Here is a 57,671-nt window from a genome sequence, read left to right as displayed (position 1 = left end):
TTAGCAGCACGTGGTAGGGACAGCGCTTGCCCCGAGTATGCGTGGGGATTTTGGCGCCGAGTCACGTTTCTGCTAACTTCAACCAGTAGTGCGAGCGTCGCAGAGAGAACATCTCATACATCCAGTCCGACCAAGGTCGTGTCGCGCGCGGGTTGCTTCCGGGCGTGAGACTGGGATCAGATCCGCACTACCGGGTGGCCGTCTTCCAGATCGAGCTCAATGCCCGCATGCGCTCGCTCCGTCGAGAACGAACAATGTCACCTCGCATTATTCGGCAAGTCACTTCTCAAACGGCTTTGTAGTCCAGCTCGGCGGCAAACTTCGACCGTGAGACTTGGGACGACACAGTGCATAGTGTTGCCACTGAGCTAGATCGTGGATGAGGCCTTCACCGACAGCCGACGTTACGAGAAGTGCAGCGACGAGGAAAAGGCATAGATTGTTGCGGAGCTCGTGGCGAGTGAGGACTCGGCTTGTCCGGTACGACTGCATGCAATTGTCGTCGGCTGCAGTTATTCGGTTCGCGACTCAGTATCAAAAGGGCCGGCCAGGAATCCGAAGCAGTCGAACCACAGCTTGTGCCGGCTCTGTGAATGCCTAATCAGACCTTAGCCCTGAGCGCGATTAGGGGGCGGGCATCGGAACCCACACGAGAAAGTCAGCCCAACGGGCCATCGATCCCTGCCCGAGTGCAAGCGCTCGCCATTTAGGCCCTGAGGACGGCGAGGGCGCGGGCTCAAATCTGAGCGATCTGGCGACCTATATCGCCTGAACATTCTCCCCCTCCTCCAGAGAGCATCCGCCCAGAGCACGGGTCCAACATCCGAACACCGTGGCGAATGCACCATGGTAGGCGCCGCGGCTGTCGCGCATCGACCGATGAAGTTCCGCACGGTGGCATCCGGCGAGGTCCGTTGCCACCTAGAAAGTCCTCACATCATCCTTTGTGTGGCGACAGTCGATATCCTTTGTGTGGCGACAGTCGATAGTTCAAGGTTGTTCGGGGGGCTCCTGTAGCGCTCCGCAAGACTCTTGAACAACCCTCCGAGCCGACCCGACGGAACATCAAATTCGCCATAGTTTGGATCAAAGAGGGTCGTCGCTCCATTCGACGTCACTGTCGCAATAATGTGGGCGCCACCTCCGGCGAAACCCATCCTGACCAAATATATGGACTCATCCTTGGTGATCTCCTTCACGATCTCAATGCACGAAGATGCATCAAACCTATATCGCGTGTCTTCAGCGAACGGCTCTAGGCCAGCCTTGCGTAACGTTGTGCTTCTTGCTTGGAGGTTGCCCCCGTCCGCCCCATCGTTTATCAATTGAGCCTTGAGCTTTTCGTACTGTTCCTGCCGGCTTGCTGCTGAGCGGTGCTTTTCAGTGTCCGGGAGCAGAGCCCTCATTCGGGATGACGGGCTACTTGGGAGGTCAAGGAGCCATTCCGCTACCAATCCAACACAGATTCCGTTGACATTGGCTTCGGACAATTCAGCAGTCCTGTAATTGAATAGAGAGCGAACGGAGCTAGGAGTCGAGGATAACTCCGAGCTGGAGGACAGAGAGGATATGCTGTAGCGCGAGGCGCTTGGACTATCAACGATTACATCTGAGGTATGCGGCTTGCTGAAGCAGAGCCCCATCCTGTCGAACAATTCGCCGGACGGCCGGCTCTCCCGTCGCGCGAGTTCGCTGAGTGTTTGCGCAAATTCGCTACTGTCTGCGGGCCTGTTCGATCCGTCAGCTTGAACAGCGCGTGTGTACTGGCCATCGACTCGATTATACATTCTGGTTCACCTGCTTCTTCGGCGCACGCCTCCTCAGAGGGAGCGAGCGAGAGGGAGCGCGCTGCTTACATCTTGCGGCGCATGATATTGCAACAAACTGACGAAGAGCTGACCACCAAACAGCTCAGGGACGCTACGGCCAATTGGTTGCGCGACAGTGCCTGCTCACGAGCGCGGCTGCAGGTGTGAGGCGATGGCCGAACAGCTAGTGACTCTTGCACCCTGACAGAGGGCGAGCTTGGAATTGCAGATGCAGTCAGGATGATGGTTGCGCTGGACAGCGTGACCAATCGGTTTGGTGGTCGATCTTACTTTTATCGTGTTGCGCCGGTCGGCCGGCCTAACTTCGCCTCCAAAAAGTGCGCAATTCGCGTCCCCGTGATCGGCCATCGGCCAGTGAGATGCTGTTGTTGCGGCTGACGTACCTTCAGCGCTGATCTGAAAACCCGGGTTTAAACACCATTTACGACCTTGTTCACTACAACACCTCGCGCAGACATTTCTCCCGAATCAATATGCCGTTAGCCGTTCCTGTTTGACGGCTGCATTTCCGGCTTATCTTGCCTGCACACTGCAACAGTCGAGCGAGCCCGACATACACCCGCATGTGACACGTCATTTCGGGAAGCCGAGCCGGTGCTTGTGCACCTGCTCGACCTCACCTTCTGCTCGACTTCTGTCAGCTCAGGCTGTCATGCTGTCGCGCTCATTCGCGCGAACAACGTTGCCGCATCTGAGGGACTTAATCCGACGACACCTACGAAGCTTGGGGACGGCATCGGAATGTCTCGATAGGTGGGCCTCCACAAGTGGAGGCAATATCGGCTGTTATTCACGTACCTCGAATGCGGCGGATGCAGTTGCATGACGCACTCTTCTTGATCCCAGAACAGGTCTTTCACAAAGCACATCTCGTCCCAGTTCGGACAGCGCCGCGGGGTCGAAACAGCGACGTGCTCCCAGCCAGGACGGACAAATGCACTTATCTTGAGTTCACACCCACAAGGCCCCTGCACAAGGAACAGACCGCGAGGGCCTGACCCTGGAGCGGTAGCGAACCGGCCGTGTTGCACGCGGCCGGCCTCCAGCTTGTCTATCATCTGCGCTCGCACGCCCGCTCCTTTGCCTCTCGGATAGCCCTGACATCTACGTAGATGACGTTGTCTCGTGACAAGTTAACCTGCTCGGTCCTCGACCCAGCGCTCCTAAACCACTCTACAGCGCGCCATCCGCGAAAGCCGTAGATGTGTATCATCACTCACTCTCCTCTGATTATTGCTCTAAGACGTATTGCGCCCTAGGACCGCCGGTTGCCTGAGCATGAGCGGTACCACTATCTGCGCGTCGGGTGGCTCGAGCCGCCGATTGCACCTGCTGCTACTTATTTAAGTCCGTCATTAAGTCTCTCCGAGGCGTTTGTCATCGATGCCAGGCAGTATTCACCGCTCATCGCCGGCGGAGCGCACATCCCGCATGAGCAGTCGAAATCGGCGAATCTTGACGCGTCACCTCGTCTTCAATGAATTGGTCTTCCTCATGGCACGCTCCCGTGTTGGCGACGACTCATCACTCGACGGCCTCCTCGCCAAGGCTGAACAGTCCTAATGCGCCATTTATGTGAAGATTGTTCATTTCTATGGCGTCCAAATCGGCACGCACATAGCCGCGGACGCAGGCAGCACTTTCTTTGAACTGAACCCTTCGGTGGATCGCCTACGATCTTGGTCGTAAGCTAACGGTCAGGAACAATGGTTAGTCGATCTCATCGCTGCAACTGCGAATGTCGCCGCTTTCTCTGCGCCACTAAGATGCAGCCCCTAACGCGTTGTCCACGGCATGGCGCTCGCGAACCGCTCACCTTTTACCGCTAAGTCGGGTGTTGCTTGCGACATGAATGTCGCGACTCCGACGTCGCGCAATGGCTCCGTGTCACCAATAGACCGCATCAAAAGCGCTGCAGACAGTTCTACCTCGTGGCATGTCGCTTGCTGTGCTGACAGAACGCGACCTCGCTGTAGCGAAAATGCACGAGCAATGAATCGGCCGGACGGCCGCCGCAACGAACTTCGGTTCTGATGCCCAATGAAAAGAGGATTGCTAACTTATGAGTGATGGGAGGCATGCAAAGCTTGGCATTTTTCTGTTGACCGGCGCTCAGCCTAATGAAACGACACATTGGCGCGCAACAAAGCACCGAACGATCATGCATGTCGGCGCCGATCGTCCCTCCCGGCGACCCAAGAAAAGGTGGAACTTGTGGCTTCTGGCCGCACTCCTCGTAAATGCGCTGCTTTGGGCCGGGATCTACTTAGTCATCGCGGCGTTCTTCTGAAACACTCTCGCGCATGGCACACATGGACTTATGGCGCCCCTCGCGATCCTGGGCTGCCACCGCTGCGAACGAACTGGTGGCAGGGCGCTTCCGCTGCTACCTGGACATTGAGTGCGCTGCTCCGGCGATCGCAAGGGCATTTCGACTTACCCAGATGTCTGGAATTTGGCACACTGATGTGCCGCTGCAGCGTGAGGAAACGCGAAATTGACCTTTAACAGCTCGACGCGTCCGCGGCGAGTGGCATCCGGTCTTCCAAGTGAGGCGCGACGGATCGACTGCAAGGGAGGACTAGTGCCCGTATCCGGCTTATGTGACGGTTAGCTTTCGAGAAGCTGACGAAACCAGGCGACCTGGAGGAAGGTTGGCCAAGCGGCCGGCTGGGCACTCACGGGTGTGGCATAGGACGGTCAGGCGCCTTGCCTTCTGGCTCACTCAATGCTCCGTACAGGCGGCAGTTAACTTTCTTGCTGATCGATATCTAGCCATTGGGTCGGCTAGAGATGACGGTAGCGACGTTACAGCTCTTGCTCAGGCCACGTATCGTCCTCATTCTTGCGCATCTGCCAGAAGTGGGCACGCCGCGCTAACTTGTCGTACTCCAATGCGATTTTAAGCAGCCTGTCTTTGGCTTTTCCGTCGATGAGCGCTTCCGCTTTCTTTCGCGTTGCTTCCGCGCGGCCTCGCCAGTGATCGGGCTGGTACAGTTTACTTTTCGGATTCATGCCGAGAGCATGCAATCCGTAGATCAACGAATTGCGACAGCGACCCTCCGTATCATCACGTAGGAGCGACGCTCGTGGCACCGGCTGCCGAAGCAGTCAGCCCCCAGTCGAAAGCAACCATTCAGAAACGGCCGAATTCGCATTGCAGTCGATGCTCATACGGAGAATGCACAGCAACCGACGGCTTCAGACCATTGCTCCCACCGAAAGACTTGAATCGCACCCAGCGTTAGATTGTAGGGTTCTGGACAAGTGGGGATCACCTCTGACAATCAGTCGCGTGACAGTTCACGATCATTGGAATGCCTCAAGTATTTACAATCGTCCGGAACGACCGAACAGAGAGCCTCACGTCATCCAGGCGCGAGCCTGCCTCCGATTTCTGGAATTCTATTCCTGCTTCTGCTGAACGAATCGCGGGTTACGACGTCTGCGCGGCCATGGTCCGAGCACCGCAGCCTCCCCTGACCCGACGCAAGACGCAGCCTAACTCACAGATAACCCCGCCCAACCTCTTCAAACAAAGTGGAACAGAAGCGCGATGACACCAAACATTGTGTCAGCCGGTCATCATGGTCGCTCTTGCAAGGCCGATCGTAATCGGCATGAGCCCCCACCTGGGCATCGCGCGAATGAGCTGCGATACAGCCTGGTATGACCTGTTTTTTTGGAGGTGGGCTATGGCAGATGCCATGCATGAAGCCATGCTTGATGCCAGGCAGGAAGGCGGCTCCTATAGACCAAATCGCGTGACATCAGCAGGGCGGAATATCACACCGAACACTTATCCACTTTCCCGGCCCTGTCGAGCGCTGCCGTGCCAGCTTCTGCGGCGGGCGTGCCCTTGGTCTGCGTTGGGAACAAGGCGTTCGTCGCCGGTCAACAAGATCGGCATCACCGTGAATACTTCAACATCGATACGGGCAAAGCCGAAAAGGTGGCCTTAGATGACGCGGTGTTGTTCACGGAATGGGCCGTGGGGCATGTCGTCGACGGAAAATTCGAAGAAATCTACAGATACCCTCAGCATGGTACTTCTTAAAGAGGAGCGGCAAGCCGCTTGAAGTCCCCGCCCTTCAATCCGCTGAATCTGCACCAACGGTGCGAGCTGGAGTCACTGCTTCCAATCACAGTCAAAGGAACCTGATATGATGCCTATTGAGGAGTCCTTTATTCGAGCGATACCGTTGCTTGACGGACCAAAACCGACCGAGCAACGGGCTGAAATCGTCGCGCACCTGGATACTATTATAGACTATGCACGCGATGATGCCGGAGGAGCGCCTAGCCCATATTTTCAAAGCGATGGCCCTGAACCACCTCGACAGTATCGGTCGAGGACGTCGACTATTGTTAAGGCAAAAATGGAGCTGGGTGTGATCGTCACTCGAAGAATTGATTATAGCTATGGTCGAGCGAAACCGCCGCGGTCCCCACGACCTGAACCGTTGCCCACCTTGGCGAGAAAGTTCCTAGGATGGCGGAAACGTCAATCCTCAGGATTGGATTGAGAGCTGTTATAAAAGATCGCCACTTCAAATAAGTGAACACGTCGTCCTTGGTGCCACTAGCGACTTGTCCATCGGACAAACGAGCACAGCCAGAGCAGGAAACGAGGGATCTGCCAAATCGATCGACCTTCCCAGACGTTTTCCATTTCTGAGTTCTCCCACCGGTTTTCTTGAATATCATTGCAACGCCTCTGCCAATGAGCCTCCTAATTTGAGCTGCTCATATCGAGCGAGACCATGGTTCAGGTGATGGCCCGTGAAGAGCTTAGCGCGTTCAACCGATCGAAAGTCAGAAAGGGGCAAGAAACCATCTTCTAAAGTAAAGGAAAGGCTTGAAACACTGTCCAACTGATTTGAAAATCCCAGGAGTCCGCACCACCTAGAGCGCGACCGGCCGAGGCGATGAGTTGCGCGTCGTAATCGCCAGGTCGTCGGCTACGCTGCTCGGGCCGGCGAAGCAGGCGATCGTTCGCCCATATGGGCATCAACTTCGCGAAGAGCAAGGCAGATGCAGGCGCGTGCAGTCACCCCCACCTGACGTGTTCGCTAGACTTCTGGCGCCCGGTGCGATTGTCGCAAGCGCTGCCTCGCATGGACAAGTCGGTACCTAGGTTGCTTTGACGTCAATCTTCTTGGGCGGCTTCTGAGCTTCCGCATTTTTCGGCAAGGTCACCCTAAGGACGCCGTTCTTGACAGAGGCCTCAATCTTACTGGCCTCCACACATTCCGGTAAGCCGAAGTAGCGCGTGAAGGAGCCGTAACTGCGCTCCGAGAGGTAGTACTCCTTGTGCTTCTCTTCCCTGTGTTCTTTTTTCTCACCTTTAATGGTCAGTCCGCCATTGATGACCTGAACCTCTATGTCCTTTTCATCGAGTCCAGGCAGTTCGGCTGTGCTCTCGTAAGCCTTGTCGCTTTCACTAAGATCCACTGCGGGGCTTGTGGCGGCCTTCTTGGCAACCGACCTTCCAAGACTAGCGTGCGCGGGGAACGAGCGGCGCCAGAAATCGCCGCCAAAGAAGTCTTCGAACAAGCGATCCACCTCGTTGCGCAATACTTCGAGTGAGCGCCATGCTTCAGGAAGAAACGCGGGCTCACTAGCCTTCCTGGTGACGGGTAGTCTCGTCTCATTCGCCATGCTCTAACTCCATGTTTGAGATCATTCTGGGCGCAATCCTCTGACTGCGCTGAGCGACCGGGTGGTCATAGACGTAAGAGCAACCGATGTGCCAACTCGCCTCCTGATTGAGCGCTCATGTGTGAGAGAACATATTTGAGGCGATGGCTACGGGCGACCAGTCGAAAGTTTGGAAGATTGAGCAGGACCCATCTGAAATAATAGGTGGTCCCGGGGAATGCTCCCTAAGAATGCGACGTCCGCTGTCTAACAAAGACGACCCACAGCGTCTGATTTCTGCCAGTGTTGGTTTTCGATCAGACAAAACCTGTGCAGCAGAACAGGAAGACGGAAGTTGCTTGGCCATACTTCGTCACGGCAGCAACAAGATGCCTGGCATCGACTTTGCATAGAGCGATTCGGGAACATCGTGGAAAGTCACCCCTGCTCGCAAAACGTCCTCCTGAGGTTACGCTTTCTTGGTCACACTGACCTCGCTTGCGAGCAGTTTGCCGGATGAAAGACGCCGTAGACAGGCAATCCGGCACCACAGCGTGAATCAGCACTATGGGGCGGCATCGACTCTAGAACAGAGGAGGTCAGGCCATGTCTGACTCGTTCCAGCGCTCCAACTTGGCCCAGTCAATGGAAGCGCAACATGCAGAACTCGAGCACGCGCTCACCCGCAGCCCATTCAGACACCACGCTGATCGCATGGTCCAACAGGGCGCGAAGACCATCAACATTCTACGCTTCAAGGACATCCGGGCATTGAACGACAACTATCGCGATGAGTTCCCTTTCGGTGCTGTTGACCGGGCGTCTGAACTTCAGGCACAGATCTATCACACAATCGTCCGCCCCTTCGTCAGAGCTGCAGTCACAACCTTCACGGCCCAAGCTTGCCGACATGATGTATGAGCTGATGTTCCACAGCATGTGGAACACTCCTTTTCAGCCACTATTTTGGTGATCGCTACGAAGTGCAGGCGAGGCAAATGGCGCGGGCCAGGCGGGCGACGCTCGTCGTCGACGCCGTGATCGAGCGAGACAGCACTATGCGAACAATATGGGGGGCCGTGGAGGGTAACAACGCAGCCCACGAAACTGTCCTCGTGGTAAGCCACAGCGACGGTACAAACATTGTCGAGGAGAGCGGTCACATCGGTTTGGTCGAACTCGCGCGCCGCTCGACCGTTGGCACGCACAGCAATCTTCGTGTTAACAGCTGGGCACCTTCGAATCCCGGCGGTCACTGACGATGGCCAAGCCACTTCGCGCTGGTTGCGGGACCACCCGCGTTGGTGGGCCGGTGGTCCGGGAAATCGCCACGCAGTGGCAGGTCTGGTGATCGAGCACCTCGGTGCTCGGGAATACCGTGACGATCCTCTCAAAAATACCTGTGGCCCGACAGGCAACCCCGAATCCGAACGGCTCTACGCCTCCAACCCGGAGCTGACGGCGCTTATCGAATCAGAGTGGCGTACAACCGGGCAAGCGCCGAGAGTGTCGGCCCCAAACGCGCTCATTCAGTTGGGCGAAGGCCAGCCGCTCTACCTAAAAGGCATCCCAAACATCGCGCTCGTCACCGTGCCGCAGTACCTACTTAGTATTGAGCCGGGCGACGCGTCGCTCTTCTGGACAGACAAGTCAGCAGCTTCGCGCGACTGCTGCGACGAATTGACACCATGCCCAGCAACGAAATCGGAACCCTCAAGGCGATTACTCCACTCGCGAAGGCGGCTGCTGCGCTGCGCGCGATTGGTATTCTGACTCGTAGCTCGTCGCACTGGCGATGAATCGCTTGCAACAAGCTGCAAGCGTACCGAGAACAGTAGTTATCCAAAAGAACGATAAGAGCGCCTTTCGTGTCCCCTTCTGGCACGGAGCTCAAACCACTCTCCACCCTTTATGGCCACGGGTTCAAATTCGGACAGTTGGTAAATTACTCGATGGTCGAAAAGCCGGATATGTCCGCCATTCATGACAATCATTCCGCTGCGGCTGCTGCTCGCCGCATCCGACTGAGCGCAACGTTCGTTGGCGGGATATGGCCCACTACCGAGCCGCCCGGCCGATTGCCGGGCGCTGATCGGTCAGCTTCCCGGTCTTCGGGGTCGAGGCCCTCTGCATTCCGTGGCCTGCCAATGAGGAGACCCGGGAATGACGAATTCAGAGACCGGCGCCACGCCGTTTGCGACGCCGCAATCACTGACCGACTGGCGCGCGCGCTTCGGCTATTCGCAGCGACAGGCCGCCGATGCGATCGGCTGCTCGCGCGGCGCATGGGCCGGTTATGAGCAGGGCGACCATCCGATCCCGAAATACATCTCGCTCGCCGTCGCGGCCGTATCGCTTTGAGTTGGCCGTGACGTCTGATGAGATCGAGACGCGGGCAGTCGCGGCGATCCGCAAGGCTGATCATTTCACCGCATCCATCTTCCTCGGTCGCAGCAAGTACCGCATCGAGAAGCGATCGACCGTCATCGCCGCGATGCAAGCCGCCCGCCAGATCGAGAACGATCCCGCCGCCTTTACTCGGCGCGCCCTCATTTACGCCATCGCGACCGACGGCCACGCCACGCTGTTGACCGCTGCGCTACTCGCAAAGCTGCTTTCGCTCAAATCGTAAGGCCATCCCGTTTACCGCGGTCAAGCCACACAATAGCTGAACTCTTCTAACGAACGCGATGTGCAATGAGCGTCCCAACTCCGCCCCTCGGCACTGCAGCAAAGTTGCGTCACGGTCTAGGTTTTCGCGGCAGACCGCAGCATCTCGGTCTGGGCCGTGACGTAAAGTGTCCGCCAACAGTCCCGCAGCTCCGGGGTGAAAGAGGCGCCTACCTTGCACTTAAGGGTCCACATCAAGGCCTCTCCCATTGCGACGTAGTGCGCTGGCTGAACGCCAAGTCTGGCGTGTTTGTGACCTGAAAGCGCGATCAGCGATTGGAAGATCGGTCTCTCGTCGAGCGAGGCGACCAGCGCGGTGATCATATCCAGCACCTTCATGCGTTGCCGCTCGATGTCTCCGGCGAGCAAATCTCTTGCATCGGGAGCTAGTTCGACGAACCGTGTGTAACATAGATTAGCGATGTCACGACGGATCGGCCACATCGCATCAAACGACATCCTTATGAGGTCGACCGCTCGGGTGTCATTGGTCAGACGAGCAGGCTCGTAATGATTGGCTTTGTGATCTGACACATCGCCCTTGTCATCATACGTGACGACGGTGACAAATTCGTGGACTTCGGGCGCATTTGGCTTTCATGCCACTCGACGTGGACTAACCCAGAACCGCAGCGAGGGGTGGCTCAGCGAGATTGATGGCATATGGCACCTCGGCTCCGAGGCGCACATACATCCTTACGTCAATTCTTGAACATCAATGACTACTAGCTTGAGAGGAGAGCAGCGCGCCAGAAATATTCAGTTTCCGTCTCCCACGCGATGCAACGCTTCCGCCCTGGGGAAGATCAGTATGTCGTGGCGATCGCACTACCCCAGCGGTAGTTCACGCTGACCAAACCGATATCGACGTCCTGACTGATCCGGGCAGTCCCTGCAAAAGCGCCCGCCGGAACACCCCCGATTCCGGGTGAAAAAAAGAAATCGACATCCCGATGGCCCATGAACAGGTGATCGTATTCAATGCCGACGGACCAGTTCGGAGCGAAGCCAAATTCAAGGCCGGCCCCTACCGTGCCGCCCCAGCGGGTTTCGCTGCCGTTGTCGATAGTCAGCCCAGACGTAGAATCGAAGACCCGGTATTTGTCACGGACGACTGCAGCCCCACCTTTCACATAGACCAGCACATTATTCCAGGCACAACCGACTTAGCCCGTGAACAGGCCGAGTGCATCAAGCTTGGATTCATCCCGGACGCCTGCGAAAGCAAGGTTGGCATTGGAGCCCTTGAAATCGGCCCAGTTGCCCTGCGCCTCTAGGCCGAACACCGAGTTCGCTATTTGCCAGCGGTATCCGATTTGACCACCGACCGTGCCTCCAGTCCCATTATGGCACCCCATGGCAAGGGGCGGAGCGACGACAACGCCGCTGGCGTTGACTAGGTCCCAGCACTTATGCGCAGAGCCACCGCCGCCATTGATGCCGACGTAAAAGCCGCTCCAATCGTAGATCTGGATGACCGGCGGAGGCGCTTTGACGTAGGACCGGGCGGCCAGATCAGCAGCAGAGGCAGGAGCAGCCAGCGTGATGAGGGCTATCGCGCCCAGCAACAATTCTTTCATTCTTCTCGACCTACTTTCGAATGCGACTTCCTTGACGGTGTATGGACGACGACTGACATGTGTCCGTCTGTCCAGCAATCGCCAAAGTTGGTAGTTGACTGCGGGTCCTAAGAGGCCGGTGAAGTTGGCGCGATTACGTTGGAGCGTGGCGGTCGCCGCTGCCGCGCCGCTGTGCCGAGGGGACCCCGGCCATCGCCTGCTTGCCACGCGCAATTCCGCATACATCCCGGCGCCGCGCCGATCGATCTCGGCATAGGCGATCTCCTTCGGCACGAGCCGCGCCCGCGCCGCCGGATCGAGAAAGTAGATGTACCGCATCTGGTAGCCGTCGAGCGGCGTGCCCTGACCCGACCATGATCCGCCAGTCCTGGGAAGCCGGGCCGCGCGGTTTTTGCCCGTCACCTGCGTCATCTTGTGCGTGACGGTGCCGACGGGTAGCCGCAGAAGGGTCTTGTTCACCTTGATCCCGGTCAGGACAAAGCCCGACGCTGGCGTTTGCGAGACCCGTGCGATCGTCGGGGCTCATGCACGAAGATCGTGTCATGCTTCTGGAAAAGGCGCGTGAAGCGGCCGCAGCGGCAGCGGACCGCTTTGAATTCAATAAGGCTGTTCTCACTGCTTACTGTGGGTTGGATGAGCCATAAGGAAGCTGACGGACCGAGACGACGTTTTTGTTGCCGCCATAGCTCAGTTAAAAGATGCAGAAGATAAGACCGGAGATGCGGACATAAGTCGCCGAATAGCCCGGCTAGAGACGCGTATGAGAAATCGAAGCTTAGACATCAATACCGAGGCCGGACCGACTGAGAGTGAACTCGAAGACTAGCCGGGTCGACCGATCGTAAGGGATCAAAATGCCCGGGGCACCGGACTTGTCCAATTCGATTAGTTCGAGCTTGAGCGGCTTGGTCCCGGTAATCGAGCAAGACAAGCGCATTGTGGGCGTCGGTTCAAGACGTCGTGCAAGCGACGGATCGCTCGACGATGTTGCGATAGTAGGCGCGCCATTGCGCGAGGTACTCGGGATCGAGGAGGGTTGACCGCCCGATCTCGCGCCATGCGCTGGATCAGCACGGCCTAGTCCTTGTAGGGCGGCGCGCCCTGCGGGGGACCATCCGGTGTCGTCTGCTGCTGTTCGATTTGATCTGCCGGCGGCTTGTCCGCATGGCGCCGGTCCTCGTGCTCGTCCTCTTTCGGCTTGCCTGCCATGGTTCTCTCCCTGTTAGCGGCGCCGCGTGGACATGGCGCGGATGACCGCGATTGCGAGGTTTAGCGTCATCTCTTGCCGTATCACCTCGGCGAAGTCCTTGTAGAACGGCACGTCTTGCCGGATCGGGACCGATGGCCGCAGCGAACACATCAGCTTGATGCGGCCCTTCGCCTTGCGCGTCTATCGGCCCTGGCGCTGGAAAATGAAGCGCCCGCGCTTGAAGCTGTTCCGCAAATTCTTCTGCTGCTGCTGCTGCTGCGTCCTGACGGCGCCGCCGCTCGTCCGTTGCACGTTGGCCGACGAGGGGATCGAAAGGTTGCCGCCCTCGCCCGACGCGTGCCGCCCTTGGCATGCAGGGCGAGGTTCGCGCCGCCGAGCTTGTCGTAAATCTCAACCGTCAGATCGCCCTTCGTCGCGCGCGATCCCTTGGTCGTCAGCGCGGCCTTCATGAACGATCGATTGCGGACGGTGACCGACGACGGCCATGTCGTCTCGATCAGATACGACCGGGTATTCTCGGCTGCCATGTTGCGGGTGGTCGCCATGATGTAGGGCATCTGATCGGCGGTCGCGCCGAGAGCCAAGGCCCGCTGCTCGATTTGCGAGAAATCGACCCCGAGTGTTGGCATGGACAAGGATCAAAAAAGACCGATCCCGCCGCTGGGATCAGCATGAAGTGGTCGGGTTGTGGGAAAGCCACGGCGTGCCCGATCCGGTAATCATGGCTTGGCCTCGGCGCCTGCCCACAGCAGAAGCTAGGATGGTTGGTACGCCAATGTCTCGCAACGTCGCGCCACCAAACAACACTTCCAATCCAGTTTCGGGTTCGCCGCGCGCTCCCGCCTGAATTCCGTCGTCGGTTCGCGCCGCCCCTTCGCGGGCAGCCGCTGGAAGGCTGCAATGGCTGTGCGGCTTGCATCGTGCAAGTTTCTTCGCGCAATGTTTTTGGCAACCGCCCGGTCGCTCAAGCTGCCAATGATCGCATTGCGTGGTGCTGCCATTTACCCGGCTCGCGCCGGAGAAGCGCTGTTGCTTCGCGCTCTAAGGCTTTCGACGTTTGCCGCTGGATTGCCATCTGCGCATAGCTGTGGCCGATGCACGCGCGATGAAAGCACCCACGTTTTTGCTTCGTAACGTAAATTTCCGCGCCGAAGTTTTGGCAGTTCGGGAAAAAATCGGGCAAGAGATCAGCATCCAAATTGATTACGTCGAGAGTAATCAGCCGTTTAGTCACCGCTTTGCGCAGCCGCGCGAGCGCCTCGGTGTAGCTCATGACGCGTCCAAAATGTCTTGCCTCGATCCGCCGGGCACGATAGGCGGCGTTGAAGCAAGTGAAGCCACCGGTTGCGTTTGCGTGTTGATTGTCTCTTGCACATGGTGAACCGCTGCACGCACCCGGGCCACGGAGCGCCATAGCCCGCGACCGCGCGTATCGCGATCAGACGCAGCGTTCGCATCGCCTCGGCGAGACGCGTGCCCACGTGCGGGCCGCACCAGACCGAAGGCGCGACGTCCCCCATCACGGCCTCTTCGAGTGGGTTGAATTTCGGCGGATCGTCGCGCCGGATCAGAATGCAGTCCATGTTTTACCTCTGTTTGGCGCATAGAGCTCGCGAACAAGCCGTTCACGATGCGCCTGTTGCTTCCGTGTTTGTCGATCAGTGTCGGCTGCAGACGACAGCCCATGCTCCATGGCAGTCAGCGCAGACCGCTTCCAGGTCTTCGAGGCGCTCGCGAAAAATTCGCTCATAGTCGCGGTGATGCATCTCCGACGCCGAGTCGCCGCAGCGCTGGCAACCGCCGTGCTCGCGCTCAATGACGGCGTCCGCCTTGGTGCGCCATTGCTCTGATCGCAGATAGGCGTCGTAATCCGTCATTCGCCGCGTCAAACATTATAGCTTGCTGTTGCTGCTTTGCGGGCGTTCTCTTCGCGAGGTTGCAGTCGGCAAGCCGCTCGGTGTCGCTCTGAAACTCGAGTCCGAACTTGGTTGCGTACCCAAGCTCTTCGAACCGAGATTTCTTGTGATGCAGCTCGGTGTAGAACTCGCGCTCGCCCTTGTCGTTGAACAGCCGACGCCGATGCACCACAAACCCCTGGTCGACCATGTTGTCCCAGTGCTTCGATCCGTGGATGTGCTCCAGCTCCGGCGGATCGCTGCGCCTGTAGCCGTCTCCTGCCTTGGCCGGATGCGCGAGGATCTGCACATGGCAGTCGAGGTCGACGGCGAAATTGTACAGCTCGCGCAGGCACCGGCCGATATAGTCGGTCTCGCTTTCGCGAGGCTCGCGGCTCGCTTCGAGCCGATTCCAGGGATCGATCTGCAGGAATCCGGACGCTGTGGCGATGCACAGCAGCCTCCGCCTGCGACAACAGCCATTGGAGATCAGGCCACCGGTCGGGATGGGCCATAAACAGATAGTGCTCATTGATCCAGCGGTCCGCATCGGCGATCTCCCTGTCGGTCATCACCCACAAGGTGCCAGCCGCGAGCTTGCAGCGGTGTCCCCAACTGTTGAACCCCGGGGACCAGATCGTCATCGGCGGCGGATCCGGCAGCTCGCTCATCCGGTACAGGCCGCTCGTCGGCCACGGCAACGGGCCATAGAGCACCAACTCGCGCACCGCCTGCGCGCCATCGCTGCGCAGATGATCGTTGGCGTCCTTTGAACCTGCCGGCCAGTTGACGAAATAGAACCGCGCGATGCCGAACAGTTGGGCCATGGCCGCGCGCAGCTTCAAACCGGCGCTGTCTTGATCGCCGCACCAGATGATCCGCTTAGGCCCACGAGCCCGGGTGCGGGTTCGCCCAAACGGCGTCGGAAGCGATGGTGGCCAGCCCGTCCTCGAAGTCCGGGGCTGGCCGCCTCTACCCCCGAGAGAGTCGGGCGACACTCACCTCGTCCCCTCTAGAAGCGCGCGTATGCGTGCAGCGATCCGCCGCGCGTCCTTCGGCCTAAGATTGGGCTTCACGCTATCGAGTATGCCCAACACTGCCTGAGCCTCCTCGGCATCAAATGTCGCGACTTGGCGATCTGCCAGGCTCAAAGACTGATCGGCGACCCGGGCCTGATTGGCTGCAAGCACCTCAAGCGCTTGCGACCGTAGGGCCGTGATCTGCCGCTCGAATATATGCATCGGTTGGCCCCCGGCTGAAGTTTAGCGGCCACGTGGCTCGGCGCCCGTCTGGAGAAAAAAGCGTTGTCCCTATCCCGCGCCGCTAACTCCACCGCCAGCCTCAAAACAGCGGAAGAAGCTGACGGTGGGATACATTCATCGAAAAAAGCCGTGCCACAACTACCAGAACCGGTTGCCGCATCACAGCCGCGGGTCGCTGGGAGTGCGGGCGGGACTCGGCGCGGAGAAGGATGCGAGACACCTACTAGGATTGGTCGGCCACTAACCCACGCCGGAGGTCTAGACTGAGGCTCGTTTTTCTTGCAGTGAGCCTCTTTTTTCTTGCAGATGGGAGAGACCCCAGTGACCAGCCGCATACGAATTCAATGCATCAACAAGACTGACAGGCAGAACCCTCACGAGCGAATCAAAAACGTTGTCGGAGTAAATCCGGACGGGTCCAGGTGGAAGCAATCCGTCGATGCCACGATCAAAGAAATCGAAAACGGTGTATGGGAGTTCTATGTCGAAGAAGAACACAAGGCCAATGTGATCGTGGCCGTCCACAACGGGCACAAGTACATCAAGACGAGGGGGGCAGGCGGCGGCGGACAGAACGACGTAGGCGGGCGGCAGCTTCTTGCCTATGGCCGTGGCCCCGGCCGCCGTGACAACGAAGACGCGCATCGAGCCGAAATCGTGTTTGGGGTTGCGGACCATGTAGCCCTTACCGACAAGGCGCTGTGCGACACCGATGTCTTCGCCGTTGTCATGAGCGGCGACGAAGTTGCGGCTGATCGAGTTGCCGTGTTCGAGCCCGAGCGCGCGGCGCGTGATCATCTTTTCCTGATGCGTGAGCAGGTATTCGGTCACGGCGCTCCCCTTCAGCTGAACAAGGCGTTCTGATCCGAGTGCATTGCCTGCGGCGCGGAGCGAAGCGGTTTTGCGGGGGTGGGCTGCGGGAGATCGACGGCGGTCAGGCTGTCCTTGTGGCGAAGGACGTGAGCCGTCATGCCGCTGACGTTCTTCCGGCGGTCGTGCCGATCTTGACGAGTTCCGAGACGCGCGGACGGATCGCCAGGACGCTTTCCTTCAGTTGCTTGGCGATCTCGTCAGCCGTCAGGTGGTAGCCGTTGAGCATCAGTTCGATGATCGCGATGCGGAGCATCGCTGCCCGGCTGACAATCTTCTCGGCGGCGTCACTCGAAGCGCCATCGCCCTTCGATCCCGGCGTGTTCAGATACTTTTGAGACATACACAAAGCTCTCCCGTTCGCCCTGAAAGGGCGTTGTTCAGATCAGCGATGTGCGGTGTGGATTTCTCGTCCCCGTCCGGCGTGAATCACGCCGGTCCCGCCGGAATCAATGGATAGTCGACGGATTATCCGTCGCGCAAGAGTTTTGATACCCTCGGGCGATCTCGACCGGAACGCATCGCCGCCGGGAACACTCTGCCGTATCCAGCGCGCATCGCGCGGAAACGTCCGAAAACTAAACCCCTGCTTTCGATAGGGCCAAGGGGAGTCGAGCAGCCGTTGATTGATCCGGAACTGGCTGGCTTTCTCACTCAGGCGCATCCCACGTTCCTGAAGATCAGGCTCTTGCTCGGCCGCGATCCCGGCGGGGCATGGAACGAGCCGCTCAAGGCCGAGATCAAGTTCGCCATCGCGGTCGAGGCGACGAACCTGATGAACCTCTGCCGGACGTTCGCCAAGGAACACCCCGCCATTCCCGTTGCGGCGCTCCGTGATGCACTCTGGCTCGATAGGCCGCACAACCATGCGCATCGTCGCGCAGACGCAGCCCGATCTTGCCCCGGCTGGCTCAGAGCAGTTCGCCGAGCAGCCGAAGGGGAAGCGGCGGCTCTCGAAGAACCTGACCGACGAAGAGCGGATGATCTCCTACATCGAAGCCGCCGGCGCATCCGGCATTGCCGCCTACGAGATCGCCAACAAGGGCAAGATCGCTCGCGACCGGGTCGCCATCATCGGCGAGATGTTCGAGAACATGGGCGCCATTCGGTCGGCTGTGGTCCGCACGTCGGATCGTGGACGCAAGGGGACGCGATACTTCATGCGGAAGTACGGCCAGCCGGTGATCGGCGAGGGCGGCAGGCTACTTTACTGTCGCGACTTGGCGATCTGACAGGCGCAGAGCCTGATCGGCCGCGCGCGCCTGATTGGTTGCAAGCACCGCACGCGCTTGCGACCGCAGGGATGTGATGTGCCGATCAAAGCTAAACGAGCGAAGGTTTGAAGGGTTGATTGTCACCGCCCATGCGGACCCATAGTAGAAGTTAGCGGCACGTGACTCGGCGCTTTGTCGGAAGCGCTGTCCCTGCCACGCACCGCTAACTTCACCACGGTCAGCCTCAAGCAGCGGAAGAAGCTGACGGGGTGTGGTACCATTCGGCGAACGCCCTAGCACAACTACCAGGACTGATCGTTATCCCTTGTTCATCAGTATCGGTCCTGAAGTCGCGCGAGCGCGGCTCGTCACTTTGACGGCAGGCGATGTCCTACCGCGCTCACACGGCCGGGGAAGTTAGCGGCGACGTGACCCTGAACGCCTTCCGCTGAGCAAGGAAAGCGCTGTCCCTATCACGTGCCGCTAACTTCAGTAGTCAGCCTCGGCGTCAAGAGGCCAACCACCCGGCTTTCCCGTGAGGGCTGTCACACCACGGGATAAAGCGGACTATAGCGGGAGAGGGGTCGTGGGGAGACCTGCCAAGGTTAGTGCTTGCCGGTGCCCACGTGAAATCTCACAGTCTTCATCGCCCTAGGCGGCGCAGAGTCGGCGCTCTAGGGCCGAGCGGAAATCTCACGATCAGACCCGACATTACCGCGTATGACCCCGGAGCAGAAGTCGCAAAGTACGAGGCCGAAACTCTTCTACTAAGAGGATCGAGGAAACAATGCCTTTGTACCACTACACGTCCGCCGCAGGTTTACATGGCATCATGGCCAGTAGATCGCTGTGGACCTCGCACTACCGATATGTGATGTCGGCCGCCCACACCTGGTTTGGCCGGTCGATCGTCAAGTTTCGCGACAAACAGGATAGATCTTGTGGCCCGGCGCCGGCGTCGTCGTGTTCGGCCTTGGTCCCAGCGCCGCGATGCCCATCTTGCGCATCAACCGCTGCACGCGCGCGCGATCAACGGCATGGCCCCGGGCGCGCAGCATCGCGATCACCCGCCGAGCCGAGGAACGGCCAATTCCAGTTCATCGCCCCGCAGCATCAGCGCCGAATCGTCATCGTCGCTGGCGGCAGAGCGCGGCCGATAAACGCTTGAGCGCGCGACGCCGAGCAGCTGGAACTGCTGGCGCACCGACAGCTCTCCATGATTGCGGTCGACGAGCATGCGGCGATCCGGGGCGCTCATGGTCCGGGGCTCTTCGCTAAACACTCCCGCCGGATGATCAACTGGCCGATCCTGGCGTGCAGCTTCTCAATCTCGCGCTCGTGCGGCTGCGTCGTCGCCGTTGCTCTCGAACGCCCCGCGCTGCCTAATCCAGACGCAGCTTCTTCCAGGCGTAACTCTGGTTCGGGTGCAGCTGATATCGCTGCGCCAGATCCGCCACCGTCGCGTGCTCCCGCCAGGCACCTTGTGGGCTAGACTCAACTCGCTGAGGCGAGGGCAGTCAGTGAGCTGCTGCCGGTTTGATGGACACCAGGTTAAGCTAATCCCACCTTGCGCTCGAACTCAACCGGGCTGAGATAGCCGATGGTCGAGTGCCTGCGGATCGTGTTGTAAAATCTTTCGATGTAGTCGAACACATCGGCTCGTGCCTCGTCTCTGGTTCGGTAGATCTTGTCGGCGGTCCGTTCGATCTTGAGCGACGAGAAGAAGCTCTCCATCGCTGCGTTGTCCCAGACGTTGCCGGAACGGCTCATGCTGCAGAGAATGCCGTGGTCGGCCATCAAACGCTGGAACTGCTCGCTGGTGTACTGACTGCCCTGGTCGGAGTGGTGCAACAGGGCGTCCGGCTTGCCGCGTCGCCAGACGGCCATCAGCAGGGCATCGGTTACCAACTGAGCTGTCATGGCGGCGCTCATCGACCAAACCACCACCCGGCGTGAGAACAGGTCGATCACCGCTGCGACGTAGAGCCAGCCCTCGGCCGTCCAGAGATACGTAAAGTCGGCGATCCACTTCTGGTTCGACCGCGAACTGCCGGTCAAGGAGGTTCGCCGGCACGGTCTCGAGCTGTCGATCGCCGCTGTCCTTCGGCAAGCGCCGGCGGCGCGGCGCCCGCAAGCCTGCAGGCGCATCAGCCGTTCGATTTGGTGCAGGCCACAGTCCGCCCCATCGGCGAGCAGATCACGCCACACCCGGCGCGCACCATAGGTGCGGTCGCTCGCCATGAAGCTGGCCTTCACCTTGCCGCCGAGCTCTTCGTCGCTGCGGGATCTGGCGCTGGGCGAACGATTCAGCCAGGCATGGAAGCCCGACCGCGACACCCCCAGCGCATCGCATAGCCATGCCACCGGCCAGATCGCCCGGTGCTTCACGATGAAGACGAACTTCATGTCGCTTCCTTCGCGAAGAAGGCTGCGGCCTTTTTTTAGGATGTCCCGCTCGGCCTTCAACTTGGCGACCTCACGGCGCAACCGCTCGATCTCCTGCTGCTCCGGCTTCATCTGCCCGTGGCCGGGAAAGGCCTGCACCTGATCGGAGCCGAACTCTTTCACCCATTTGCGCAGAACGTTCTCATGAACATCCAGGTCGCGTCCGGCCTGCGCCACCGACACCCCACGCTCCTAACCAGTTAGCCGCCTCGATCTTGAACTCGCGACTGAACTTCCGTCTCTTCATCGCCCACCTCCGGCTTCATGAAACACCTAATCTCGGTGTCCATCAAACCGGCAGCAGCTCACAGCTTTGCACTCCCGGGTAGGCTGGCCACCAAATTAGTGGGGAGTGATAGGGACAGCTGCTCTTCTGCAATGGGCGCGCCGAGTCGCATCGCTTCTAACTCCACTGGCACAGCGGGCGCGGTAGGGACAGCGTAGGTAAGCATTGTCGACGCCGGGCCGCGCCCGCGCTCCTTCCTGTTGTTGTCGCACTTGCGACGGCAAACAATAACTGTTGAGCTGGGGAGTCACTACAGCTGTGATCTGGCTATCGCCCAGGTGCTCGGGGCATCGGCAGAGATCCCTACTATGATCACATCAGCGGCGCGGTCGTATTGGTAGTGTTTAGCGCCGGTGCAAAGATCGCGCGGCACGTGGTTGTGTCTTGCTTTCGACCTTAATCCCCACAGCGACTGACTTCGTGACGCGCGCCTTACCTACATACTCTTGTAGTTGACCAGTTCGTGCTCTCTTGGCTGAATCGCTGTCGGGACGCACCCTATGCCAGTCGCGAGCCCAATCGCCGGATGGAGTGTAGCCATGACGAATGAGCCGGATGTCGGACGTATTGCTCAGATCGAACTGAATGAAACGGCCGCGATCTGTATTGAGCAGATGGACGACGAAATCACGCTCGTCATTGCAAGCATTGTCGGCGTTCACTTCCAAGTGACAGTGGAGCAGGCGCTTGAGCTATCTCGGGCTCTCGCTGTTTCCGCGGAGAAAGCGCGTCAGTCGCTGCTTTCAACGAGGTATCATTGCGCGTTGCCACCCCACGGCGTTGATCGATCCTGTTGAAAGATCCGCTCGACCTGGTTGCGAGCTCTCAGGAGACGATCTCCAAGGGGGCCATGGAGCGGAAAACGGGGTAGTTCTTTGAATGAAGACGTCAAACGTGTCGTAATTAACGACTTCGATAACGCGCTATTCGACTGAGTTGACTTATGGCATTCACCGCATGTTGGCGACCGTCGACGAAATTAGGCGGCATCAGCTTCGATGACCTGAAGCCCGAAATTAACACCTCGTGCAGCAACCCCGCTTCGGGCTCAAGTGACCAAGAACGTCCATTGGTCATGTCCTTTGTCGCAGGAGCAAAGATACCGAGTCAACAACAACAGTTAGTTCTTGACGCTCGTCAAGCAAGGCAGTGCGCCGGTCGTGAAGCTCGTCAAGGTACTCGGCAATCGAACGCTGCGTCTCCTGCCATTCGAGATGGCGGCAGTGGTAAAACGACCATTAGCGCCATCAACCGCGCGGGGGAAATGGGGACTCTGGCGTTATGTCATCACTGAATCTCCGTCTTGACCAACCAAATCAGGTAGGCTCGCGACGAGCGGCTTTGGCGCTACAGTTCTTGCTGGTCCCTGGAGCTTGACGGCACCCCAGGGAAGGAGCGGTGGTCAGGCGGCAAGTCCGGCCATCAAGGTTAGCCGCGCGTGGCAGGGACAGCGCTTTGTTTATGCGACGTCCAAGGCGCCGAGTCATGTCGCGGCCAGCTCTCCGGCAGCGCGGGCGCGGTAGGGACAGCGTCGTTTCGCATGTTTCGCGACGCCGAGTCGCGCTCGCGCGGCTTCCGGTCCGCGCGGGCGCAGCTGCCCTTCCAGCCGAGCCGATCACAAATGGAGCCAGTGCGGTGATGGCGAAGTAACAGGATGTTAGCGATTGGACGCACTACCGAGATCAAAATCGACAAGACGGCTGCCGTCATAGTTCAGCAGATGGACGATGAAATCAGTATCGCCATCGTGAGCGTTGTCGGAGCCCAGTTTCAAGTGACGGCGGGGCAGGCGCGGGAGTTATCTCGATCCTTAGCTGTGGCCGCGGAGAATGCGGAACACTTCCGTGCGTCAGCCAAGACGTAGCGGCCGATGTCCTTCAGCGTAGCCTGATAGTGTTCGTCGTCTCCGATTGCCATTTTTCGCCCAGCGCCAGGATTATGTGGATTGTCGCCTATCTGGGCAACGTCCTTGCCTCCGACCTGGACGAGCGGGTGTTCGGTGACGGGATGGCCACCGTTGGCGGTGCCGTCTCCCGCAGGCTTTAGGACGACTGAACTGGACGTGCCAACCGAGGCGACAAAATAGAAGCGCCGTCGGGCGGCACCCAATGGGACTTCACAGTCGCGGGGGGGGGGCGGCAACACGCCGAGCGGCTATCGGGCAGCCGGCGTCACGGGTGCTGTCCTAATTAGGACACCCGCAGAGGGAATTAGGACAGCGCAGTCGCTTCCCACGTTTCCTTGAAGGTGCATGTGACCCACGCACTTTCATTTGAAGCGCTATCTGCATACCGGAAAGCTCTTCCTCGAACCTATCAGGCCCAAACAGGTGAGCGCCTTCCCCCTCTAGAAGCTGGCTTATGCGTGCAGCGATCTTCCGCGCCTCCTTCGGGCCGGGGTTGAGTGTCACGCAATCAAGTATGCCTAATACTGCCTGAGCCTCCTCGGAATCAAATGTCGCGGTTTGGCGATCTGCCGGGCTCAGAGACCGATCGGCCGCGCGGACCTGATTGGCTGCAAGCACCTCAAGCGCTTGCGACCGTAGGGCTGTGATATGCCGCTCGAATACGTGCACTGGTCGTCCCTGTGGTTGAAGTTAGCGGGCACGTGACTCGACACCTGATTGCAGACAAGCGCTGTCCCTACCACCTGCCGCCAACTTCAACCTTGCCAGCCTCGCCGGGAGAAGCTGTGAGCGAATATTCGCTCTGACGAATGCCTAGTGGCGGCGACTTTGGTGATCAGCCTTGGATTGCAGGCGGTGCGGGCACGACTCGGCATCGATCGGTTGCCCTGGAGCGGACGCTGTCCCTGCCACGCGCCGCTAACCCCCAAACGGCCAGCCCCAAAGCATCGGAAGAGGTGATCTTTCCCCGAAAAAGTGGACGGGTTAAGCGGCTTTTAGCTCCATTTCGATCGGGGCGACATATCCGATGGGGGAGTGGAGTCTTGTTCGGTTGTAGAAACCCTCGATCAAGGCGAAGATATCGCGCTGGGCCTCGGCACGCGTGTTGTAGTCGCGATGATGGACCAGCTCCGTTTTCAAGGTATGGAAGAAGCTCTCCATCGGGGGCATTGTCGTAGCAATCGGCCCTGCGGCTCAATGATGCCATGATGCCGACGCCGGTGAGGACGTTGCGATAGGCGTGTGAGGCATACTGCAACGATCGGAGTGGTGGATCAATCCGCTCTGCGGCCGTTGCTGCTGGATGGTGATAGTCAGTGCCGCGGATGCGAGTTCGACCTGCAATGATCCCGCATCGCCCAGCCGACGATCTTCTGAACAGATCCATGACGGCCGCCAAGTATAGCCAGCCCTCCGCGGTTGGACTGTAGGTGATATCGGCGAGCCAGACCCGGTTCGGAGCGGTGAGGTCAGGCGCGATCAGGTTCGGTGCGATCGGGAGGTCGTGACGGCTGTCGGTGGTGCGCCGGCGCGGCGGTACCATGATGGCGCGAATGCAGTGCCGGCGCATCATCCGCTCGATCCGGCCACGGCTGGCGCCACGTCCCTGGTTGCGCAGGACGGCATGGACGCGAGGACTGCCGTAACGCCCGCTGCTGTCTTGATGGAATTGCCGGATCGCGACCAGGAGACTGGCATTGGATCGAGCGCCCACTCAAAGCCAACTCAACGGCCTGGCGCTTGTACTCTTCGGTAAATGACCGACGTTGACGTTCCATTCGACACCTCCGGGCTCAATGAGCCTACTAAAGGTGTCCACTCATTCGGAGGAGGTTCAAAGCTGACCGGGAAGGTCATCCCCCGCAGAGTGAGCGCATCTACGGGCATTTTCCCGTGATTTAGAAGTGGCGCGAGCCCGAGGGGGAGTCTACCGGCCGGGGAGGGAGGCTGAATCACGTGTCGCGTCTCGATTGCTTGCTCCCGTTCCAAAGTGGCGATGATTGCAGTGAGACGGTCATAATCGCCAGAGCGGAACGGCTCGTTTCGCGCCAAGACGTGCGACCAGCGATCAAAATGGGCGCCGCGGATGTCGCGACAAAATCCTGCCGTTGTACACCTAGACGGATCGGCTCGATTGCAGACTATCTCCCGAACGTCTCTGCAGAAAGTGGCGGCGCTTCTTGCCAAATGAAAAGCTCACCGGCATTCCGCTTCTTTGCAACACGCTTTTTTGGATGTCGCCGTAGCGTGCCACCGGCGGCAAGGACGGAGACCGCGCCTATTCGTGTCATGAGTACCAACGCCTCGTCAACTGAACGGCCCCATATTCCCATTCGAACTTCTGCTTCGCGCCCGAGTACAGCCGAATCGTCTCTCAAGCAGCGATGCTGCGCCTTCGAAGAGCGCAGTGGACCAGTGCCGAAAAATGTACCTCGTGGTTCTCCCCGCAATCTTGGTCTGGCCATCGAAGAAGGACCGCCAGGTCGACGCAGGCGTTTTGCTACCGTGGTGGTCACCAACAACCGGCTGCCTAGTGGCGCTCGCGTGCAGCTCCCTCTCTCCCGCCAGTACCAGCTTGCTTCGCTGACTCGTCGTATGGCGGCCAGTCGAGCTCTACGGCGGCGGCGGGTTGATCATTTCAAGTCGCTTTGCTTTAGATATGAAAAACCTCTTTCCGCTCTTCGGATAAGGCACGCAGTCGGATGCTGCTAGTCACATAAAATGGTGCACGGCGCCCTCGACGCGCCGCCCATCCGGCAGACAGTCAGCTAAGTTCATCGAGCTCAGCGCCAGGCCTCATCTCGGCGCGACAGCCTGGCAGCCCCCTTTCAGGCCCCATGGGACCAAGCCGGTTGGGGAGGGACTGACGGCGCACGCCTGTGGCATCGATTCGAATCCAATTGGAGCGGGTTTTTACCTGAGCTCCCGGGACAGGTGCCCTGCGACGTCAACTGCACCCTTGCGTTCGTCGGAGAGACGCGTTGTGCCTCCTCGAAGAGCGGCAAAACGCTTGCTTCGTGAGAAGTCGAAGTGTTCGTGTCGGGCTAACGACCACTGTCGGTGAAACCAACATCGAACACAGAAACCCTAGACCAATTCACTCGGGCACGCTGGCTCAGTTCCTGCATGGCAGCAGCCATCCATGCAGTGCGCGCCTTTTCTGAAGAACTGTTCTTCGGTAGCGGCGCCGCAACATCTGGAAGTCTCACGTCATGCGCAAGGTATCGATTACTACCGTTCTGATGCTCGTCTCATGCAATGCTATCGCAAACGACGATTTGATGATGACAGCCAGACAGATCTTCAAACCGATCCCTTCTGCTATCCCCGCCCTAAAGGACAATCCCGTGACGACCGAGAAAGCGGAGCTCGGGAAGATGCTCTTCTTCGACCCTCGTCTGTCGGCGAGTGGGATCATTAGCTGCAATACGTGCCACAATCTTGGAACCGGCGGCGTCGACGCGGGTCCAACGTCAGTTGGTCACGGTTGGCAACGGGGAGCGCGGCGGGCGCCAACTGTCTACAATTCAGTGTTCAATGTCGCGCAATTCTGGGACGGACGCGCGCCGGATCTTAAGGCACAAGCCAAGGGGCCCATTCAGGCGAGCGCCGAAATGAATGCGACTGCGGATCACGTAACGACCACACTGAATTCGATGGAAGATTATGTTGGCAGGTTCAAGCAAGCATTCCCGCTTGATACACCGCCGGTCACCTTCGACAATTTCGCGAAAGCGCTCGAGGCTTTCGAAGCGACGCTCACGACACCAGCAGCTCCGTTCGACCGATACCTGAACGGCGATGGCAACGCGCTGGATGGCAACCAAAAGACGGGATTGCGGCTGTTCATGGACAAAGGCTGCGCCTCCTGCCATAACGGAATCAATATTGGTGGGCAGGAGTTTTTCCCGTTCGGCGTGATTGAAAGACCAGACAGCAAACTCCTTCCCGCAGCCGACCAGGGGCGTTTCGCGGTCACGAAGGCCTTCAGCGACCGATACGTATTCCGCGCCGCCCCTTTGCGCAACGTAGCCTTGCGAGCTCCCTACTTCCATTCGGGGCAGGTTTGGACGCTCCAGGAAGCCGTCGGCATTATGAGTGAGGTCCAGCTCGGCGCCGAGCTCACCGAGAAGGAGACGAACGATATCGTTGCGTTTCTTAATTCACTGAGCGGCCGTTTACCCAAGATCGAATATCCGATACTGCCAACGCGCACAAAGGAGACGCCGCCACCGTCCTTAGACAGATAGTGCCCTTGTTCACTATCCTGGGTGTTCTACGGTTTAGTTGCGGCGACGCAGCTCCGCTTTGTAGCTGCCGCAAGCCGGAGCGCGTTCAGGCTCATCGAACCGATCTCTGAGGATCGCACTGCTCCCTGTCGCGGAGCACTGGATCAAGTGAAGAGCGGCTTCGGTTCACGATGCAAGTGCAACACCTGCTAAGGTGTTGTTGCGATGGGACGATGTTATGGCCAGCTCAGCCTTGAGCAGCGCGTGAGATATACCGCAGGCGGTATATCTCAAAACCAAATTGCGGCGGCCCTGGGCCGGTCGCCACCCATGATCAGTCGGGAACTTAGGCGCAATTCCAAGCGAAGGAAAGCTTTGGCTGGCGGCTACGAACCGATCCGCGCCCACCAGTTGGCCGGCGACGGCGGTTCCAAGGGGATGGCACAACCTGCTTGGCAGCACAGTGGAGGGTTTTCCCCAGAGCATCGTGTCCGGATTACAACTAAACAATTCGCCTGACATAGCGACAGCGTGCCCTTCTTTTTGGCACCGACAGAACCACCAGCGCCGAGCTCTCCAGCGTGCCGCGTCGACGCAGCGTGCCTGTAGGTCATCGGGAAGACGACATTTTTCTCGTGCTGCCCAGCAAAGCGATCTGACGATCTGCTCGAAGGCGACCGCGCGAGAGTGCACTGTGCGAGGATGATCTCGAATAGCACGGACGCACCTGATGCGCAATTCAGACGACCAGCTCTACTTGGTCGAAGCGCACGAGCCGGGAGAGCGTGAGGTCGTCAGGGCGGTCAGTCTTAAGCGTGCAGTGGTGCTGATTGCCAATCCGGCTTGTGGTCGTGGGGCGGCTGCCGCTGATCGTAAGCAGGCCGAACGCCTTTTGTCTGCGGCCTGAACGTCTTCATTGTTCTTGACGACAGGTGGCCCACGCGGGCCGCGTTTCGTTGGGTGAATTGCACGCGGTCTCGTCAGCTTTCAGTCAGCTGGCCCCGGTACAAAACCGTTGGGTTTAGCGAGGCGCGGCAGCCCGCTAAACTCATCGGCAGCGTGGGTGTGGCAGGATACGGGCCTTGATGCCTCCCTGGCTAACCGGCTCCGAGCCGCGCCCGCGCTGCCTCCGACTGGTGGGCAGGGATCAAGTAGTTAGGCTCGTCCTCCGACGACGATGACCTCCCGGCCAGCTTCCTCCGCTGCTATGAGGCTGGCCGTGTGGGAGTTGGCGGCTCGTGGCAGGGACAGCGCTTCCTCCGTGTATGCGTGGGGGATAAGCGCCGAGTCACGTTGCCGCAAACTTCAAAGGGTGGTGCGGGCGGGGATAGGGACAGTGTCTGATCCAACGCAACCGAACAGCGCCGAGTCTCGCCCGCACTGCCTGCGACCCCAAGTCACCCTTACCTGTCTTGGTAGTTGAACGAGAAGCATGATGCTGCGCCCGCCATGCCTTCGGAGCGGCGCGGCGAGCTCTCGTCGGCTGCCCCGCTGACGTTCAGCCGTGATGAGTAATTGAAGTCGTTCAGCTGCGGCTAGCAGCTCCGGGTCGAGGTGGATCGTTTCGCTCGGCTTAGGCTCGGTCGCGATGGCGCGCTCGCAAGCCCTCAGCCAGGCCGGCAATGACCGGGCCACGCTTGGTAGTTCATTGTGGCAGGTCTCTCTTGACGTGATTGGCGATCGGCCAGTGAGGCTCCGGACCTCTCAAGCACAGAGCCTCACCACGGAAAGGAGGACGACGCACTGCCCGCAACAGCGCGATCCCACCCCTAGGCAGACTCGCCGCCACTAATTCTGCGATTTCCCGGTAAACCGTTTAGGCTGAACGACTGCCCGGCCGAACGACTGAACAACTGGGCGCCTTAAAGCTCCGAGAGCGACTCGTCCGCCCGACTAAACGCGTTTGTTTGGCCTAGAAGGCTCTTAGTTTGATCGCGGTTGCTTGAGAGAAGGGCCGAGGCATGCGAGAGGCCGACTGCAGCCTCTAAAGCCCCGTTCAGGCTATGCTCTGGTCAGTAAAAACGCGCTGCCCGCTCACCAGCTCGCGCGTATGCCATTCCAAACGAAGCTCGGCTTCTAAAGCGCCGTTGCCTTCGCAGATGGCCGCCGCGACGACTTCAATTTGATCTCAATAAGCTCCCGGAGGATTTGGATGCGAGGTTCCATTGTGCTGCTCTCCGGGTGAGAGAAAGTCGCCGACCATCTTACGCTCTAAGTTTCCGGCTGGCACCCTGCCAGAAATGGTCGGCTGCCATCACGTTGAAGGTCGCGGCGCACGCCCCGACCTCCGCTCCCACCTTGCTCATTCAAGCGGAGGGCCAGGGCTACCGGCTTTCAAGTCGATCAGGGGCTTTTAAGTCGGACAGGCAGTAATTTTCTTCTCTCGACCATACGGGTAAGGACACCACAGCCGGTCGCGCGGCAGCTACGTTATCTATGTGGACGTCGCCTTCGAACTTGAGCTTATGACGCACGAAACGGCCCAAAAAGAAGAAGCTCAGAATTGAGATGAAGCCCGGCTCAATCGCGGTCCTCTCGGACAAAATGCGCGAGGGCGCAAAGGCGGCGTGCATTTGTTCGAGCTGGAACTTGTTGAGCTAGGGCTCAACAAACCGTGTTGCCACTTCAGTCGTGGCGCGGTCCCTGTCGAGCCGTCTTCGGCCGGTGAGGCGTTCGGTGATGTGTGGTCGGATGCTGGACGCGACCATGTTCGGCTCCGCGCGGGAGTTCGCGGCCTAGCTTGGCCTGACGTCTATCGCGTCTGCCGATGGTTTTAGACGCCTGCCGTTCGCTCATCCCGAAGGCGTCTCGGAGATGGACGACAGCTTTCCGCTGGGCCGCGGGCGTCACCATTTCTTTCCCACGAGTTCTTTCCCAGGAGGTCCTTCAAGGCTGCGTTGTCCAGCATGGCGTCGGCGAGGAGCCGCTTCAGCTTCGTGTCTCGTCCTCCAGCGTCCTCAGCCGCTTGGCCTCGGAGACATCCATCCCGCCGAACTTGGCCCTCCATTTGTAGATGCTGGCGTCGCTGACGCCATACTTGCGGCACAGACCGGCGACCGAAACGCCGGCCTCGTGCTCCTTCAAAATCCCGATGATCTGCTCTTCCGAAAGGCGGCTGCGCTTCATGCTCTGTCCTTGTCGTGGGCCAGAGCGAACTTCACACTGGATTAAGCCCGTGGGGCAAGGTCACTTAGCTCAATATTCCGTCTTCAGACCGGATTAACACGCGCCGCTTGTCACTACACAACCGCAGAGAATTTCAAGCTCAGCGATGGACTCCTGAAAGAGCAGAATTGGGAACGCACAGAGGGTTCATGCGGCGCCTAGCGGCGGCAGCCGCTAAGCAGTTCGATATTGGTCTCTCCAACGTATATGCGCCGGAAAGTGCCCAAGTCCGCCTGGGCACACAACGTGATCACACTACATTAGCGCTGTTGGATCACCGTTCCAATGTTCTGAGGACGGAAGCCCCAATGGATGTCGCGCTTCTTCCTCGCAGCCAACGCTACCAGATAAGACAGGTACAACGTGTTGATGGTTGTGGTACCTCTGGTGCTCGAAAACCTGCAGCGAACCACTCAGCTCCTAGTAATCTTTTCGGGAGATATGCAATGCCAGAGACCTTAGGCGAAGACGGAAAACGCGAACGGCGACCACGTGGAGGCCCCGAACTGGCCGAGGCATCGCGCCCTGGAGCAGGTGGCCCCACGGATGAAACTGGAGAAAGCGCCGCAGCTGCATCGCGCATTTCATTTACGGTTCCGGAATGGCAAAAATCCATCGAAGCGACAACAAACCTGTTCGCCGCGTCGCTCCGCGACGCGCTAAAGCTGGCTGCTTCCTCTCTGCACGATCAGGCCACCTTCATGAAGACTCTTGCGGACTCCAAAACTCCTTCTGAGCTACTGAAGTGCCACCTGGATTTCGCGGAGCAATCCTGCTCGAAATTGTTTGGCGAAGGCTGGAAGATGTTGGATCGTCTCAGGCACAGCCATCGGTCTTCGGTAAGTTAAGAGGCGCAAGGCGTGAAATAGGCTGACGGCGGGCAAATCATCCGGCGTGCGGCACGTACACGCCGTTTAGAATTAAGCGGGAAAAAGAAGAACGATTCCGCCCTTGCTCCGTCTGCCTTTCCCCAGGGACTAGGCTGATCAGTGAGGCTGGTCGAACTTTCGCCGAAAGTAGTGCGAAAGAGAAAGTGACAGTTCGACGCCTTTAATAATTGTGGACCCGCTGGGCCTACATTTTCATGCTTCGACTCGGGTCACTTCTGCCAATGGCAGATGCCGCCGCTTGGCGCAAACCGTCCGGACGTATCAGTGCCCCCGGTATCGGACAACGCCAGCGTCATCCTGCATTGGTCCGAAGTTCGGCGGGACCACCAGGGACGGACAGTGCCGAGCATCTGTTTTCAGACCAACGCGAACAAATTTGACGCACACGAAGCGCCTGCAGACCCTCCAATTCTCGATTCAGCACGACCCTTTCTCGGTTCTGGGCAGCATCACCGAATGTTCCAGATGCGGTGAGTTAGGGGCGGGCTCGTTGCGGCTAGCGCCTGGTGCGCCCCGCCGGTTTGCTGTGAGGCGAGGTGAATCAGATCAGGATATTCAACTGGTGGCGCTCATTCGCTCACGCTCGTCGCCGTCATGTCGGACGACGGGACCAAGAAGGCAGGTAAGTAACACAGCATCAGCCTCACCTAAGCGGGAGAGCAGATGACCAATCCACGAGTTCCGCGTTCGAGACGGGTTAACGGCGGAAAGTGCACCCGCAGCTCCGGAGCAGCAGCCCGCGATCTCAACTCACAAGATAATGGAAGCAGAGATGCGCACTGGAACGGTGGTGTGGTACAACGCTGAAGAGGGCTGGGGGTTCATTCGCCCTGACGATGGCGACCGAGAGGATTTGTTCGTGCACATATCGGACCTTCGCGACTGCGCAGGGGCTGATCTGGTGTCGGGCACGCGCGTGACTTTCGAAATTCGCTTCAATAAACACCGCCCGAAGTACAGAGCCGTCCAGGTCAGGCTGATCGATTGAAAGATCGCGTATCCCTACTGCGGGCGTGCGCATTACATATCATTCATAGCGCAAAGGCAATAATGGACGATTTCATAGGCCTCATCTGATCAGAAACAAGTCGTGGACGTTTACGACGGACATCGCGCTCGGAAGCGCGACGCTAAGCTGATCGATATGGATGGTCGTCTGCCATCTTTCTGGCCATCGCGACCTTTGCACGCTGCTTCCTTGCCGGTGGGCAACACGCACCGCCCAGGGCTTCATCGGAGACCATCGGGTTGATAGCCTGAGAACAACGTTGGCAGCTTCGAACAGGGCGTAAGCATCCGGTGAGGCCTTTGAATTACCCATAACTTTGACTACTCGGGATGATCCGCCGATCGGCGAAATCTTGAGTCGAAAGAATCACTTGTGATTCCTTGCTGAGCACCTGATTCGCGAGGGGGTGCTCTATGGGGCTGACGTTAAGGGATCGATCGGCAGAAGGCCCGTTTGCTTGGCGACAGATTCCGCAAATTGCTCACGCAGATTGGACGCCCCATGGGCAATTGCGGCTCGTGCGGACATAATTTCATCACAGCTTACTTCTTGCGCCTTGGCCGACTTCGGCTTGGTTTCGCAAGAGGCTGTCATGACGCTCTTGAACAGGGCGATAACAACACACGACTTCTTGGCAACAAGCACCTTGGCTCGCTTTTTATGGACGGAACGTTTCGTTCGGCAACTCTGTTGATTGCGCCATTATCAGCTATGGGACTTCCCGGGCAAAGCACGGATCATTGCAGCTACCGCTTAAGACCACTTTTTCAAGGGCAGCTATGTTGATCTCGGGGTCCAGACCGGCGGCGCCTTGCGCGAAATCTACGAGGTGAAGTCGAGTTGCGCCCGCACGGCGCTCTACAAGGCGATCGGGCAAGTCGCAGATGCGGCAATGTGGCACGTGCTCTCACCCGTGCGGACATACCCTTCATTTGGTTTCGGGCTTCCGGGGAGAAGGTGCGCCTGTCGCAGCCGAAGCCTTAAATTTCGCATCGAACTACGCGAGATCACCGCTTTGCGTCAGGCTACGGCCGCTAGGGACGGGCTGCTTGACGGTCTCCCGTGAATTGCGGCGGAACGCGGCTACGCGGGCGGCGACCGGTTGAGGGCGCGCGAATCGGATGCACGCGCTGCCGCGGAACTGCAGGAACCAGTCGCTCCGATCAAAAGGGAGAAGCACAAGCGGAGAAGACCGCGAGGCGAGATTACGACGCGGAGCACACTGCCCTCGAGAGCGTGCAGAGGGGGAACCGGTTTGGTGTCGTAACGATATTCGCTGACGGCCGGGTCACGTAAGCCAGCCGTGCTTCGGACTTCGCAAGCTCCCAGTTATCCTAGTCCGTCCGCGTCAACCGGAATCGAGATCGCGAGCGCTCCGAGAAGACGTTAAGCATCAGCAGGTAAGCCGGGATCTTCCACAAACCCATTGCCGCAGTCGAGCAGGAGGCGCCGCGCAGGTAGAGCACCTGCTAGACGATTACCCATGAAAAAGCGGCCGTGAGCCAAAAACGTCTCAAGCACCGGCGTCGCGGGTCGCCTACCGATCGTCACGGGACATGACACGGTGTTGGGGCGGAGCCACGGCGACTCCAAGGCACGCCTCCTCGTACGCCGAGATGCCTTCGTCGTTACAGCTGCCGGTCATAGCACTTTGGCGCTGCTCGCGTCTCGGCGTTTTTCAACTGTTCGCGGCATGCGGATTACGGCGGTCAGTCGAAACGGCCGCTCAAAGATAAGGTGGGCTGGAGCGTACGAAACTTCCTACGCCGGATCACGCTCCTCAATGGGCTGTCCGCAACATTGGAGTTAGCCGCGGCGAACCACCATGCTGTATCTCACCGATGACCTCGAAACCATGATGCTGGTAGAAGGCAACATTTTCCGGATTTGAGCTTTCGAGATCGGCGTCGCCGCCCTCCGAATCACATCGTTTGAGGGCATGTTTCATCAGCAATGTGCCAAGTCCCCGTCCAACCCAGTTCGGATCGGCGGCAATGAATGGCAAATACCAATGTGGCTTGGGAGGATGATGTGCGGCCATTTGCAGCCGTAGCTGCACCATATCGTCGGTAATCTCCGGGCGCAGGGAGTCAGCCATGATTGCGTCGAGCGCCTCCTCATCTTGCTCTACGCCGGGGGGCAACCAGAGGGCCGCAGCGCGAATTCCTTCCGTCACGTATGCCGTGCCATGCTCGAATGCTCGCGCGCCACAGGCTGTAACGTACTGAGGCATGCTCCTCAGATATTGAGTTGCGTCAGGCCAACTCTATCAAGCCAGGGATCCGCGGCAAAGCCGAGCACAACTGTCCAGACGATGGTCAATCGCATTTCTGCGCGCGCAGTGTTTATATCTGTCTCCACTGTCATGATGTCTTTCCAAGTTCACTGTTTTCGTGCCCTACCGAGAAAGCTAGGGGCGCGGGGTATTTCTGAACGAGCTCGGAAGGAATGGACCAAAGGAGATTTGTCGGCTGCATTTGTTTTCGTAGCGAACTCTTGCCTTCCCTCGGACTGTTTGAGCGCGCCTGTCCCAAAGCAGGTGTCGGAATGTGTGATGTGTGATAACAACTCGATTCCGACTTAGTAGGTCTCTCATTCAAAACATGTGCCAACTGTGATCGTCGATCGGGCCAGCCTTTGAATGTTCGATTCCTGACGTTTTCTACATAAGTGGCGGTTGAAGTCATTCGGCATCTTTAATTCTGGTTTGATATCAACTGCTATCTCCTTTCTTCAAGGCGGCAGCGCTCCACCTGTCGGAGCCCGCGCCTATGTCATCGTCGGAAATTCGGCGGATCGACGCCAGCGATTGGGATGACGAGATGCTGCGGATCGTCCCCGTCGGGCAGCAGGAGAATTGTCGGTGCTCGATCCAGCTGGTTCTTGCCGGAGGCGTCGCGGATGTGATGCCGGGCTGCCGAGGCACGAGCGCCACTCCAGCGCCGTAGGCTCGACCTGGCTTTAACAGGCCCAATCTCCGGGCAGATCGGCCAGGCGCTTGTTACTGATGCGGTGCTTGTCCGATCGTCCCGCAGATCAATAGCGTCTACGTTGATATTCTCCTGCTTGGCGCGCAGATCGCCGCGATCCGCGAGGCTGCTCAATCTAGGCAGCTTCGATTGTGCGTCTAAGGTGCCCGTTGACATCAGCGGCAGGAGTGGAAAGCCCCAGCTTCCATCGCCGTCCGACCGAGTATTTCAGCCAGTAGAACCGAACGGAACAGATCCCAGACGCACTCGAAATGTTCCTCCATCTCTGGATCACCTCGGATGACGAACCCTCTTTCCGGGTCCCAACTACCGTCCAACGCCCCACCTGGAAGGTTCAGCCACTCGAGAATGGTAATCCGGTCGGCCACGCATATGCCCGTCGGGGATCATGAACGCCGCGCCGGAGAGCGCCGCCAAGCCCGAAGCAACGAACCACGGCGTCTTGCTGTCCACACCAGCGGGCTTGCCGGGGCGAGCATAAGGATCAGATCTCGCTTATGTGACAATTGGTCAGCTGATAGTCAGAAGATGCTTTCGGGCGCCTGACACTTGTACGGGATGCCGATCGTCAGACCGCCATCGACGACGATTTCGGAGCCCGTAAGATAAGAGGACTCGTCACTGAGCAGGAACAAAACTGCCTGCGACACTTCCGGCGGCTCGGCTGCCCGCCCAAGCGGAATTGGAAAACTGGAAGAATCGAAGTCCTTTGTCATCCAAGTGTTGATTAACCCCGGATGGACTGAGTTTATCCGAACCCCAGACGCAGCGGCCTCCAAAGCAGCGGACTTGGTTATGCCCCGCACACCGAACTTGGAAGCAACGTAGGCGTGAAGCCCTGCACTACCCCTCAGCCCCTCGACCGACGAGATGTTGACGATCGAGCCTCCGCCCGCGCGGCGCATGGCGGGCAGGGCAGTCTGCATTCCCAAAAATACACCGGTGAGATTGACAGCAAGGGTCTTCGTCCACTGCTCGAGTGGAAACTGCTCGATAGGAGCAATACTGGCTATGCCAGCATTGTTGACGAGGCCATGCAGCGCGCCAAACTTGCTCTCCGCAGCCGCGATCGCTCGGCACCATTCCTCTGGCTGAGCGACGTCTTGACGCACATAGATCGCGGATGTGCCAAGGCCGGCCGCGAAAGCCTCTCCTTCTTTACGAAGAATATCGGTGATCACGACTTTAGCTCCCTCCGCTACCAGCAGGCGCGCATGAGCGGCCCCCATCCCTCGAGCCCCGCCGGTGACCAGAATGACTCTTTCGCTGAGACGTCCCATAATTTTGCTTCCTCGATCAGTGTGGTGGCGCAAGGTCTTGCGACATCCACTATGTCAATTAGCCCTGTTCGATCTGCTGGGTCCCCTTGCGATGCCCAACGGCTGTGCGTAATGGCCGTGCAACTCGCCGCGAAACCAACTCGATAACGATTTCACGTCGTGGACACGCGTCCGCCGCTCAGGCGTTATCGTCGGAGTGTTGAATTGGCATCGCGACATTGGGCCACCTTGTTGAGCCCGACAATTCACGACCGAGTTTCCTCCGGAAGATGGGCGTGGATTGCAGGGCGATGCAATGCCGGTTCCGCACAGGCGCACATACTGAGCTGTTCGAGGCTGGCCGCGGGAGTACGGCGCAGAACGCATGTAGCTCTCCGAGCCTTGCGAATTGGAGTATCCACTCTGTGCAATCCGCGCGCCGAGAATCTGATACGAACGCAAACTCACGCGAGTCTTGCAGAGTTGCTGGATCTGTTACGACCTTTTCGCGCGACCTGGGTATCCGCTAGCATGCTTTTCGGGCCATGCACAGCGATAGCGTTTCGACTTATCAAGGCTTATCGAGCCACACACAGCTTTGATAGCCATGCGAGCTCCTCATCCGTTTATCTCCCGCTTGATCATGTCGGACTCTCGACATTCCGCGTCGCCAAGCAAACAAGCGGGAAGGCAACAGAGAAGAGGCGAAAGTTGTCGGCGGCCTTCTCGTACTCCAACTCGACATCTGCAGCCGAGCGAGTCCTATAACACCCAATGAGGCGCTTGGCATCGACGTCGCAGACGACAGATGGAGAGGCCTGTCGAGTTATCGTCATCCTCGGTGAGCACGCTTCGCCGGAATGAACGCACAATCGTCAAGCTCATTCTGCAGCACAGAATCGAAGTGCAACGCGCAGAACTGGATGCGTCGTCGGCAAGACAATCGCGATCACCGGATCTATGAGCCGACGGCTACCGAGCCGAACTGGAAGTTGCACATCACAGTCTCTTCAGGATGCTCGACAACCGAGTAGTCTTGGTGAGATGAGTTAGCTGAATGTTCGATTGCGCCCAAACACTTCAAAAGCGAGGAGGAATGCGATGCCCGACGTGACAGGTATTTCGGTTGATGCGCATCTCTACCCTGGGAGCAAAGACCGTGGCAGCGCGTTTCTCGGGTACCGAGCTATAAGCCTTGTATTCAGCGTGGCGCACGAGGTGTCCTCTCTATTACCGAAGGGATAAGTACCGTAGCAAACCCTGCAATCGCCCTTGTGGCGGTCGCGAGCTATCCCTCAAGCACTGTGAGGCCGTACTTGGAGTGCTATTCAGGAATTCAAGTTCGTGATCCCGGCGGTGAGACCGGCTTTTTAATTCTTACATTTACGTGACAACGAATGATGCAGCGCTCGCCTTGGGACGAGAGCTTCTTGGTGCTCCAAAAAAGTTGGCGTACACTAGTGGTTAGAGACGGTGGTCAAGCTCGAGGCCATTGATATCCTTTCGGAAGCCGCAAATCCAAGTAAACAGTGGTCCATAAAGCTTCAGGAGTTCATCCAATCCTGAGTTCTGCCCCGGGCTCTCGGCGCGCCCACTGAACCTCCTCCGAATGAGTGGACACCTCCGGGCTCCTCTACTCCGAGCACGAGGTTTGAGTTGCTCGTAGAAAGCTCGGGCATCCTTCGCTCCTTTTCGCGCTTTGGTGAAGGCAATCCCGCCTTGGTCCTGATGCACCTCAGGCCATTTGAGCCTCGCGGTATCGCAGCAATAAGGGTGCAACAGAAAAACGCGGTGCACTCGTTCGTTGATGCGAAAACGGTCGCATGCCTTGCATGTTGGCGACTGCACGCGGGTTGGGTTCACCGTCTTAAGGTGGACGGGCCGAACGCGGCTGATTAGGCCGCTACAGCGCGCTTAGCCAACTACTTCTAGCACTAGCCTATCGCGGCGATAGCTGTTGACTCGTGCTTCAAGTTCCTGGTGTAGCTGAGTTGCGGCCGGCCGCTCATCGCGGGGCGAGTATCGGTCTAACAGGGGGTAACGTAATTCCTGCCCGCATTGCCATCTCACACAGGTCGTGCGCCATGGCCGGGTGAATTTCGATGGCGCGAATCTCTCGTTGGCAGAGGACCCGGAGCTTCGGCTATGCCAACCTTAGCTTTCCAAGGAACGCCTCGCCTACCATTCCTTTTTTGAGGCCGACGCGATGACTGGGACAATCAAACGTCCGGTATCCTGTTATGACGGGCGAACCGTCAACTTGATTGGCGTCATCCATCTCGCGGCCGCGATGATCTGCAGTTCCGCGCCTTTCTCCATAGCTGCCAGGATTGTCAACTTGTTGAAAATGGTGTTCTCCTGGCGGAACACCGGGGGGAATTCGGTACTTAAACTGTCTTTTGGCTATATCCGGTGGCGGGACCGCGGGATTGCATCGTCTCGCGGCCTCATTCATTTCCGTAGCCTGCTGATAATCCATTTCCGTAGCCTGCTGATAATCCCTTCCGGTCGAATTCGGGCCACCTTTCTCCGCGGTAAGGGCGAACACCTCCATCGAGGCAGGACATTCAGCGCGCGTGATACTCGGCTGGCTATCGAGGTGGGGCGCTTCTGCCGATGGCGGATGCCGCTTTTTGTCGTAAGCCGCCCCGGACAAACCGGTGCCCCGGGATTAGACAACGCGAGCGTGATCCTGCATTGGTCCAATGTTCGGCTGGACCAGGCACTCGCTCCAGCCGTCCGCCGGACGCGGCTCTCCGTGGCCTGCTGCGCGACGTCGCCGACGACGTTTCGGCTATCACCGGGTGGTCGTCCTGCTGCGACGGAAGGCGAGCCGTCGGGGATCAATCGGATTTACCGCCTTTATTAGCAAGGAAGGGCTCATCGTCCGCAAGCGGTGGGCTCGCCGGAAGGCTATGGGGCCCGTGCCCCGATCCTAGCGCGTCGGAAGGCCTTAGCCGCCCATTTCCACAACGATTTTGCCTAGGGCGCGGCGCGAATTTAGGAATTCGAATGCATCTAGGAAGCGCACAAATGGGAATGACATCGTTGGGTTCGGTGTCCGTATTCCAGGGATGGCGATAAGCGATTCCAGGCCATCGTGATCACGGTTTCCAGACGATGGTGATCACTTGCGGCGAACACGACTGACGTGCTTATGTGTGCTGGAAATGGTCTTCCTCGTCAAGACGGGCGGGAGGGTTTGGAGATCGGTCCAGCGGTCCATGGGAGGGACCCGCGTGCGGCGCGGAGTGGCCCTCACGAGCGACGCAGCGGCGCGCGCGGGAAGAACCTGTGGGTCAGTGGGGCTATCGTCGGCCCGACGACGCGCACTGTCGCCCTTGAGCTCGATGCGGTGGGCGTTGTGAATGATGCGGTCCAATATGGCCTCGCCGAATGTGGGGTCGGCAATCACGTCATGCCATTGCGCCACGGGGGCCTGACATGTGATCAACAATGATCCCTTGTCGTAGCGATCATCCACGATCTTGAGTAAATCACGGCGCTGGTCGGCAGTGAGTGCTTCGGGCCCCAGTCGTCTAGGATGAGTAGATCGACGCGCTCCAGCGCCGCGATCAGGCGTGCGAGACGACCTTCGCCAGGCGCCTGGGCGAGATCGGCGAACAAGCGGGGCGCGCGCTCGTAGAGGAGCGAGAAGCCATCGCGGCAGGCCCTGTTGCCGAGCGCGCAAGCCAGCCAAGATTTGCCGCTACCGGTCGGACCGACGAGGACGAGATGGTTGTGCTCGCCGATCCATTGGCAAGTGGCGAGGCTTTGAAAGAGGGAGCGGTCGAGACCACGAGCGGTGCGATAGTCGACATTCTCGATGGTGGCAGCATGGCGGAGCTTGGCATTGCTCAAGCGCCGTACGAGGCGGCGGTTGTCGCGGGCGGTGACCTCGGGATCGACGACGAGACCAAGCCAATCGGGGTGTGGCATATCGGCGGCCTCGGGATTGTTCTGCAGTTCGATGAGGGTATCGGCCGTGGCAGTGAGGCCGAGCGCGCGCAGGCGGTCGACGGTCGGATGAATGAGCACAATGATCTTCTGATTAGTTGTAGTAGCTGCGGCTGCGGATGTTGGCGTGTAAGAGGACGACGCCTCCTGGGGGGAGGAGCGGTTTTGTCGGCGGCGTTCTTGAGGATGGCGGCGACCGACTTGTAGGAACGGGCGTTAAGCAGCAGCGCACGGGCGCAGGCGGCGTCGACACGTTCCTCGCCGTAGCGCCTGACCGGCCCGAGAATGCCGATGGCCGAGCGGAAGCCTTGTTCCGGATGCGGTCGCGACCAGGATGACGTCGATGAGCGTCTCGGCGTCGGCGCGCACCTTGGCGGCTTCAGAACGAATCCACTCATGAGCCCAGTCGCGGTAGCGGCGATGCGAGCTTGGCATATGCTCGTCGTTCGTCGTTGGCCGATGCGGCAGAGTGCTGCGCAGATGCGAGGCGACGCGCTTGCCGCGCAGGAAGCTCTCGACGGTTTTCAGCGTGATCCGTGCCTCGACCTCTTCATGCACGAGGTTGTGAGACACGCTGTAGTCATGCTTGTCAAGCTCGACATGATATTCGAGGTTCACCCGACAGCGCTTCCACTCAGCGTACTCGTAGGGTTCGTCGGGCAATGGGGTCAGTGCCGGTCGGTCAAGCTCCTCGAACAGCTCGCGCCGGCTTCGCCCCCAGCTCCATAGCGGTCGGCTGTTGAGATCGACGAGCAGTGCGTGGATCGCCTCGTTGAGGGCGGCGAGCGAGAAGAACCGGCGGTTGCGCAGGCGCGCCAAAATCCGTCGCCCGACGATTTGGACGCCGACTTCGACCTTGGCTTAGTCGCGCGGCCGATACGGCTCTGCGGGAACGATGGCAGTGGCCCAGCTTATCTACAATCCGATAACCCTGAGCGGGCCAGCCGGGGACGGTGACGGCGTCGGACCACGCGCAGCAGCGTAGCCTTACTTACCCTTACCGCGAACATTAGCCGTTTTGCGAAGGGTGCCGGGCATGGGTAGTCCAGCATGTAGCGAAGCTGAACTGGGGTGATTGTCACCACGCCGTCCGCCGACGACGGCCACAAAAAGCAGCCGCGCTCCAGCCGCTTGGCATAAAGTCACATGCCCAGTCCTTGCAGGGTCGAATTTTCGCCCGCCTACAAGATGTGGCAGGGGGTTAGCTTAGCCAGCTCATGTATATAGTGGAACTTCTGGCTCGCATTTTGCCCGGGGACACGCCCAGAACGGAGGTCACAGATGGCATACAAGAAACTCATCAATCAAAGCGGCCTGACACTTAAGGTTTGCTCATCACGCGCGTTGGCTCCGAGCCGAACCAGTCCGCGCCGATCGTCACAGCGGCCCTACCAGTGGGTGGCAAGCAGACGATTGAGTAAGGTAATGGGCTCGTGATTTCCTTTCTTCGATGGCGGTTTTCGAACGGGTCGTAGATCGTGACGACTCGGGGCGGAGGCTGGGATACTGTATTGAACACGCACGATACGAACGTGGTGGGTTCGAACACCTACACCCGCAACGTCGCCGACGATCCCGCAGTGGCGAACTTGGCCTTGGATGGCAAGTCAATGCTGGCGGCGTCGCAGCCCCGCCCGGATGAGTGCAGCCGATGGACGGAAAGGTAACTCTTGTGACTTCCGCGCCCGTGCAACTTGATCACCCGTGCCGGCGTGTTGGACAACCTACTGCGGAGGCGAACCATGATGCCTTCTACTTTGGTTGTCCAGCAGGACTCCAAGGTGCTTGAAGAAGGGCCCACGAGTTCATCAAAGGACGCGTGGGATCATCATGGAATGACGGTATAGCATATGAGTACCAATCTTATGTTGCACGAGCCGCCCAGCGCGCTGCGGCTGATCACACAAGCGTATACGAGCCTTCTCATCATCGGCTTGGCCCTACTGCCCACTCAGTTGATCGCTTACCTCTATTTCCAGCAAGATCCCGCGCTGAAGTTTGAAGACCACCTGTTCCACGAATTCGCCATCGCCGTCGCCACCCTAGAGGGGCTATTCGTCACATATGTGACGTGGCGTTGTTATCGGTCTTCAGGCGAGCCTCTGTTGCGATGGTTGACCCTTGGTTTTCTGGCGTTCGTGCTGATCTATACGCTGCACGGCGCCTTCACCGGCATGGCACATCGCAACATTTGGCTGTTTCTGCTCTATGGGCCAGCGTCGCGTCTGGCGATGTCGATTCTGCTCTTCGTCGGGCTACTCAGCTACAACCTGCCGTCAGACGGACTTGAGAAGCGCTCGGACACGCGCGCATGGCTGACGTGGATTGGCCTGTTCCTTACGGTGGACTTAGCTGTCGCACTGATCGCCTATTCACCCAATGCTGGGCACCCGGTCGTCCGCCTGTCCATGGAGGGCGGCGCACTGCTATTCAGTGCGCTGAACGTCGCCGTCTTGCTGATGCGACGGATTCACTCGCCGCTCATGCTTGTTTTCGGCGTTTCTGTCGCGTGGTTTGCGCTATCGTCGCTCGCATTCATTTTGGCGACGCCGTGGAATCATATGTGGTGGCTGGCTCACGCGATCTTTGCTGGCGGTTTTTTTCTGCTCAGCTATGGCGTCGTCCGGGCGTTCCGAACAACGCAATCGTTCGCCACCATCTATAGCCAGGAAGAAATGACCGCCCGCCTTGCCAAATCGATGGCCGACACTCAAAAGGCGCTTCAGCAAGTACAATTGAGCAACCAACGGCTGGAGCGGCTCGCCGCAACCGATCCACTAACCGGTGCCGGGAATCGGCGCCACTTCATCGAGCATATCGGCGCGGAGATCGCAAGGGCCAGGCGAACCGGAGCTCCGTTGTCCCTGCTGTCGCTCGATCTCGACCATTTCAAGGATATAAACGACTCACGTGGTCACAGCGTCGGCGACGAGGTCCTGCGCGTATTCGTGCGAAAGTGTCTGGAGGCAATCCGGCCTTACGACTCTGTCGCGCGCGTGGGGGGGGAAGAATTCATGGTACTGCTTCCGGGGGCGACGCTCGAAGCGGCTAGAGCGGTCGCCGAGCGCCTTCGATCGGCCATCGAACGCACTGCATTCGATGTCGGGGCCGAACCATCGGTCGGCGTCACCATCAGTGTTGGAGTGTCGGAGTTCGGGCGCGATGGAGACACGCTCGACGGGTTCTTGAACGTCGCCGACCAGCGACTCTATCGCGCAAAATTTGAAGGCCGCAACCGTGTGGTTTTCGTCTAGGATAACGTTCATCGTTCACTCCGTCTCCCGTGCTCTGGGGCGGACGCCCGTCCGCTCTTCTCCGAGCCAAAGCCGCAACTCTACTAACAACTATCCGGTCATGGTCCATCCATTGCAACATTTGCAGGCCGGTTCTCACCGCAATAAGCTGCGGCCACTAGCAGCCGGGAGCTCTTATGTCGGTTCTTGCTACAACGGCGTCCGTGGCAGCCGTTCCATCGAGCGTTCAGCTGGCGGTCGCCTCACCCCGCCAAGACGGCCGCTCCTTGGTGCGCGCCGCGACCATCAATCCGCTCGCCAGGCACTTGGCAGAAGCTCCGGATCACGAGGCACGACTGGTAGGCACCTGGTCGCGCTGATTGCTATCGCACGTGAACTAGCGCCCTCCCTTGGCGATTCCAGGGTGATCAACGTCTTGAAGGGGCATATTCAGGATGTAGCTCGTTGCTTAGGCCGCACTAACGATGCGCGAACTTGCCGGTCGCTCGACCACCACTTTTCCGGGAAGCACCTTATCACGACCCGATGGCTCATTGCTGCTTGCGAAGCCGTTACTGAAGTTCCGCAATCGGCGCAACATCTGGTTTTCTCAACAATCATGCTGCGGGCAAGACCCTCACTGGGCCAGCGTGCGTTGCGACGGTTCGACTGAGATGAGAGTTTCAACTCCACGATTGCGCGTATTGTACTTCGATTGGCGCCGTTCTGCCACGAGGGATTTCATTGCTCTCTTCGGCGGCGTCGTTCTCGCTTCACTTTTAGCACATGTCTATGGGCTTGGCCCTCGTTTAGCGCAGCTGGGACGGCGCTATGTGAATCCGATACTCGACGACATTATATTCATCGTGTTCGTTGCATTCTTGCTGAGCATTGGGCTCACAATCTTTAGTGTTCGGCGCTATCGAGAACTTGCCCGCGGAACTGACGCACAAACCATCACAGAAGGAGAAGTCCGCGATTCGGCGCGGCACGATCCATTGACTGCCTTTCCAAACCGCCGCCTGTTTGATGACACACTTGATGTGTGCGTTGGCCTCGCCACCGACACGCATCAAGTCGCTATTCTGATGCTCGGCCTCGACGGCTTGAAGCGAATCAAGGAAACGCACGGCCATGCAGCGGTAGACAAGGCACTCTGCGAGTGTGCCACAAGGCTTGCGGACATCTTGCCCAAGGACGGTCTCCTGGCGAGGATCGAAGGCGACGAATTCGGGATCGTCCTGCCCAACATTAGCTCCCTCGAGGAGCTCGCCAATCTGGCGCGCCGTGTCGTGGTGTCTGCCGCCGACAGTTTGGTGATTGAGACTGGCGCAGCCGAGCTTAGTCTTGGAATTGGCATCGCCATCGCTCCGCTTGATGGCGTCACTCCCCACGAGTTGGTCAGGCGCGCAGAACGCGCGCTTTATCGCGCGCAAGGCGACGGCGGGTCGCGTGTTCGCTTTTTTGAACCGGACATGGACATGCATGTCGAGCGGCGCATCAATATTGAGCGTGAGCTTCGGAGCGCTATCGCAACGAATATTATCGAGCCCCATTACCAGCCGGTGGTTTCACTCGCAAGTAATCGCATCGTGGGGTTCGAGGCGTTGGCGCGTTGGGAGAACAAGACAACTGGGCATATCCCGCCTGACGTGTTTATTCCAATTGCAGAAGAAACCGGCCTCATCAACGCTCTTGGAGATCAGCTTTTTCGACGCGCGTGTCTTGATGCCACTGCGTGGCCAAAGACCGTTTCGCTTGCCTTCAACATTTCGCCTGTCCAATTGCGGGATTCCGCGCTTGGAGAGCGCATTAGATCGGTCCTTGAGCAAACCGGCTTTAGTCCGCGCCGCCTGGAGATCGAAATTACAGAGAGCGCGTTTGTGGAAAGAAGCGGGGCTGCGAAGAGCGTGATTGACGCACTTCGTCTAGCCGGCGTCCGCATCGCGCTCGATGATTTCGGAACAGGTTATGCTACACTTAGCCAGCTGCTTTCGTTTCGTCTTGACAAGATCAAGATCGATCGCAGCTTCGTGTCGCATCTCCACGACAGCACTGACTGCCGGGTGATCGTTCGTGCTATAATCGGCCTCGCTGAAGGGCTTGGTTTGATGACCACGGCCGAGGGAGTCGAATGCGAACGCCAGCTCGCCTATCTGGTGTCCAATGGTTGCACAGAAGGACAAGGCTACCTGTTCAGCGGTCCGGTTCCAGCCACCAGTATTCCCGCGCTGCTCAATCGCGAAGCCAGCCGCGGGTCGGTTACTGAAGACGGAGCAAGAAACCCACGTGCGTGAGTCGACGCGCTGAATTCACGCCTGCTCGAGAGGCGCTTGATTAGAATAATGCGGCTAGATTTGCTGCGATACCTTCGACGCATCACCTGCATTGTTGCTCAGGGCAGGCCCATTCACTTGGCCAGGACGCAGACTCTTAAGAGATCACCATGGATCGATGACGCGATTACGGGCGGCGGCCTGCCGTGCATCACCGTTTGACACTCCAACGTCAACGCACAGGGCTCGCGCTGATCTTCGACTACTCCTCTTGGCTGGAGCGGCGTGCAGATACGCGATGAGCTGAATCAACGGCGATCAGACATCCGAACTCTGGATATCGTCTCGAAGATCCGCCATTTGAATCCCCTGATGCCCCTCCGACTGAAGCGCCGGAGCTCACCGTTCTGGTCTCCTAGTCTAGCGGCTCCTGATTGCTCCGGGGAGCGCCGGACGCACACGATCCAACTCAGGCATCCGCTGGTTCCCTTCAGGTGGGAGCCCTCCTGATCAGGCCGTTTATGGTCAGCCAAACCTCCCAGGCATTGCTCAGCACCAAACGACCCGATTTGCGACCTAACGTTAGAACATGAACTAGACTGTCCGATTTCTGACATGCAGTCGGTCTGGTAAACTTCCTTGAAGCAATATTCCTTGTTGATCAAGCTTGTCGCAGTTGGCACAGGGTTTGAACAGAGAGGTGTATCCACCGCAGCCGCCCACGAAGCGGCAGCTACACTAACGCTTCTTCGGCTGTGGCCCTTTGGTGCAATGACACGAGCTGCCACATGGAGTCGGTCTCAATAGCACGTCACATAAACTGCCCTCAATGTGGCTCTGGATTTGTTCACCTCGAGTGGCATGAACGCATGGGTGCGCGGGAGGTCCAAGATCTCTGGCGCTGCTGGAACTGCAGGAAAGAGTTCATGACTGTTTTCACTTCCGACGATATGGATCCTCTTGCCGCTGAGATCACGAAGCTATTCTTTACCAGCCTGTTAGTCTGATCATGACGCCTGAGCCGCTAACGCTCGCATCCGAGCGGCATTGGACCTGGCAATCCAAAGCCGCGGGGGCCCCTTAGGCGAAAACGATTGGTACCGTAGGCTGCTCAGTAACACGCCGCGCACCTACCGTTATAAACAGTTGGAATGTCCTTATGAGGCTCGTACGTGCAATCGTCGGCTTGGCCCTGTTGGCAGTGGGATTGTACATTATTATCGGTGAGCACTTCGCTGGAACATCGGCGGATGCTACACTCAATGCGCGGCTCTACATCGTTCGCGCCCCGATCGAAGGAAAGGTAACGCTTGCCGTGAAGAGCATCGGCGCGCGCATTAGTCCCGGCGCGCTGATAGCAGAACTCACCGACCAACGCTTCGATAACGCGAGGCTTCTTGAGCTTGATCGCGATCGCACAAACCAGCAGATCGAGCTCAACCGTCTCGTTGGCCAGCGAGAGGCCTTGTCCGCATCCAGGTCGCGCTTCGATGTTCAATCAACTGATTACCAGCGCGGAAGGGTTCGGCAGATTGAGGCTCGAATTGCCGAAACGAAAGCAGCTCAAGACGCTGCGGCCACACGCCTTCGTCAAGCGGACGCAGAATTTAGGCGAGCAAACGAACTAAGCACGCGTGGTGTACAGACGGCGGCGAATTTGGATCGGGCTCGCGCCACTTACGACGTGGCGCAGCAAGAACTGGAGAGTGCGCAGCAGCGAGTGAAATACTTAGAGACGGAACTTACGTCCGCTCGCGACGGCATCTTCATCGGGGAGTCCTATAACGACGCTCCTTCCTCGGCTCAACGCATCCGAGAGCTCGAGCAACGGCTGGCCGAGCTGAATGTCGACAAGGAGCAGGTGAAAGCACGTATTGTACAGCTCGACCGGCAAATCGGTGCCGAGCGTCTTCGTGTCAACAACTTGAGCTTCGCTGGCCTTAATGCCAGCGTGATTGGTCTAGTCTGGGACATACTAATAGACGATGGCCAATACGCGCGGCGCGGCCAGGATCTCGTCAAGATCGTAGACTGCAGTACACTGATCGTCACCGCCGGCGTCAGCGAATCTCTCTACGACGGTCTCTCGGTGGGAACGGCCGTGCAATTTCGGTTGTTTCGAGATGATCGTATTTTCAATGGAACCATAACTCGCCTTGGCGGATCCGGTGCGGCCTTACTTTACACCAATCTTGCTGTGGGCCCAAGCGCTCAACATCTGCAGCGCTTTGACGTCACAGTGACAGTTCCAGATCTTGCAGGAGAGGCAGATCTCGATTGCGCGATTGGACGCACTGGACGCGTCATCTTCACAGCTGGCCCAATCGCACAGTTCCGCCGCTTTATAACGCGGTACGGGCTCTGATGCTCCAGCTGTCGCCGCTCGTTGCTGCCTTCGCAGGCGCCGCCTTCATAATTGGGCTTCGCCTTACTGTCTTTCCATTTCTCAATCCGATGAAGTGCTATTGGCGCGCTCTTCTCCTCGGGGCTGCTGCCGTACTTTCTTGGCGTTATATGGCTTGGCGCTTCACCGAAACGCTGGCACCGCTCGACTGGACTGCGGACGCGCTGTTCAGTTGGGGATTCGCCACCCTCGAGGCAGTGACGATGCTTTCCTCTACCATCGCGTTTTTCATACTGTCCCGAGTGAACGACCGGTCGGCAGAAGCAGACCAGTACTCCGAATGGTGGCTGCCTGGAGAAGCGCCGCGTGTGGACGTTTTTATCACGACTTACAACGAGCCGTCGGAAGTGCTCGAGCGCACGATCATTGGCGCGACGCAAATCCGCTATTCACAGCTTCGGATTTTTATCCTCGACGACGGCGCCAGGAATTGGGTACGGCAACTTTGCGAGCTGCACGAAATCGGATATCTCGCACGTTCGGACAAGGAGCATGCTAAAGCGGGGAACATTAACCATGCACTTCGCGCGCGCGCCCGCGATCCAGCCCCCCCGATCTTTGTCGCTGTACTTGACGCAGATTTCGTTCCCCATGCGGACTTCATCGAGCGGACGCTAGCGTTATTTCACGAGCCAAGCGTCGCGCTCGTGCAAACCCCGCAGCACTTCTTCAATCCTGATCCGATCCAACATAACCTTGGAATAAGCACCGCATATCCGGATGAACAACGTCATTTCTTTGACAACGTCGAGCCAGCGCGGGACGCTTGGGGGATTGCCATCTGCTGTGGGACATCATCCGTAATGCGGGTCCAGGCCGTCGAGCAGATTGGCTGGATTCCAACACAAAGCGTAACCGAGGACTTCCTGCTCACCCTTAAGCTTGCGGAAAACGGCTGGCAAACTGTATACCTAAACGAGCCGTTGACTGAAGGTTTGGCTCCCGAAGGACTGAAAGAGTATATTACTCAGCGTGGACGGTGGTGCCTGGGCTTGATGCAAATCGTCCGCAACTCATACAGCCCCTTTGCCATGCGCGGCCTTGGTCTGATGCATCGAATCGGGATCCTGGATTCATTGCTCTACTGGGTCAGCACCTTTCCCTTCAGGCTTGCCAGCCTGATTTGCCCGCTGTTGTACTGGTGGTTCGGCATCACCATCGTGAACGCGTCGCTGGTGGAAATTATCAGCTATTATGTACCTTATTACCTAATGGTTCTTGTGTCCCTGAACTGGCTTTCAAAAGGGTTGTTTGTCCCGCTTCTCAACGATACGGCTCAACTGATCGCGGCCTGGCCCATCAGCCAGGCAGCTGCTCTCGGGCTTCTGACCAGCGGATCGCATAAATTCTCGGTGACGGCCAAAGGCGGCGACCGCACCAAGGTCATAGTTCAATGGGCGTTGATGCGCCCGTTTGTACTCCTGCTCGCTCTGACGATCGGCGGCTTGATCGTGCCGTTGAACTCCGATTTTGTCTTCGATACGTCCGCAACAGCGGGGGACGGCACGACTGTCGTGATGTTCTGGACAGTTTACAACATTCTGGTGCTTTTCGTGGCAGTCGTGGTGTGCATTGAGCGACCGCGATACGATCGACCTCAGCGCCAGATTCCAGAACCCATCACGTTGGTGATCCAAGGTGAGAAGCATCGCGGATGGCTTCTCAATCTGGGCCGAGGGGGCGCGCGAATCAGCGGTCCATCCGGACTTTCCGCCGGAGCAGCAGGGCAGCTCGACCTGCCCGGGATTAGCGGCGTAGACGCGCATGTTGCTGCGACTACCCGTGACGGCTATCGAATCAAGTTCTCTCCAACTCCCGAGCAAAGGGCGAAAATTATCAAGAAGCTTCACACTGAATCCGCCATGCCAGGGACCGATCGAGGGAACATCTTGCAAATGATTTGCGAGTTGGGGCGAGCTCTAACGAGTTGAGGAGCGCGAGATGCCGAGAAGACCGAGCCTACTCTCCTTGGTGTTCTGTGGAGGCGCCTTGCTCATATTGGTGCCGGCCATGGTGACCGCGATGATCTACACGGCCCTGCTTCAGCAAGGGGGAGAGCAGCTGCTGTTCGACGCGTTAAGAATTCGCGGGGAAATGAGTTCCGCGCTGTTGGCCCGCCGGCTCTATGGAGTTTGGATGGATGTAGCTCGGTCCGCTGAGCTCATTGACCTAACTGATCTTAAGAATGCGCGAGAACACATCGACTTCTTGAGCCGCCTTGATCGACGCTACACTTGGCTTGGCGTCGCGGATCTCGAAGGGACCATTCTCGCGGCTAAAGACGGCATGCTCGAAGGAGTAAGCGTTGCACAGCGACCTTGGTTTAGGCGGGGCCTTGTCTCGCCGGCGGCTATCGATGTGCATGCCGCTCAACTACTGGCCACCCAGTTGCCGGCACCTCGTGAGCCCTATCGCTTTATCGACCTGGCAGCGCCGTTGCGCCACGCCGGCTCCGTTGCTGGGGTCATCGGCGCTCACCTTGACTGGAAATGGGTCGCAGAAAGCATGGACTCGTTACAAGTACCCGGCATCGATGTGCTGCTGCTTTCGGGGGATCGAACCGTCCTGTTTGGTCCGCCGGATCTTATCAACAAGCCGCTCAACATCGGCTCCGCACTTGCGGCTAGTCGCGTCACGACTGCGTCTCTGCGCGAACGTTGGCCTGACGGCAGGGACTACTTCACGGTGATCGTTCCGACGGTCGGCTTCGCGAACCTTCCAAGCTTCGGTTGGTCTCTTCTGGTTCGGCAGAGTGCCGACGAGGCGCTTGCGTCCACCCGTAATCTCATCCGATCATTCTGGAGTAGTTTCGGTGCTTGTGCCATTGCCACACTAGCACTGCTCTTTTGTGCGGCGCAGTGGCTGAGGGCGCCCCTTCGCCGGCTCTCGAATACAGCCGAGGCCCTCTTGCACGATCCATCCGCGCACCCGCCATATTCCGAGACACGCTTCAATGAAGCGGCGAGGCTCAGTGACGCGCTAGCTCGCATCCAGTCGAAGCTGATGGGGCTTTCTGTTAGCAATTCGATCCAAGGATCCGGTGGGGACAACTAGCTAGTGTCCTGAACCAGAAGTTCGCAACATTGCTCCATTTTGTGCCGGGGCATTGTATCGCCAGAAGCGCTCGATGGAACCAAGGCTCCCGTCAGCGGACTTGGTCCATCGGAATGGTTTCTTATCGGCATTGTGTCGTGCAACGAACGAGGTGATGTCCGCCTAAGGGCAGCGAGACTGCGCGCCTGATCTTCTTATCGGTAAGAAGCGCGAAGAAGCGCTCGACCTGATGTATCCGTCCGGCGAAGGCCGCCTTGCCGAATGAGGCGTGTTGTTGAGTACTGTCCTTATGGACAGTGATAGGCGCAGTGCCCAAGTGGAACGGCTTGCGGTGGTGGACACGGGCCGGCGGCGGCGCTGGTCCGAGGACGAGAAGCTCAAGATAGTCCTGGAGAGCTTACAGGCGCCGCGCCAAGTTGCGGCAACAGCTCGGCGCTATGGCGTTTCGCGCTCATTGCTGCTGCGGTGGCGACGCTCGTTTCGGCCCGAGCCGAAGGCTGCCGCCCAACGTGGGTTCGTACCGGCGATGGTGGTCGCCGAATCAGGGCCGACGCCTTGTCCAGTCGCGGTGGCCAGCAGCGGCGGGTCGATCGAGATCGAGTTTGCTGCCTGGGCTCGGATGCGGATCACGGGTACGGTCGACGCGGCGACGCTGAAGGCCGCCGTGGCGGCGCTGGCAGATGGACGCCTACGGTGATCCCGATTGCGTCGGGCGTACGGGTGTGGATTGCGACCGGCCACACCGAACTCGCTGGCTTTGCTGGTGCAGGAAGCGTTCACGCGAGACCCGCACGGCGGCGACCTCTATGTGTTCCGTGGCAAAAGCGGCAAGCTGATCAAGATCCTTTGGCACGACGGACTGGGCATGTGGCTTTATGCCAAGCGGCTGGAGCGCGGCCGCTTCCTGTGGCCGTCGTCGGCTGATGGCGTGGTGACAATCACCCCAGCCCAGCTTGGCTACCTACTGGAGGGCGTCCACTGGCGGATGCCGCAACATACCTGGCGACCGCAGGCGGCTGGCTGATCGCTGGGATTTGAATCGGTGGCAGGATCAGCGGTTCGGACAGAGATCGCGTCTTGTGATTCTCTGATCGACGATGGGCCGCCGATGATTCTTTTCCCGACGATGTGACTACGCTACAGGCGATGCTGCGCGCCGAGCGCGCGGCCCGCTTGGCCGCAGAAGCCGAGGCCCAAGCGGGGACCTTGCTGATCGAGAAGCTCAAACTCACGATCAAGAAGCTCCGGCACGAGCAGTTCGGACAGTCCTCCGAGCGAGGCGCATTGCTGGACCAGCTCAAGCTACAGCTCGCCGATCTGGAGGAGAACGCGGCGCAAGCTGAGACTGCCGCGCAGATGGCAGCCGAGAAGATTGCGGTGCCATCGTTCGAGCGCCGCAAGCCAGCCCGCCGGCCGCTGCCGGAGCATTTGCCGCGGGAGCGTATTGTCTATCCAGTGCCTGCCACCTGCCCATGCTGCGGCGACACCCGATTGCGCAAGATTGGCGAGGACGTGACCGAGACCCTGGAGCTCTTTCCGCGCCAGTGGAAGGTGATCCAGCACGTGCGCGAGAAGCTCGTCTGCCGGGCCTGCGAAGCGATCATCCAGCCGCCGGCGCCCTCGCATCCAATCGCGCGCGGGCGTGCCGGGCCCAAGCTGCTGGCCCATGTCCTGTTCGCCAAGTACGGCCTGCACCTGCCGCTTCATCGTCAGAGCGACGTCTACCAGCGTGAAGGCATCGATCTCGACGTATCGACGCTCGCGGACTGGGTAGGTGCCTCCACGGCAACCCTGATGCCGCTGGTCGATGCGATCCGGAGCCACGTCTTCGCAGCCGAGCGCATCCACGCAGATGACACCACGGTGCCGGTTCTGGCCAAGGGCAAGACCCGGACCGGCCGGCTCTGGACCTACGTGCGCGACGACCGTCCGTTTGCCGGCCCAGATCCGCCGGCGGCCGTGTTCTTCCACTCGCCCGATCGTGGCGGTGCGCATCCGGAGCAGCATCTGGCGGCTATGCCGGACTGATGCAGGCTGACGCCTACGCCGGCTTTGGCAGGCCCTGCGAGGCCAATCGCAAGGGCGGCCCGATCATCGAGGCCGCGTGCTGGGCGCACGGCAGACGCAAGTTCTTTGATCTGGCACGGCTCAGCAAGGCGCCGATCGCGGTCGAGGCGGTCAAGCGCATCGATGTCCTGTTCGCCATCGAACGTGAGATCAACGGCCTTGCTCCGCAGGAGCGCCTGCGTATGCGCCAGGAGCGTAGCCGCCACCTGATCGTCGAGCTGGAGGCGTGGTTGCGCGAGCAGCGCGCCAAGCTCTCCAGGAACAACGACACGACCAACGCGATCAATTACTGCCTCAGCCGCTGGGATGCATTTAGCCGCTTCCTTGATGACGGACGGCTTTGCATGTCGAACAATGCTGCCGAGCGTGAGCTACGGGCGGTTGCCGTGGGGCGAAAAAATTGGACCTTCGCCGGGTCAGACGAGGGAGGCCGGCGTGCGGCTGCCATCTACAGCCTCGTCGCCACCGCCAAGCTCAATGGCATCGACCCACAGGCTTGGCTTGCCGACGTGCTGGCGCGCCTACCGGATCACCCTGCCAAGCGCATTGACGAACTGCTGCCTTGGAATTGGCAGCCTCAAAGCGTCGCTCACGCCGCTTAAGCTCGATCGGCCTTCCGCACGGCCCCAGCGGGGCCTTCGCCGGATGCGTACGACCTGATTGAGCCATGACGAACTGGTCGGGGTTTTTGGCCAGCCATTTCCGGATCAGCGGCGTCTTGTGCGTTGCATGGTTATCCATGACGAGATGGACGTCGAGGTGGCGCGGCACAGCGGCCTCGATCTCGTCCAAGAACTTGCGGCACTCGGCGGCACGGTGCCGTCCGTTTGTAGTCATGGCTTCTTCGAGCCGGCTGACCGGGACGCATCGGCAGCATCGGCTGACTGGCGCGGCGTTCACTGGCGTGCTCGCCAGTCACGGCATCGCCATCAGCTTGGACGGCCGGGGCGCCTGGCGCGACAACGTGTTCGTCGAGCGGCTGTGGCGCAGCGTCAAATATGAGGAGGTCTATCTGCGGGCCTACGACACCGTGTCCGACGCCCGCGCCTCGATCGGCCGATACCTCGACTTTTACAATGGCCGGCGTCCTCACTCGAGCCTTGACGGCGGCACCCCGGATCAAGCTTACTTCAACCCGCTGCCGTTCCGCGCGGCAGCTTAATTTTGGCGGAAGCTCCACTAATCGACGCGGAATTGCTGTTCAGACAACCGGGACCACCTCAACTGGCTGCGAGATGTAGCCAACGAAATGGAGATCGAGGACGGAGCCATCTGGGTCTTTGGCGTTGGCGAAGACGGCGTCTTGGCGTTCACTGACTTCGGCATCGAACGCCTCATCGAGCTCACCCAAGTCTATAAAGAGAATCCCGAGTTGCTCAAACGCTGGTCGACCGAATAATCTGCTCAAGCCCGCGGCGCCGGATGCTTACGATAATCAGCCTTAACACGATTGCTCTACCTCCTCGTAAAGAAGTCCCGCCCCGTCATTTTGTGACACTTTCAGTCCGATCCCACGTAGAACAGGGTCCCCGCAGTTGGAATATTCTTATCAGCGACGCGGCCGTTCCAAATGGTGATCGTTGCGCAGTTTGGAGCTGCGGGTGCCGTCCAATTAACGTAAAAAGCGATCCTATTTGCGGTAACGACGCCTGCGACAAGGTAGGGCTGTCCCTGGCATGAAACTTCAGTCGCATTGTTAACATACGTTCCGGCGAAATTCCCCGTCGATGCATCGAGCGTTTGGATCGACAGAAGAGAGCCTCGCTGATTTACCCATTTAGAGGGACTGGCAACCGCGCGTGAGCAGGCACCGACGTAACGGCAAAGAGCAGGAGCACAATCAAGCGTGTCATGGTATTCCCCTAGCAACAGGCAACTGCGCAGACGCTGCCGGAGATGCGCTCTCATACCGACGCCTATTTCGCTCCCGCAGCCTCCACTAAGAGTTCTCGCGTTGTCGTATCGCCTGATTGTTCAGAGGCCGACTTGCCGACGGCCTCATCATTCTCGAGCGACATTGATTACCGCCTCTTGAACATGCTCAAGGAGCAAATGACGCAACGGGTCATCTTGAGGTATTCGAGCAATGCCTTTTTTGTCTTGTTTCGTTCCGAGGCAATACTCTTTTCCTTCAGCTTCGATCTATGGCGAAGCGTGTGCCAGCCGATGGTTCTAAACTCCGCCTTCCTACAGAGTTTGCGGATCACGTAGTGCATTCCGTAGTTGTAGTTCCAGTGAACGGGCGACCCTCCGAGCCTCGGAACACGTACCCAGTGTCCTTCTTACGCCGGTACAGCATCGTGTACACATCAATGTCGAGCGGTATATGCCGCGTGCGGTTACTCTTCGGCGCGACTAGCGTCTTCCCACGATCATCGTATGAATGTCTCACCGCAACGTTGGGCGTGAGCCAATCGAGAGACGACCACTGAAAGGCCGCTGAGCTCTCCTTGCCGCATACCCGTCCGCCGCGCCGTCAGAACTAGTTCGTGCACTAGCATTACAGTTGCCTTTTTTTCTTGAGATGCGCTTTGCGCGCGTTGGCCTGATGAGCCCTGCGCCAGGACGACCACGCGAGGATGTGAGCGTGCGGGATACGTCGCTGGGCTAGCTTAAGGGCGATGCGACGGATCTCCTGGATCGACCAGCGGATCAAGAACGATGCTTCGGTCGAGGCCGCGGTCGCGTTTTTTTAAGCAATGGCCTGGTGTTGGCCCGATGACGGATGACGGCCATCATGGCGAAGGCAAGCATGACGAGTGAGACATGGCGATGCCAGCCATGCCAGGAGCGAGTTTCGTTGTGGTCAAGACCGAGCTCGTTCTTGGCGGTTTCGAAGCTGTCCTCGATGGCCCAGCGATGGCCTTCCACCGACACCAGCTTCTGGATGGACGTGCCTTTGGGGCACCAAGCCGGCTCTCGGCGGCAAGTCAGGCGGGAAAGAAGACACCGAGCCGGTGAGCCGGGTTGAGACCGCAAACAGCGCTGCGCGAGTAGAGCCTCGCAAGAGGGGATATTTCAATGCGGCGCAGATCTATACTTACAGTCCCGGGGCGCTCTATCAGGTTTACGCCGCACCGGGGCAGATCACCGATATTGCGCTCGAGGAGGGAGAGCAGTTGACGGGGGCAGGGCCCATCGCGGCCGGAGATACCGTGCGCTGGGTCGTAGGAGATACCGAGAGTGGAAGCGGCGACACACGACGAGTCCACATCCTGGTGAAGCCGATCCGGGCTTCGATCGAAACCAATCTTGTCGTCAATACCGACCGGCGTACTTACCTGATGGAGCTCCGCTCGCGCGAGCGGCCATATATGCCAACTGTTGCCTGGTACTACCCGGAAACCGTTCGCGAACGCTTGCGCGCGGCCAAGCCAAGACCTGCTCTTCCCGATCAGACCCAGCGTGTCCTTCGTTATGCGATTGAAGGAGACAGCCCACCGTGGCGGCCACTTGCCGCCTATGATGATGGCCTCAAGGTTTATGTCGAATTCCCGCAAGGGATCATCCAAGGCGAGATGCCGCCGCTCTTCGTCATCGGCCCCGACGGTAAGACCCAACTCGTCAACTATCGCGCCTACGGCAACGTGTTGATCGTGGATCGGTTGTTCGCAGCCGCAGAACTGCGGCTTGGGGGTGAGCACCAGCAAAAGGTCAGGATTGTCAGGACCGACGGGAGGCCGTTGTAATGAACACCCAGAATGATCGCGAGCGGGCGATTCAGTCGCAAACACCGGACGAGGTGTCTAGTAGCTTCCGGCTAAGAGCGGAGCCACCGCGAGTGACGCGCCTATCGCGGAAGGTCTTCGCAGGCGGCAGCGCGGTTGCCTTGCTCGTTATCGGCGGCGCCGTGTTGTGGTCCCTGCAAAGCAATCGTCCCCAAAACCAGACGGGCGATGAACTCTACAGCACTGATCATCATAATGTTGCCGACGGAATTGCAACGCTGCCAAAGGACTATACGGGTGTGCCACGTCAGGCCATACCGCAACTCGGTCCGCCGCTTCCCGGAGATCTTGGCCGACCAATCCTTGCTGCTCAGGGCCAATCGCCGATGATCGGCGTCTCGGCTCCTGATCCGGAACAGCACCGGCGGGATCAAGAAACAGAGGCAGCCCGTGTAAGCCACCTGTTCGCATCGACCGGCGGGAGAGAAGTGCGTGCATCTTCTGCCGCGGAGGGAGGCGCTGGCAACGCTCAGTCGATCCAGACCACCAATAGCGACGAAGGATCTGCGCACGGTCAGGACAGGAAGCGCGCATTTATCAATGCTTCCGTGGATCGTCGTACAGTAAGCCCCGACCGCATCACCAGGCCGGCTTCACCGTATG

Annotated in this window: 43 protein-coding genes and 10 pseudogenes (1 of these 53 cut by a window edge); 28 read left to right on the top strand and 25 right to left on the bottom strand. The window is 58.9% G+C overall.

Annotated elements, in window-relative coordinates; all coding sequences use genetic code 11:
- Nucleotides 1-932 precede the first annotated feature (932 nt).
- Nucleotides 933-1,643 (bottom strand): YopT-type cysteine protease domain-containing protein, encoded by a 711-nt coding sequence (locus DCG74_RS37665; protein ID WP_257187602.1) that lies wholly within the window; start codon nucleotides 1,641-1,643, stop codon nucleotides 933-935.
- Between the two features lie 2,994 nt (nucleotides 1,644-4,637).
- Entirely contained in the window at nucleotides 4,638-4,844 is a 207-nt protein-coding gene (locus tag DCG74_RS37660; protein WP_172789412.1) for a hypothetical protein, read from the bottom strand.
- Between the two features lie 817 nt (nucleotides 4,845-5,661).
- On the opposite strand from DCG74_RS37660, the gene DCG74_RS37655 reads away from it, so the two are divergent.
- Complete coding sequence (locus tag DCG74_RS37655) at nucleotides 5,662-5,886, top strand: hypothetical protein (protein ID WP_257187515.1); 225 nt, start codon at nucleotides 5,662-5,664, stop codon at nucleotides 5,884-5,886.
- Nucleotides 5,887-6,962: 1,076 nt separating this feature from the next.
- Here the strand turns inward: DCG74_RS37655 and DCG74_RS37650 are convergent.
- On the bottom strand, nucleotides 6,963-7,490 hold the full coding sequence (locus DCG74_RS37650; protein WP_172788352.1) for an Hsp20/alpha crystallin family protein: 528 nt from the start codon (nucleotides 7,488-7,490) through the stop codon (nucleotides 6,963-6,965).
- Between the two features lie 585 nt (nucleotides 7,491-8,075).
- On the opposite strand from DCG74_RS37650, the gene DCG74_RS37645 reads away from it, so the two are divergent.
- The 4 genes from DCG74_RS37645 to DCG74_RS37630 all read left to right on the top strand — a co-directional run bounded on the left by DCG74_RS37645 (nucleotide 8,076) and on the right by DCG74_RS37630 (nucleotide 10,101).
- Entirely contained in the window at nucleotides 8,076-8,390 is a 315-nt protein-coding gene (locus DCG74_RS37645) for a DUF3141 domain-containing protein (protein ID WP_172788351.1), read from the top strand.
- Between the two features lie 414 nt (nucleotides 8,391-8,804).
- Nucleotides 8,805-9,242: a hypothetical protein gene (locus DCG74_RS37640; RefSeq protein WP_172788350.1), complete on the top strand. Its 438-nt coding sequence runs from the start codon at nucleotides 8,805-8,807 to the stop codon at nucleotides 9,240-9,242.
- A 390-nt stretch (nucleotides 9,243-9,632) separates the two neighbouring features.
- Complete coding sequence (locus DCG74_RS37635) at nucleotides 9,633-9,830, top strand: helix-turn-helix transcriptional regulator (RefSeq protein WP_172788349.1); 198 nt, start codon at nucleotides 9,633-9,635, stop codon at nucleotides 9,828-9,830.
- Between the two features lie 7 nt (nucleotides 9,831-9,837).
- Nucleotides 9,838-10,101 (top strand): hypothetical protein, encoded by a 264-nt coding sequence (locus tag DCG74_RS37630; RefSeq protein WP_172788348.1) that lies wholly within the window; start codon nucleotides 9,838-9,840, stop codon nucleotides 10,099-10,101.
- Between the two features lie 116 nt (nucleotides 10,102-10,217).
- On the opposite strand, the gene DCG74_RS37625 is transcribed toward DCG74_RS37630, so the two are convergent.
- The 5 genes and pseudogenes from DCG74_RS37625 to DCG74_RS37605 all read right to left on the bottom strand — a co-directional run bounded on the left by DCG74_RS37625 (nucleotide 10,218) and on the right by DCG74_RS37605 (nucleotide 15,374).
- A complete protein-coding gene (locus DCG74_RS37625; protein ID WP_257187514.1) occupies nucleotides 10,218-10,673 on the bottom strand; it encodes a globin domain-containing protein in 456 nt (151 codons plus the stop codon).
- A 272-nt stretch (nucleotides 10,674-10,945) separates the two neighbouring features.
- A pseudogene (locus DCG74_RS37620) lies at nucleotides 10,946-11,719 on the bottom strand (outer membrane protein).
- A 1,077-nt stretch (nucleotides 11,720-12,796) separates the two neighbouring features.
- Nucleotides 12,797-12,928, bottom strand: coding sequence for a hypothetical protein (locus tag DCG74_RS37615; protein WP_257187513.1), 132 nt, complete (start codon nucleotides 12,926-12,928; stop codon nucleotides 12,797-12,799).
- A 965-nt stretch (nucleotides 12,929-13,893) separates the two neighbouring features.
- Entirely contained in the window at nucleotides 13,894-14,202 is a 309-nt protein-coding gene (locus tag DCG74_RS37610) for a hypothetical protein (RefSeq protein ID WP_172788347.1), read from the bottom strand.
- 539 nt (nucleotides 14,203-14,741) lie between these two features.
- Nucleotides 14,742-15,374 carry a hypothetical protein gene (locus DCG74_RS37605; RefSeq protein WP_172788346.1) on the bottom strand — a complete coding sequence of 211 codons (633 nt, stop codon included), beginning with the start codon at nucleotides 15,372-15,374 and terminating at the stop codon, nucleotides 14,742-14,744.
- Between the two features lie 1,018 nt (nucleotides 15,375-16,392).
- Here DCG74_RS37605 and DCG74_RS37600 point away from each other — a divergent pair.
- Nucleotides 16,393-16,950 carry a DUF3892 domain-containing protein gene (locus tag DCG74_RS37600; RefSeq protein WP_246708982.1) on the top strand — a complete coding sequence of 186 codons (558 nt, stop codon included), beginning with the start codon at nucleotides 16,393-16,395 and terminating at the stop codon, nucleotides 16,948-16,950.
- A 103-nt stretch (nucleotides 16,951-17,053) separates the two neighbouring features.
- Here the strand turns inward: DCG74_RS37600 and DCG74_RS37595 are convergent, their stop codons facing one another.
- Both DCG74_RS37595 and DCG74_RS37590 read right to left on the bottom strand, forming a co-directional pair.
- Entirely contained in the window at nucleotides 17,054-17,299 is a 246-nt protein-coding gene (locus DCG74_RS37595) for a hypothetical protein (RefSeq protein ID WP_246708970.1), read from the bottom strand.
- A gap of 42 nt (nucleotides 17,300-17,341) precedes the next feature.
- Nucleotides 17,342-17,824 (bottom strand): hypothetical protein, encoded by a 483-nt coding sequence (locus DCG74_RS37590; RefSeq protein ID WP_172788345.1) that lies wholly within the window; start codon nucleotides 17,822-17,824, stop codon nucleotides 17,342-17,344.
- Here DCG74_RS37590 and DCG74_RS37585 point away from each other — a divergent pair.
- Nucleotides 17,823-18,188, top strand: coding sequence for a hypothetical protein (locus tag DCG74_RS37585; RefSeq protein WP_172788344.1), 366 nt, complete (start codon nucleotides 17,823-17,825; stop codon nucleotides 18,186-18,188). The genes DCG74_RS37590 and DCG74_RS37585 overlap by 2 nt on opposite strands.
- An 893-nt stretch (nucleotides 18,189-19,081) precedes the next feature.
- Here the strand turns inward: DCG74_RS37585 and DCG74_RS37580 are convergent.
- The 3 genes from DCG74_RS37580 to DCG74_RS37570 all read right to left on the bottom strand — a co-directional run bounded on the left by DCG74_RS37580 (nucleotide 19,082) and on the right by DCG74_RS37570 (nucleotide 20,798).
- On the bottom strand, nucleotides 19,082-19,228 hold the full coding sequence (locus tag DCG74_RS37580) for a transposase (RefSeq protein ID WP_172788343.1): 147 nt from the start codon (nucleotides 19,226-19,228) through the stop codon (nucleotides 19,082-19,084).
- A 5-nt stretch (nucleotides 19,229-19,233) separates the two neighbouring features.
- Nucleotides 19,234-19,428: a hypothetical protein gene (locus DCG74_RS37575; RefSeq protein ID WP_172788342.1), complete on the bottom strand. Its 195-nt coding sequence runs from the start codon at nucleotides 19,426-19,428 to the stop codon at nucleotides 19,234-19,236.
- A gap of 293 nt (nucleotides 19,429-19,721) precedes the next feature.
- Nucleotides 19,722-20,798 carry an IS3 family transposase gene (locus tag DCG74_RS37570; protein ID WP_257187512.1) on the bottom strand — a complete coding sequence of 359 codons (1,077 nt, stop codon included), beginning with the start codon at nucleotides 20,796-20,798 and terminating at the stop codon, nucleotides 19,722-19,724.
- Between the two features lie 642 nt (nucleotides 20,799-21,440).
- Here DCG74_RS37570 and DCG74_RS37565 point away from each other — a divergent pair.
- Both DCG74_RS37565 and DCG74_RS37560 read left to right on the top strand, forming a co-directional pair.
- The gene (locus tag DCG74_RS37565) at nucleotides 21,441-21,698 is read left to right on the top strand and encodes a hypothetical protein (protein WP_246708969.1); all 258 of its coding nucleotides are present in this window, start codon (nucleotides 21,441-21,443) and stop codon (nucleotides 21,696-21,698) included.
- Nucleotides 21,699-22,555: 857 nt separating this feature from the next.
- Complete coding sequence (locus tag DCG74_RS37560; RefSeq protein WP_172788341.1) at nucleotides 22,556-22,765, top strand: hypothetical protein; 210 nt, start codon at nucleotides 22,556-22,558, stop codon at nucleotides 22,763-22,765.
- Between the two features lie 1,026 nt (nucleotides 22,766-23,791).
- On the opposite strand, the pseudogene DCG74_RS37555 reads toward DCG74_RS37560, so the two are convergent.
- Nucleotides 23,792-24,509, bottom strand: a pseudogene (locus DCG74_RS37555) (IS3 family transposase); the annotation flags it as partial.
- Between the two features lie 399 nt (nucleotides 24,510-24,908).
- Here DCG74_RS37555 and DCG74_RS39150 point away from each other — a divergent pair.
- From DCG74_RS39150 to DCG74_RS37540, 4 genes and pseudogenes are all read left to right on the top strand, one after another.
- Nucleotides 24,909-25,032 (top strand): annotated as a pseudogene (locus tag DCG74_RS39150) (carbamoyltransferase C-terminal domain-containing protein); the annotation flags it as partial.
- A 987-nt stretch (nucleotides 25,033-26,019) separates the two neighbouring features.
- Entirely contained in the window at nucleotides 26,020-27,057 is a 1,038-nt protein-coding gene (locus tag DCG74_RS37550) for a cytochrome-c peroxidase (protein WP_172788339.1), read from the top strand.
- A gap of 204 nt (nucleotides 27,058-27,261) precedes the next feature.
- Nucleotides 27,262-27,555, top strand: coding sequence for a helix-turn-helix domain-containing protein (locus DCG74_RS39145; RefSeq protein ID WP_370154643.1), 294 nt, complete (start codon nucleotides 27,262-27,264; stop codon nucleotides 27,553-27,555).
- Between the two features lie 211 nt (nucleotides 27,556-27,766).
- On the top strand, nucleotides 27,767-27,943 hold the full coding sequence (locus DCG74_RS37540) for a hypothetical protein (protein WP_172788338.1): 177 nt from the start codon (nucleotides 27,767-27,769) through the stop codon (nucleotides 27,941-27,943).
- Between the two features lie 1,856 nt (nucleotides 27,944-29,799).
- On the opposite strand, the pseudogene DCG74_RS37535 reads toward DCG74_RS37540, so the two are convergent.
- A pseudogene (locus DCG74_RS37535) lies at nucleotides 29,800-30,162 on the bottom strand (transposase); the annotation flags it as partial.
- A gap of 485 nt (nucleotides 30,163-30,647) precedes the next feature.
- Between DCG74_RS37535 and DCG74_RS37530 the strand changes: the two are divergent.
- Nucleotides 30,648-31,049 carry a hypothetical protein gene (locus tag DCG74_RS37530; protein ID WP_172788337.1) on the top strand — a complete coding sequence of 134 codons (402 nt, stop codon included), beginning with the start codon at nucleotides 30,648-30,650 and terminating at the stop codon, nucleotides 31,047-31,049.
- A gap of 814 nt (nucleotides 31,050-31,863) precedes the next feature.
- Nucleotides 31,864-32,079 carry a cold-shock protein gene (locus DCG74_RS37525; RefSeq protein WP_172788336.1) on the top strand — a complete coding sequence of 72 codons (216 nt, stop codon included), beginning with the start codon at nucleotides 31,864-31,866 and terminating at the stop codon, nucleotides 32,077-32,079.
- A 1,801-nt stretch (nucleotides 32,080-33,880) separates the two neighbouring features.
- Here the strand turns inward: DCG74_RS37525 and DCG74_RS37520 are convergent.
- The 5 genes from DCG74_RS37520 to DCG74_RS37500 form a co-directional block, all read right to left on the bottom strand.
- Complete coding sequence (locus DCG74_RS37520) at nucleotides 33,881-34,198, bottom strand: N-acetyltransferase (RefSeq protein ID WP_246708968.1); 318 nt, start codon at nucleotides 34,196-34,198, stop codon at nucleotides 33,881-33,883.
- A 140-nt stretch (nucleotides 34,199-34,338) separates the two neighbouring features.
- Entirely contained in the window at nucleotides 34,339-34,467 is a 129-nt protein-coding gene (locus DCG74_RS37515; protein WP_257187511.1) for a hypothetical protein, read from the bottom strand.
- A 407-nt stretch (nucleotides 34,468-34,874) separates the two neighbouring features.
- Entirely contained in the window at nucleotides 34,875-35,204 is a 330-nt protein-coding gene (locus DCG74_RS37510) for a hypothetical protein (protein ID WP_172788335.1), read from the bottom strand.
- Between the two features lie 41 nt (nucleotides 35,205-35,245).
- A complete protein-coding gene (locus DCG74_RS37505) occupies nucleotides 35,246-35,458 on the bottom strand; it encodes an oleate hydratase (protein WP_257187510.1) in 213 nt (70 codons plus the stop codon).
- A gap of 153 nt (nucleotides 35,459-35,611) precedes the next feature.
- Nucleotides 35,612-36,370: a glucose 1-dehydrogenase gene (locus tag DCG74_RS37500; RefSeq protein ID WP_172788334.1), complete on the bottom strand. Its 759-nt coding sequence runs from the start codon at nucleotides 36,368-36,370 to the stop codon at nucleotides 35,612-35,614.
- A gap of 2,706 nt (nucleotides 36,371-39,076) precedes the next feature.
- Between DCG74_RS37500 and DCG74_RS37495 the strand changes: the two are divergent.
- Nucleotides 39,077-39,332: pseudogene (locus DCG74_RS37495) on the top strand (IS3 family transposase); the annotation flags it as partial.
- Between the two features lie 333 nt (nucleotides 39,333-39,665).
- Here DCG74_RS37495 and istB read toward each other — a convergent pair.
- Nucleotides 39,666-40,387 (bottom strand): annotated as a pseudogene (gene istB / locus DCG74_RS37490) (IS21-like element helper ATPase IstB); the annotation flags it as partial.
- Between the two features lie 135 nt (nucleotides 40,388-40,522).
- Nucleotides 40,523-41,125: a transposase gene (locus DCG74_RS37485; protein WP_172788333.1), complete on the bottom strand. Its 603-nt coding sequence runs from the start codon at nucleotides 41,123-41,125 to the stop codon at nucleotides 40,523-40,525.
- 1,031 nt (nucleotides 41,126-42,156) lie between these two features.
- On the opposite strand from DCG74_RS37485, the gene DCG74_RS38910 reads away from it, so the two are divergent.
- The 8 genes from DCG74_RS38910 to DCG74_RS37445 all read left to right on the top strand — a co-directional run bounded on the left by DCG74_RS38910 (nucleotide 42,157) and on the right by DCG74_RS37445 (nucleotide 53,942).
- Nucleotides 42,157-43,560 (top strand): GGDEF domain-containing protein, encoded by a 1,404-nt coding sequence (locus DCG74_RS38910; RefSeq protein WP_172788332.1) that lies wholly within the window; start codon nucleotides 42,157-42,159, stop codon nucleotides 43,558-43,560.
- A gap of 464 nt (nucleotides 43,561-44,024) precedes the next feature.
- Nucleotides 44,025-45,836, top strand: a complete 1,812-nt coding sequence (locus DCG74_RS37475) for a bifunctional diguanylate cyclase/phosphodiesterase (protein ID WP_246708967.1) — start codon at nucleotides 44,025-44,027, stop codon at nucleotides 45,834-45,836.
- A 1,138-nt stretch (nucleotides 45,837-46,974) separates the two neighbouring features.
- Entirely contained in the window at nucleotides 46,975-48,180 is a 1,206-nt protein-coding gene (locus DCG74_RS37470; RefSeq protein WP_172788331.1) for an HlyD family secretion protein, read from the top strand.
- Nucleotides 48,180-50,150 (top strand): glycosyltransferase, encoded by a 1,971-nt coding sequence (locus DCG74_RS37465; protein WP_172788330.1) that lies wholly within the window; start codon nucleotides 48,180-48,182, stop codon nucleotides 50,148-50,150. Before DCG74_RS37470 ends, DCG74_RS37465 begins: the two co-directional genes overlap by 1 nt.
- A 79-nt stretch (nucleotides 50,151-50,229) precedes the next feature.
- Entirely contained in the window at nucleotides 50,230-51,273 is a 1,044-nt protein-coding gene (locus DCG74_RS37460; RefSeq protein WP_175421837.1) for a cache domain-containing protein, read from the top strand.
- Between the two features lie 316 nt (nucleotides 51,274-51,589).
- The gene (locus tag DCG74_RS37455; protein WP_257187509.1) at nucleotides 51,590-51,970 is read left to right on the top strand and encodes a transposase; all 381 of its coding nucleotides are present in this window, start codon (nucleotides 51,590-51,592) and stop codon (nucleotides 51,968-51,970) included.
- Nucleotides 51,971-52,000: 30 nt separating this feature from the next.
- Nucleotides 52,001-52,297, top strand: a complete 297-nt coding sequence (gene tnpB / locus DCG74_RS37450; protein ID WP_210268478.1) for an IS66 family insertion sequence element accessory protein TnpB — start codon at nucleotides 52,001-52,003, stop codon at nucleotides 52,295-52,297.
- 122 nt (nucleotides 52,298-52,419) lie between these two features.
- A protein-coding gene (locus DCG74_RS37445) for an IS66 family transposase (protein ID WP_246708966.1) occupies nucleotides 52,420-53,942 on the top strand; the annotation gives its coding sequence in 2 pieces (ribosomal slippage) (nucleotides 52,420-53,284 and nucleotides 53,284-53,942; 1,524 coding nt in all).
- Between the two features lie 45 nt (nucleotides 53,943-53,987).
- On the opposite strand, the pseudogene DCG74_RS37440 reads toward DCG74_RS37445, so the two are convergent.
- A pseudogene (locus DCG74_RS37440) lies at nucleotides 53,988-54,223 on the bottom strand (IS630 family transposase); the annotation flags it as partial.
- Here DCG74_RS37440 and DCG74_RS37435 point away from each other — a divergent pair.
- Together DCG74_RS37435 and DCG74_RS37430 are read left to right on the top strand one after the other, a co-directional pair.
- Nucleotides 54,221-54,502, top strand: a pseudogene (locus DCG74_RS37435) (integrase core domain-containing protein); the annotation flags it as partial. The pseudogenes DCG74_RS37440 and DCG74_RS37435 overlap by 3 nt on opposite strands.
- 87 nt (nucleotides 54,503-54,589) lie before the next feature.
- Nucleotides 54,590-54,739, top strand: coding sequence for a hypothetical protein (locus DCG74_RS37430; RefSeq protein WP_172788327.1), 150 nt, complete (start codon nucleotides 54,590-54,592; stop codon nucleotides 54,737-54,739).
- Nucleotides 54,740-54,840: 101 nt separating this feature from the next.
- Here DCG74_RS37430 and DCG74_RS39140 read toward each other — a convergent pair whose 3' ends face one another.
- Together DCG74_RS39140 and DCG74_RS37425 are read right to left on the bottom strand one after the other, a co-directional pair.
- Nucleotides 54,841-55,248, bottom strand: coding sequence for an avidin/streptavidin family protein (locus tag DCG74_RS39140; RefSeq protein WP_172788326.1), 408 nt, complete (start codon nucleotides 55,246-55,248; stop codon nucleotides 54,841-54,843).
- 744 nt (nucleotides 55,249-55,992) lie between these two features.
- Nucleotides 55,993-56,250: pseudogene (locus tag DCG74_RS37425) on the bottom strand (IS701 family transposase); the annotation flags it as partial.
- Between DCG74_RS37425 and trbG the strand changes: the two are divergent.
- Together trbG and DCG74_RS37415 are read left to right on the top strand one after the other, a co-directional pair.
- Nucleotides 56,250-57,029, top strand: a pseudogene (gene trbG, locus DCG74_RS37420) (P-type conjugative transfer protein TrbG); the annotation flags it as partial. The pseudogenes DCG74_RS37425 and trbG sit on opposite strands and share 1 nt — an antisense overlap.
- Nucleotides 57,029-57,671, top strand: partial view of a TrbI/VirB10 family protein gene (locus tag DCG74_RS37415; protein ID WP_172788377.1) — the 5' portion only. It continues 566 nt past the right edge of the window; only the first 643 of its 1,209 coding nucleotides appear in the window; it begins with the start codon at nucleotides 57,029-57,031; its stop codon lies beyond the right edge, outside the window. The pseudogene trbG and the gene DCG74_RS37415, both read left to right, overlap by 1 nt.

Origin of the sequence: Bradyrhizobium sp. WBAH42 (assembly GCF_024585265.1) — a bacterium.
In the GTDB taxonomy this organism is placed as follows: domain Bacteria; phylum Pseudomonadota; class Alphaproteobacteria; order Rhizobiales; family Xanthobacteraceae; genus Bradyrhizobium.
Note: the sequence above shows the minus strand (reverse complement) of the source record. Positions and strands in the feature narration are given on the sequence as shown.

Coding starts and splice junctions, on each gene's coding strand:
- DCG74_RS37500 (WP_172788334.1), bottom strand. CDS start 36,370: ATGGGACGTCTCAGCGAAAGAGTCATTCTGGTCACCGGCGGGGCTCGA.
- DCG74_RS37610 (WP_172788347.1), bottom strand. CDS start 14,202: ATGAGCTACACCGAGGCGCTCGCGCGGCTGCGCAAAGCGGTGACTAAA.
- DCG74_RS37645 (WP_172788351.1), top strand. CDS start 8,076: ATGTCTGACTCGTTCCAGCGCTCCAACTTGGCCCAGTCAATGGAAGCG.
- DCG74_RS37465 (WP_172788330.1), top strand. CDS start 48,180: ATGCTCCAGCTGTCGCCGCTCGTTGCTGCCTTCGCAGGCGCCGCCTTC.
- DCG74_RS37470 (WP_172788331.1), top strand. CDS start 46,975: ATGAGGCTCGTACGTGCAATCGTCGGCTTGGCCCTGTTGGCAGTGGGA.
- DCG74_RS37525 (WP_172788336.1), top strand. CDS start 31,864: ATGCGCACTGGAACGGTGGTGTGGTACAACGCTGAAGAGGGCTGGGGG.
- DCG74_RS37575 (WP_172788342.1), bottom strand. CDS start 19,428: ATGAGCGCCCCGGATCGCCGCATGCTCGTCGACCGCAATCATGGAGAG.
- DCG74_RS37580 (WP_172788343.1), bottom strand. CDS start 19,228: ATGCTGCGCGCCCGGGGCCATGCCGTTGATCGCGCGCGCGTGCAGCGG.
- DCG74_RS37430 (WP_172788327.1), top strand. CDS start 54,590: ATGGAGATCGAGGACGGAGCCATCTGGGTCTTTGGCGTTGGCGAAGAC.
- DCG74_RS39140 (WP_172788326.1), bottom strand. CDS start 55,248: ATGAGAGCGCATCTCCGGCAGCGTCTGCGCAGTTGCCTGTTGCTAGGG.
- DCG74_RS37560 (WP_172788341.1), top strand. CDS start 22,556: ATGTTAGCGATTGGACGCACTACCGAGATCAAAATCGACAAGACGGCT.
- DCG74_RS37585 (WP_172788344.1), top strand. CDS start 17,823: ATGCGCATCGTCGCGCAGACGCAGCCCGATCTTGCCCCGGCTGGCTCA.
- DCG74_RS37615 (WP_257187513.1), bottom strand. CDS start 12,928: ATGGCAGGCAAGCCGAAAGAGGACGAGCACGAGGACCGGCGCCATGCG.
- DCG74_RS37600 (WP_246708982.1), top strand. CDS start 16,393: ATGGGAGAGACCCCAGTGACCAGCCGCATACGAATTCAATGCATCAAC.
- DCG74_RS37530 (WP_172788337.1), top strand. CDS start 30,648: ATGCCAGAGACCTTAGGCGAAGACGGAAAACGCGAACGGCGACCACGT.
- DCG74_RS37550 (WP_172788339.1), top strand. CDS start 26,020: ATGCGCAAGGTATCGATTACTACCGTTCTGATGCTCGTCTCATGCAAT.
- DCG74_RS37650 (WP_172788352.1), bottom strand. CDS start 7,490: ATGGCGAATGAGACGAGACTACCCGTCACCAGGAAGGCTAGTGAGCCC.
- DCG74_RS37540 (WP_172788338.1), top strand. CDS start 27,767: ATGCGCAATTCAGACGACCAGCTCTACTTGGTCGAAGCGCACGAGCCG.
- DCG74_RS38910 (WP_172788332.1), top strand. CDS start 42,157: ATGAGTACCAATCTTATGTTGCACGAGCCGCCCAGCGCGCTGCGGCTG.
- DCG74_RS37665 (WP_257187602.1), bottom strand. CDS start 1,643: ATGGGGCTCTGCTTCAGCAAGCCGCATACCTCAGATGTAATCGTTGAT.
- DCG74_RS37595 (WP_246708970.1), bottom strand. CDS start 17,299: ATGTCTCAAAAGTATCTGAACACGCCGGGATCGAAGGGCGATGGCGCT.
- DCG74_RS37605 (WP_172788346.1), bottom strand. CDS start 15,374: ATGCGGACCGCTGGATCAATGAGCACTATCTGTTTATGGCCCATCCCG.
- DCG74_RS37520 (WP_246708968.1), bottom strand. CDS start 34,198: ATGGCTGACTCCCTGCGCCCGGAGATTACCGACGATATGGTGCAGCTA.
- DCG74_RS37565 (WP_246708969.1), top strand. CDS start 21,441: ATGACGAATGAGCCGGATGTCGGACGTATTGCTCAGATCGAACTGAAT.
- DCG74_RS37515 (WP_257187511.1), bottom strand. CDS start 34,467: ATGACAGTGGAGACAGATATAAACACTGCGCGCGCAGAAATGCGATTG.
- DCG74_RS39145 (WP_370154643.1), top strand. CDS start 27,262: ATGGGACGATGTTATGGCCAGCTCAGCCTTGAGCAGCGCGTGAGATAT.
- DCG74_RS37475 (WP_246708967.1), top strand. CDS start 44,025: ATGCGCGAACTTGCCGGTCGCTCGACCACCACTTTTCCGGGAAGCACC.
- DCG74_RS37460 (WP_175421837.1), top strand. CDS start 50,230: ATGGTGACCGCGATGATCTACACGGCCCTGCTTCAGCAAGGGGGAGAG.
- DCG74_RS37635 (WP_172788349.1), top strand. CDS start 9,633: ATGACGAATTCAGAGACCGGCGCCACGCCGTTTGCGACGCCGCAATCA.
- DCG74_RS37590 (WP_172788345.1), bottom strand. CDS start 17,824: ATGGTTGTGCGGCCTATCGAGCCAGAGTGCATCACGGAGCGCCGCAAC.
- DCG74_RS37660 (WP_172789412.1), bottom strand. CDS start 4,844: ATGAATCCGAAAAGTAAACTGTACCAGCCCGATCACTGGCGAGGCCGC.